This is a genomic window from Paraburkholderia sp. TE9906, from assembly GCF_056279605.1.
The window spans coordinates 56,268-113,938 of record NZ_JBWCCT010000017.1; the positions used below are offsets into that span (position 1 = coordinate 56,268).

The window sequence follows — 57,671 nt, forward strand, 5'->3', positions numbered from 1 at the left end:
CGCACAGCTGATGGCGCGCGGTCGCGCCGACATCAAGCTCTTCGATACGTTGATCGACACGTATCGTGCAGCCGGACTTCTCCCTGCCTAACAGATGAAGCCACGAGAAGATCAACGTCCCGCGTCTCCGCGACGGTATTCGGCGGTGAGATCGTCAAATTGATTCTTGAGTGCTTCAGGCAAGTTGTAGTCCGCAGCGGCGAGCGTATCGATCAGTTGATCGCTTCTGCTTGCGCCGAGAATGACCGAGGTAATCGTGGGATTGGCCATGACCCACGCGACGCCGAGCTTGGGCAGCGGCTCGCCGTTCGCGCGCGCGATCGTCAGAAGTTGCTCGACCGTTTCGAATTCACGATCGCGCCAGTAACGTGCTTTGTACATCGCGCCGAACGAACCCATTTCCGGCGAGAAGCGTCCCTTGTCCGGATCGTCTGCCTTGCGGTAGCGCCCAGTGAGCAAACCGCCGGCGAGCGGGTTGAAGGGGATGACGGCGAAACCCTCTTCCTGCGCGAGCGGCAGCAAGTCACGCTCGATTTCGCGAAACAGCAGGTTGTAGCGCGGTTGCGCCGAGACGAAACGCGCGAGCCAACCGGTACGCCAGAAAATTCGATACGCCGATATAACGCGTTTTCCCCGATCGCACGATGAGGTCGAGAGCTTCCGCCGTCTCGTCGAGCGGCGTCGCCGGATCGTCCATGTGCAGCTGGTACAGATCGATGTAATCAGTGTTGAGCCGCCGCAACGACGCGTCGATGGCATCGAGCAGATGCTTTCGCGACGACCCTCTGTCCCACGCCGACAGCCCCATCGCGCCGCCCGCCTTCGTCCCTACGATAAAGCGATCGCGCTTGCCTTTGAGCCAGCGCCCGGTGATGCGCTCCGCTTCGCCGATCTCGTGCGGCTCGGCGCCGCCGGGATACATGTCGGCTGTGTCGATGAAATTCACGCCGGCTTCGGCCGCCGTGTCGAGTATCTGGAACGCGTCGCGCTCTGCAGTCTGATGACCGAAGGTACCCGTCCCAACGCAAAGGCGGGACACTGAGAGGCCGGTACGGCCGAACTGCGCATACTGCATGGCAACCTCCGTTAATCCAGCAAGGTATTGACGGCGCTCGGTCCAGCCGCCGCATGCGGCGCGGTCTCCTCGGCATCCGTCAACCACCATGTCAATGCGGCAGCAATGATCGCGATTGCGGCGGCAACGCTCAGGAGAATCTGATAGCCGCGAGCGAGACTCGCGACCAACACGGCTATCTCGACTTTCTGACCTGTCAGCGCTTGCGCCGCGGCTGCGAAATTGCCGTTGGCAGTCAGTCGCGTCATCTGCGCCTGGTCTTGCAACGATGCCATCGGAAAATGCAGCGCGACATCGCCGGCAACGCTCGTGAACAACACCGCGCCCAATGCAGCAAACCCAAGCACCAGGCCACTGAAACGCACGGTTCCCGCGATCCCCGATGCCATGCCTGCCCGTTCAACCGGGATCACGGTCATGCTGACCTTTGGCACCTGGCCATTCAGAATGCCCGCACCCAATGACGCGATGAACATCGGTACCAACACCGAGAGATAACTCAACCGACCAATTACGATTGACGTCATCGTTAAGCCAACCGCGACAAGACACAGGCCGATCGACAATAGCGCGCGCCCGGAAAAGCGATGATCCAGATACGCCGATACGATGCGCGGCATGACAAAAAGCGGAGCCGCGAGCGGCAGCATCATCAAGCCGGCGACGAGCGGCGTCCTATGAAGCGCGCTCTGAAAGAAAAATGGAAGATACGTGAGCATCGTCAGAAAGGTCACCGGATAGGTGACGCCCGCGATATTCGCGCCAAGAAAGGTGCGCTCCTCGAAGTAAGACAGATCGACCATCGGCCGGGACTCGCGCCGTTCGACGATCAGAAAGGCAATCAATAGCAACACTGCTACGCCGGCGCGCCACAGGATCCAGTGGTTGCTCCAGCCCTCCCGATTTCCCGAGATCAGTGCCCACGTCAGCAATCCAAGAAATCCGCTGAACAGCACCACGCCCATCAGATCGATGCGGCTGGCAGCGGGATCTTTCGATTCTTCCACGACGAACAAAGTCAGCCCGATCATGACGGCCCCGATCGGCAGGTTCACGTAGAAAGCCCACTGCCAACCCAATGATTGCGTGATCAAGCCGCCCGCGACAGGCCCAAGCATCACCGCGATCCCGATCACGGAACCCCAGAACGCGAACGCTTTGGCGCGCTCTTTCCCGTGGAACGCATGCGAGAGCACGGCCAATGCGGCGCTCAGCAACAGAGCCGCGCCGATGCCCTGAACGGCGCGCGCGACGTTCAGCGACACGACCGATGTAGCCGCGCCGCAAAAGAACGACGCCACGGTAAAAATCGCGAGTCCGAGCACGAGAATCCGCTTACGCCCAAATCGATCCGCCAATGCGCCCGCAGGCATCAGCAGGCTGGCGAAAGCAAGTACATATGCCGAAATGACCCACTCGATCGACGCAAAGTCCGCATGCAGCGATCCTGCGATGGAACTGAGCGATACGGCGACGATGTTTGCGTCCAGATTAATCATGAACGATGGCACTGAAACGCACAGCAGTAGCAACAACTTCATGTTCATAAGATTCCCTTTGTTCGGCACGCAATGCAATAGCGAGATCCATCCCATGATGGCATATGCCACCAACGCACCAGCAAGAGCGATCGAACTTCGGTTCTTCAGGGCGTGAGTTAACTGGCATATGCCATAATACAGAAAATTCGAGCGAGGTAAACCGATGCATCGACAAACCGAGAAAGCGCTGACGTCCAGCGCGTGTAGTTATGGTGCGCTTCGCCGTGCGACGCGAAGCATGGGGCAACTTTACGATCAGGCGCTCGCACCGACGGGCATCAACGCGGCACAATTCAACCTGCTGCGCACGGTCGAGAAGCTCAGCAATCCGACTCAGAGCGAACTTGCGGGCGATATGGTGATGGACCTCTCGGCACTGGGGCATACGCTCAAACCGCTGATCCGCGAAGGCTTCCTGAGCCTCGAGAAAGACACGAATGATGGTCGGCGTCGAATCGTCACGCTGACCAAGGATGGCCGGGACAAACTGAAAGAAGCCAAGTCGTACTGGAAGCCGACTCAGCGCCGCTTCGAGTCGACGGTGGGCGCGGCGGCAAGCAACGAGTTACTTGCTTTGCTGGATTACCTCGCTTCGCCCGCCTTGCGCGAAACGCTCTTGAAATAGAAGCGGCAACGGCCTTTCCGGTCCAGACCTGCTAATGTCGGTTAGCTGGCGAGCAAGGTTATCGCGCGCGACGACAGGGCGGTCCATGGGGCCAATGGTGCAGCGCAGGTCGCCAGCGAACGCCTCCCATTGCGCGACGATCGCTTCCATGTTCCGCAAGATGAAGTCAGCTAGCCGCATGTCCGCCTCGTTAGTGGCACATCGCCCTGAACTGCGCTGGTTCTACCAAGCCCATGTTACGCGGGGTTTTCTCGCCCGCCCCCTCGGGTCCAGCAATCGCGACCGATCATTGCCCCGTCCGGAGAAACGGAATCCGGGGCGGTCGTCAGGAACAGTTAGAAACTCATTGCAAAGCCGAACGACACGCCGTGCACATTGTGTCCGAACACGTATCGCACCATCGCGCGCGTGCGAGTAATGATGACGGGATACTTGCTGCTGTCGAGTTCAAGCCCGACTCCCAGTGACGTGAGGTCGTTGAACCCCAACACGCCGGCACTGTCCCCGAAGTAGTGCGAATAAGCGGCCTCTAGCACGTAGCGGATCGGCCGGTCCAGCGCGTGCCAGCCGGTAGGTGCTCGCCAGCGTGTCCACAGGCTCACTTGCTGCGCCATGGCCGAACCCTGAACCGCCTCCGACGAACTGCCGAAGCTGCGCAGGTAGATGTCCGTGGCACGCAATTCGGCGTCGATTTCGTAGTTTTCGCGGTAGTGCTCGTAGTCGAGCATGAGTGAGCCGCCGTATCCGTACGCATCCAGCGAGCCATTCTCGAGAAACTGCAGATTGCTGTCAGTGGCCCGATTGAAGATAGATTGCCCCACCTTCAGGTCGCTTGAGACTCGTCCAATCGTACCGTTCAGTATCGGACGGAACACCAGTTCATCCGTGATCCGGAAATCCCAGCCGACGCCCACTGTGCCGCTGAACGTGTTCCATTTTGTCGGCACCGCACGCTGCTCGGTGCCATTCGTGGCGATAAAGATCGGATCGTACCGGCTGTAGGCAAGCGTCCCCTCAAGGTACAACGGAAAGGATTTGCTGATCGTGAAGCCGCCGCCAAACTGAGTCTGACCGAAACCGGGATTCCCGGTGGTGCCGCTATTGACCGACAGATTACTGGTAGTAACGTCGGGAACCGTCGTGTAGGTCATGATCGCGAGCACGGCGTTGGCGTGCTGCTTCACATTGCCGCCGACCACGGTAGTGCCGGTCAATTGGCTCGGCGCCGTCTGCGCATTCGACAGGTGGGGCAACAGGGTGAAGGCCAGAGCAGCGCATGCCCGTGATGTGCGGCGGGAGCGTTGAAACCAGAACGGTGGCATTGTCAAATGACCTCACCATTTATTCGCGCGATCGAAAGCCGCCCCATCGCGTACTCTACGCACATGACACGCTCCTGTCGGGTCTGTAGCCCTCCCCGCAGCGTTCGCAAAATGCGTGCGCTTTTGCCAGCGGGACCAAACGCCCGCGGCAAGGGGACTTTCGAATCGGGACAAATGATGGCGCATCCTTCTGAAATCGCCACGTAAGCTCCTACCCTCTTATCCAGATCAGACGGTGTCTGAAGCAATCGCCGACAAATCAGTATAAGTAATGTAATTCAACGAAACGACGCGCGGCAGTTGTAACTGCGAATATGCACCGTGCGTAGATTCCGGAGATGCCGATGATCAATCTGATCAAGCGGGGCAAAGACCTGATGCCAGGCATGGCTGAATTTGCAGTGGAGCGCTACGTGCAGCAGCGTCATCTACCGCGAACCGCCCACCGCTATACACATACACTTGCACTCCGCGCCCGTTCGATTCATGACCACGGAAATCGGCGGCTGAGAACCCCGGGATCCGAATAGCGTGTCCTTCATGGTGACGCCGCAGATCTGCCTGCGGCGCGCCATTGCCGACGAGCATCAGCTTGCCGGTCAAAGCGAAGATGGCGGAAATAGACAGGCGGATGGGCGGCGGTCGAGTTGTCCGAAAGACTGAACTATCGCGCGGAGCCGCGTGAAGAAGTCAGTAAAGCCTGAGAGTTGGCGCGTCCTTTTGCGCGCGCAAAAGGACGCTGACTTCGCTGTGAGTAAAACGCGGTGCCCTGAAACGAGCGTTCAATGCGTCGACGATCTGAGGCATCCAATCGACTGACCAGGCGTTCGTGGTCCTCGACTCGTCGGCACCACGAAACGCTGCCTCAGAATCCGGCGCTCCTCTGCGTGTTCACACCGGCGCGCTACGCAGCCGCGCCACGCTCCGCTCACGCACCGTAAGCGCCAACGCAACCAGCCCGAGCGCCGCGAGCGCACTCGCCACAACGAACGCCGACGAATACCCCGCGCCGTACTGAATCATGAACCCGGTGATGCTCGGCGAGAGAATACCCGCGAGATTCGCGAGCAAATGCACGAAGCCGCCGGTCGCACCGATTCGCTCACGCGGCACGATGTCCTGCAGCAGCGACCAGCAGGCCTGCGGCGTCATGAAGGCGAAGAGACTCGCTACCGCGATCAGCGTGACGGCAGGCACGAGCGAACTCACGCGCGAGACGAGCATCACGCAGATCGCCGCCATGCCGAGGCCCATCATGATCACGGTCTTGCGCGCGAAGAGAACGTTGCCCGTGCGCTTGTAGAGTCCGTCCGAGATCATGCCGCCCAGCACGAAGCCGAGCGTCGCGCCGAGCCACGGCAGAATGCCGACCATGCTCATGTGCTTGATATCCAGGTGCTGGTAGTCGGTCAGGTAGCTCGGCAACCACGAAAGAAAAAAGTACAACACGTAGTTAAACGCGAAGAACGCCATCGCCACGCCGAGCACCGGCAGCGAAAACAGATAGCGGAATACACCATGCGACGTGGCGACCGCGCCAGTAGAGGCCGAAGGCGTCGGTTGACGGTCGGCGACGATCCACTGAGCCTCTGCCTTCGATACCGACGGATGTTCATCCGGCTGATCGCGAAAGCAGCGCCACCAGAACGCCATCCAGACGAAGCCGAGTGCCGCGATCACGGCGAACGAGACGCGCCAGCTGAATTGCAGCGCGACCAGTCCGACGATCGGCGCCGCGACGGCCGCGCCAAGCGGCTGCCCGGCGTTGGTGAGACCGACCGCCCTGCCCGCTTCACGTCGCGGAAACCAGTTGGAAATGGACTTGTTGGTCGTGGTGCCCATGGGTCCTTCGGCGACGCCGAACGCGACCCGCGCGACCATCAGCGTGGCGAAGTTGCCGGCGAACGCGGTCGCCCCACAAAACGCGGACCAGAACCCCGCCGCGAGCATGAAGACTTTGCGCGGGCCGAATTTGTCGGCCGCCCAACCGCCGACGAAGCAGAACACGCAGTAGCCGATAAAGAAGCTGCTGAAGAGCAGACCCATCTGCGCGTCGTTGATGTGCAAGTCCGCCTTGATGATCGGCGCGACCACGGACAACGCGGCGCGATCCAGATAATTCAGCATGCCGGCAAAGAACAGCAGCGCGGCGACCACCCAGCGGTATTGCGACTTCATGGCTTTCTCCTCACGTGGCCCAGGCGGTGGGATGCGCCTGAACGCATGCGTCGGCCTGGAGCGGGAGTGCGGCTTCTGATAACTGCAGGAGCTTCCGGGCCTGTATGCGGTGGGCTTTGCGCCGACCTGGGCGGGCTGTTTTGGCGGCGACCTGAAGGTTGGGATGTGGTGTTACGTCGCCCCTAGTCTCATATGTCGTCGTACATCATCGATCAAGTTTAAGGCTACTGACTGGGTAGTAAAAGTAGCATTTACCCGAGGAATTCAGCGACTGCTGAATTTTGACCGGCGACTCCAAGGGGAGTTATCTGGTCGCTAGCTTGTTCATCGCGGAACGGACTAGCGAGACGTATCGATATACGACAACCGATAACATATAGCGTGCAGACCTGCCATGTTGCCCGAGCGGAGAGATGGTTGCGTGCGAGGCAGCTAACTGAAGCGCGCGCATCAAGTCTTGCAAGCCGGGTACAACCACGCTGCGGGAAGATTGGCCGCTAAGGCCTCGCTTTGTATTTGCGGCGGTTAAAAAGACGCAGACGGTTAGTTGCGTAATTGAACCTTGACTTGCCCCGCTCATCAAAGCCCCGCCGCACTGCGTTCCCACTCCGAAACCAACGATGTCTGAATACCGGCTTACGCTGGTCGAGAAACGCACTCCCCCTTCCGGTGCGTCTTCGCTTCCGAAGCCGCGCAGGCAGTGGCCCCCGTTCGCTGCTCATGCCCTTGACCAGCGAACTCTCGTAGCCGCGATTGACCCACTCCTTGATTGCCACTTTCGCGGGCGGCGAATAACCCGCAATCGTCGTGGCGAGCGCGATGCTCTCGTCGCGAGAAGCGAATGGAGACGATGTAGGGCGATACGTTCCCGAGTGAGGGCGAGAAAGACGCGGGAGATAGTGTGCCGTGCGGACAAACATCCGTCCGCACGAGGCAAGCTGCTTGAATTGCTGCGCGAGAGATCGTCATTCCCCGCCTAGCGCGGGCATCGGCAAGTTTCAGCCGACGTTCGATTGCCGGACATGGCATGCCGTCCGGCACGAATACGACAAACCGGCAGTTCAGATCACGATCGCCCCGGTTATCAAACTAACCAGCGCTGCGATACCACCGCACACCGCGACCGCGAAAATGATCCACTCCGTTCTGATGAACACAGGCACGCCGCGCTCGCGTCTGGCGAGGATGAACAGCACGGTGCCAGGCGCATAGAGCATCGCCGACATCATCAGGAATTTGGCGCCGCCCGCAAACAGCAGGAACGCCGTATAAAGCGTGGCGAACGCGGCAATGAAGTATTCCCGGCGCAAGACGCTGCGCTGCTCGCCGCCTTGTTCGATGTCGTGACGCGCGGCCTTGATGCCGAAAGCCGCAACCAGAAAATACGGAATCAACGCCATCGAACTGGTGAGATTGATCATCAGCGAAAACGCATCCGTTGACCAATACGTGCTGATCACGAATAGCTGCACCACGGTGCTGGTCAGCCAGATCGCGGCGACCGGCAATTTGCGCTCGTTCTGCTTGGCGAATATGCGCGGCATCGTGCCCATGCGTGCCGCGGCAAACAGCACTTCGGCGCAAATGAGCGACCACGCGAGGTACGCGCCAAGAATCGAAATGATCAGGCCCGCGCCGATAAAGACCGTGCCGAACGGCCCCAGCAGTGCGCCCAGCACCGCCGCCATCGACGGCTGCCGCATCACGGCGATGTCCGCACGCGGCAACGTCGCGTAGGGCAGCAGCGTCACCAGAACCAGCAGGCACAGCACGGCCGCGAAGCCGTAGAGCGTCGCGGCGCCGACATGCGAGCGCTCCCTGGCATAGCGTGAATACACGCTCGCGCCCTCGATGCCGACGAACACGAATACGGTGACGAGCATCGTCGAGCGGACTTGCGAGAACAGTCCTGCCGACAGTGCATCGCCGCTTTCCCAGAAATTCGCGTGGAACATGTCGACGCGGAACAGGACGATCAATATGCCGATGAACAGGATAATCGGAATCACCTTCGCCACCGTCACGATGGTGTTGATCATCGTGGCCTGTTGCACGCCTCGCAACATCACGAAGTGAAACAGCCATATGCCGACCGACGATACGGCGATCGCAGTCGCCGTATTGCCATCGCCGAACGCCGGGACGAAGGCGCCGAGCGTCGATTTGATCAGCACCCAGTACGAGACGTTGCCGAAGCACCCCGCCATCCAGTACCCGAACGCGGAGAGAAAGCCCGCATAGTCGCCGAAGCCCGCTCTCGCATACGCGAACACGCCGGCGTCGAGTTCGGGCCGCCGTTGGGCCAGCGCCTGGAAAACGCGCGCCAACGCATACATGCCGACGCCCGCGATGCACCATGCAATGATCGCGCCGACCGGCCCAGTCGCTCGCGCGAAGTTACGCGGCAACGAAAAGATTCCTGCGCCCACCATTGATCCGACGACCATCGCGGTCAATGCGGGCAGCGACAGTTTCGGCTCGACCTGTGACGCCATTGTTCACCATTCAAAGAACTGGGGTTCTTTTAGAATGCCGTTATCGTGACATCACGGTAACGGCGTTTTCACTTGAATCGTCATGCCTGGCGACCTGTGAGGTCGTTCCGGTACATCGCCCTAACTACTGACTCGCCGATGGTGCCGGGTACGGCGGCGACACGCTGATCGCGGAACCCGCCGGTTGCCATCCGCCCCCCATCGCGCGGAACAACGCGACCTGAGCCTGCAACTGCCCGACCCTTTCCCGCACTAGCGTCGCCTGGCTTTCGAGCAGCGCGAGACGAGCCTGATCGACATCCATCACGCCAATATCGCCGATCGTGAACTGGCGCGTCGTCTTCCTGAGCACCTCGGTGCGTTGCTTGACTTCTTCATTGCGCGCGAGCTGCAATTGTTCCTGCCGCTTCAATCTCGACAGCGCCTGCTCGACATCGAACAGCGCACCCGATGCGGCTTTTTCATACGCGTGAAACGCCTGTTGTGCCTGCGCATCCGACGACTCCACCAGCGATTCACGCGCACCGAAATCGATCAACGGCAAGGCCGCGGCTGCGCCGAACAACCAGAACGTGCTGGGCCCGAGAGCCTGACCCGCAATGTTCCAACCGTTGCGTGCAAGCAGCGCGCTCAGTGAGAACGTCGGCCAGTAGTTCAGGCGTGCGGCGTCTGACTGCTTCACGCTTGCGAACAGGCGGTCACGCGCAGCGATCAGATCGGGGCGTCGCATCAACAGATCGACGGGTTGCCCCGGCGTGATCTCCGGCAGTGGCTTCGGCAAACCGCTGACAGTACTCAGCGTGGCGGTGAGTTCGCCCGGCTGGACCGCGCACAGATTCTCGAGCGCCAGTTGCGAAGCGGCGATGGCCGTCTCGACATCCTGTTGTCGCGCCTCGACCTGCGCGAGCCCGGCGCGAGCCACGTCGATATTCGTGCTCAACCCGACGCCCGCCGTGAAGCTTTTCTCTGCAATCCCAACGAAATCCGCGGCGATCTGATGGCTTTGCGCGAGCAACTCGCGCTGCTGCAACAAGCCACGGTAAGTCATATACAGATCGGCGACCCCGCCGATGACGCTCAGGCGCACCGCCTCGGCATCGCCCGCCGCGGCGAGCGTCGACGCACGCGCCGCGGCAAGACGCGCGCGTCCGCGGCCGAATACGTCGATCTCCCATTGGGTCTGAAGGCCGACGCGCCAGAAGGACGCGTCGAGATCGTTAATCCCGAGAAACTCCTGAAACTCCAGCGAGGTTTCCGAACCGTGGTAACTCGCAGCCTCGGTGCCCACGCCCACCGACGGCAGCAGTTGCGAGCGCGCGAGGCGCACGCCTGCACGCGCCTGATCGACGCGCGCGGCCGCGATCGAAATGTCGTAGTTGTGCGCAATCGCCGTCTCGATCAACTGGGTCAGCGCCGGGTCGTTGAACTGCGTCCACCATGTCGCGAGCTGCGCGTCGTCGGGCGCGACGTGCGCGTCGGCGAGCGCCGGCGACGCTTCGTTGAAGTGCTGCGGAAGCGTCTTCGGCGAGTCGAGTTTCAGCGTCCCCGTGCAGCCCGAGGCGATCGCCACGACGAGCGAAGCCAGCGGCAAACGCCGCGCAACGAGTAACGCGAGCGGCGACATCGCGCGGTTCCGGTTATCAGGTCTTTCCATGTTGATCCCCGGGTTGCTGGCCTTCTTCCCACTCCGTACCTTTGATCGAGAAGAGCAGCACATAGATCGCGGGCACTGCGACCATCGTCAGGACCGTTGCGAACGCCAGCCCCGCCATCATCGTGATCGCCATGTCCTTGAAGAAGGGGTCCCATAGCAGCGGCACCATGCCGAGGATCGTCGTGCCCGCGGCCAGCGCCACCGGCCGCAGACGGCTCATCGAGCCGAAGATCACCGCCTGCATGCGCGGCACGCCTGCGGATATCTGACCATCGATCTCCTCGACCAGCACCACCCCGTTCTTGATCATCATGCCGATGAGGCTAAGCAGCCCGAGCAGCGCCATGAAACCGAACGCGCCACGGAACAGCAGCAGGCCGATCGTCACGCCGCAGATCGACATCGGCACCACCAGCAGCACCACGAGCGCGGGCTTGAGTCGGCCGAACATGAACAGCACGAGCAGAATCATCCCGAGGAAACCCATCGGCAACTGACGGAACAGACTCTCCTGGGCGATCGTCGACGACTCGTGTTCGCCGCCCCATTCGAAGGTATAACCGGGCGGCAACGGAATCGACTCGATCGAATGCCGCACGCGCTCGAACGCCGCCACGCTGTTGCTGCCGTACGTGACGCCGGCCGACACGGTCAGCGTGCGAATCCGGTCGTTACGCGAAACGATGCTCTCTTCCGTTTGCGGCGAGACGCCGTCCAGCACGTCGCCCAGTGGCAGATAGCGCCGCTGTCCCGCGCTGAAGACCTGCATCGTGAGCAGGCGCTCCATGCCCTGTTCGCTCTCCGGCGCGCGCAGGACGATCGGCAACAACTGGTCGTGTTCGCGGAAGATGCCGGTGGTGATGCCTTCGGTGGCATACGCGAGCACGTCGTTCACCTGGCGTCGAGTCACACCGGCGGAGCGGGCGCGCGAGTCATCGAATATCGGCCGCACCACGTTGACCGGGTTTTCCCAGTCGTCGCGGATCGAGACCATGCCGCCGTCTTTATGCAGGATCGCCTGCGCCTGATGGCTCAACGTGCGCAGCACGCCTGGGTCCGGACCCATGAAGCGCGCCTGGATCGGGGTGCCGCCACCCGGCCCGAAGCTCGGCCGGATCACTGTCCAGCTCGCGTCGGGGAAGCGCTTCTCGAGTTCCGCCGTAATCGGCGGGATCATCCCGTCGATATCGCGCTGATCCTTGACCGTGACGATGAACTGCGCGTATCGCGGGTCGCGGGTTTCCGGATCGTAGACGAGGAAAAAGCGCGTCGCTCCGCCGCCGATATACGTGCCCACATTCGCCACGCCATTTTGCGCGAGCAGGAACTTCTCCGCGCCACGGGTCTTTTCAGCAACCGCACGAATATCGGAGCCGAGCGGCAAACGCATGTCGACATAGAAGATCGGCGTCGTCGAGTTCGGAAAGAAGCTTTGCTCAACGAAACGAAATCCCCACATGCACAGGCCGGTCAGCACCGCCAGAGAAACGATCACCGGCACCCGGCGGGCCGCCACCCAGCCTAACAGGCCCCGGTATTGGCGATACAACCGCGAATCGAACGGATTGGGCTGGTCGCCCTCGTCGGCTTTGAACAGATAGAAGCCGAAGAGCGGCGTCAGTCCGATCGCGACAACCCAGCTAAATAGCAGTGAGATGGCAGCCACCGCAAACAGCGACGCGCAGAACTCGCCGACAGCGTCCGGCGAAAGACCGATGCCCGAGAACGCGAGAATCCCCACGATGGTCGAAGCCAGCAGAATCCACTGGCCCTGCTGCAGCACTTCGTTGGCCGCGTCGATGTGCGACATGCCCTTCTGCACGCGCACGAGCATGCCCTCGCACACCACGATCGTGTTGTCGGTGAGCATCCCCATGACGATGATCAGCGCGCCTAACGAAATGCGCTGCAACTCGATACCCGCCGCGTACATCACGAACAGTGTGCCGAGAATCGTCAGGAACAACTCGACGCCGAGCACCACGCCCGCCCGCCAACCGAGGCCGATGCCCAACGCCACGCCGACGATCGCCACCGCCAGCATCACGTCGAACACGAAGCCCTTGACCGCGCCGTCGACGGCTTCTGGCTGATCGTAAAGCACATGCAGTTCCATCCCGAGCGGCCGGCTGCGCTCCAGCTCCTGCATCTTCGCCTTCACTTCCGCACCGACGTTCACGACGTTCACCCGGGCGCGCGCGCTGATGCCGATCGTGATCGCGGGTTCGCCGTTATAACGGATCAACGCGTTCGGAATCTTTGCGTAGCCGTAGGTCACGGTGCCAAGATCGCCGAGCAGAACCGGCCCGGCGGTCGTGCCCACCGGCAGCGCGCGAACTGCATCAAGCGAATCCAGCGTGCCCGTGGGCGCGATCCGCATCAGCAGATCCCCTACCCGCTCACGGCCCGCTGAGCGGATTTCGTTTTGCAGCGCGAGCGTCTGCGCGAGATCGTCGGTCGAGAGATTGTTGGCCGCCAGTTTGGCCTGGTCGGCCTCGACGGTGACCTGCTCCTGCTGGTTGCCCGCGATCACGATATCGGCGACATCCGGCAAGGTCAGCAATTGCTTGCGCAACTCGCGGGCGTATTCATAGAGCTGCGCCTGGGAGTAGCCCTTGCCCGTGATCGCGTAGAACATCCCGTAGACATCGCCGAACCTGTCGAAGACGACCGTCGGGCCCGCGCCGGGCGGCAGTCTCGGCTGGACGTCGCTCACCTGGCGGCGCAACTCGTCCCACACCTGAGGCAGATCGGCGGAGGTATACCTGTCGCGGATCTGGACGCGGACTTCCGAATAACCGGGCATCGACCGCGAGCGCAGAAAGTCGACCTGCTCCATCTGCTGGATCGAGCTTTCAAGCCGGTCGGTCACCTCGTTCTCCACCTCCTTCGCGCTGGCGCCGGGATACAGCGTGACGACGACCGCGGTCTTGATGGTGAATTTCGGATCTTCCAGCCGCCCGATGTTGATGTACGCAAAGAGTCCACCGAACAGCGAGACGAGCGTGATGACCCATGCGATCAACGGCTTTTCGATAAGGGGGCGCGCGAGGTTCATTGATTCACATCCAGTGGCCGCACTGCCTGCCCCTCGGCAACGAACTGCGAGCCGCCCCCGACGACCTTATCTCCCGCATGCAGATCGCCCGCTACGATAGCCACGTTATTGCGGATCTCGCGTACATCGACCGGCACCGCATGCACCTTGCTCGACCCGGTGTCATAGCGCCATACCCTGTGCTTGCCATCCTGTGTAACGGCAAGCGCGGCGATCGGCACGGAGAGCGCGAGGTTCGCGGCCTGTGTCTGGTTCATGCCGATGCGCACGCGCACCGCCATGCCCGGCAGCAGCGTCAGATTCTTCGCCTGTTTGACGCTGAACAGCAGCCGGTACGAACTCGCGGCGACCGAACTCTGCGTCGCATGTTCGCGATAGACCAGCTGCAAGACGTTGTCCGGACGATCCGGCGTCCACGCCTCGGCGCGCAGACCGCTGTTGAGCGGCAAACTTTCTGCGATGCTTTGCGGCAACTCCACGCCGATCTCGATGCGCTCCGCGTTCTCCAGATTGAACACCGGCGCGCCGGCCTGCACCATCTGCTGGGTTTCGATGGTACGGCGCGCGATCCGGCCGTCGAACGGTGCGATGAGACTGGTATTGCGCAGGTCCCTGTGCGCAAGATCGCGCTGTACTCTGGCGACTTCCAGCGTGGTCTTCAACTGCTCGAACGCGCCTCCCGACAAAATGTTTTCGTCGTGCAGCACTGACTTGCGTTTGAGGTCGTCGGCAAGCTGGGCGTACTGTGCGTCGGCGCGGCGCGCCACCAGTTGAAAGGGCTCGGGATCGATTCTCGCGATCAGTTGCCCCTTGCGCACGCGTGCGCCGTCGAGCACGGCAATCTGGACGACACGCCCGGACACCTCGAAGGCAAGCGGCGAAATGCTGGTCTGCTCGACGCGGCCGGTGAACTCGCGAAGTTCGTTCGACCCTTCCTGCGCCACAGGCACCAGCTGCACCATGCGCGGCCCGGTGTCGGTCGCGGCCTCCTGCTGCCGCCCACATGCACTCAGTAGTCCGAATGCCAGAACGATGACTATCCGCGACCGGTACGCCGGCCGCTTGACTCCGTGCAGCTCGCAGGACCCGACTGCAGGGTGGCTTTCGTGAGCGGACATTCAGGCCTCTCGGTATGGTTGATTCAATGTCGCATGCGCGCGCGATATGAAAACACTTGCCACCTGCAGCACTGGTTCGATCGACGCCTCGCCGAAAACCTCGTCCGTGCGGACAGTGGCGCCCTACCGGCGCCGAGGTCAGGCCCTACGATTCGGACAGGCGGTGCGAGGTAAAGGAGTGACTGGCGCCTTCGCGCCCGTCGATGCTCGTGAGCGCGACTGGTCCAACGCGCCGCGCACGATCCGACAGGCCATGCAATGGCCGCTACCGCGTCCTCGCTCCGGGTCTGTACCGACGATCGCCATGACTTCGGCCCAGTCCTCTACAACAGCTATGTCTATGCGTCGTATTCGGACTATCGAGGCTTGCTCCACCCTGCTTTATATTGTTCATGTCCGTTCCTCGGGTTCAAAGTTTCCTGCCTGTCGCCACAAGAAAAGTGGCCGGCAACGCTCCGATCACGGCAAACGCGGAGTTACCCATTCGCTCTGGGAGACAACTGATATGTCGATACTCTTGTTGATGCGTCGTACGACTTCGCAACTCTGACGAAAGATCGCGGAAGACAACGCTGCCCCATCTTCAGTATGGAACGCACAACCATGCCGGCTAGGTTCAACAACGAAAGCTTTTGCATATCGGTTGTCATAGCAAGAGACGCCGGTTCATTGGGACGAGGCTGCCTGAAAAGTATTTAAGTTCCCAAACAAATCCTTGTCAAGAATTTCCCTGCCGCTGCACTGTCGAGGTCGAAACAAAACTTGATGTTCAAAACACTTAGCCAGATTGTTTTTGCTTTTTTCAGCGGTAAAACGCACATCAGGTATTGCTACTCGGAAAAGCAGGTGCTCACATTTCCGCCATCCGTGAATGGGGTGTCATGAGTATGTCACCGTCTGCGGCCAAAGTACCTGATTGTCGAACGCATGCTTAGACCACTACGTTGAATCACGAAGTGCCGCGGCCTTTAGCGCATGATGGCTGATCAAAGCTGGCGGCGTCAATTGGTTCGAGATCGACATCGCGGATGAGCACGTGTGACTGCGGACAGGCTCGGCGATTGTTAAATCGCAAAGATGAGCACACCTACTTTTTCTATGCCAATCATGCAGATTAACAAGCGCGTGCGGTGCGTTCAGCCGGGACACGTTGTGCACATCAGCCACGCACGCGGGACAACGTGAGCACCAAGGCTTCGATATCCGAAGAAGAAGCGAACGTCGAATAGGCATCCGGCCTGCCTTGTTCTTATGTTTATCTATGGCAGGCGTTGGTAAGCAACCGCTGACTGTCGCTTCTTGCGCAAGCTATTTGCCAAGCGTACAGTACTCTGCAATGAATAATATGCGTAAGATCTTATCGGTCCCGCGCATAAAACAGCGGCTTATAGCTGATAGAGCCTCCATCATTTTGCCGGTTTCACTGGCCAAGCACACCACGGCCTGAAAGATTGGCAAGTCCTGTCGGTGATGCAGCCATGGCAACGGTCCACAGCAAGACTACTGACTGCGCGTCACCACGCAGATGTGGGCCGAATTGTTTAGTCCTCGGGTATGCAGACGTTGACCTGTCGACGTTGTCATCGCGCCTCCTCTCGGGCCAGTACCTGAGCAGACAGCCTCCTGCCGGATTACGAGCGCGGTTCCCACCACCCGCCTGCCGATCGGCATACCTGATCGTTCACTCGAATAAAGGCGCCGGCAATCCGAAGAATGCGCGACGCCTCGCAAGGGCGAACGCGCAATGACGCATCCGCCCTCACGATGGATGTCGCGTTGCTTTACGTTCAGCCTGCTAGTCATCGTCCTCCTGTCCGGCTGCGCAATGGTTCGGGTCAGTTCGCTCGGCCCACAGCAATACATCGCCATGCGGCGCGGCGATATTCTTTCAACCGGCCGACTCAGCGCGGCGACGCGTGACACCCTGCGCGTCGCCGCGCTCGACGAGGCCCGTTGCCAACACGCGCCGCAGGAGTGCATCGATTCGATCACGACCGTTCCAGGAATCAACGTCGATCGCCGTCTCGCGAGTCTGGCCGAGCTTTCCCTGGAGATGGCGATTGCCCAAACGCCGCCTGACAACAACAGGGCGTGGAGTGACGCGCAATTCGACCTGTGGCTAAGAACAGCTCGTTATGCCTACGCATTTCTCTTCCTCGGTCAGCGCACACCCGGTGAACGAGCCTTCGAGGACCGTCAAACGCAGGTTCGCGACTATTACAACTACGCGCTCCAGGAACTGGCCGGCGCGCTATTCCGGCGCGGCGCGCTCGAAACGGATTCGGGCAGGGGCGATTCCTCAACGCAGGTCATCGCGGGCTGGACCATCCATATCGACCTGAGCCGGGTACGGCTGCCCGAAGGCGTGCGCGAACTGCGCGAGGTGATCCCGGCGTCCAGACTCTCGTTCGCGGGGCTGCGCAGCATCTATCGCCGCGACGGTCTGGGCGCCGAACTTGTCGCGGTCATGAACATCCCCGCGCCGGAGGAGAACGCTTCGCCCGCCTCGGATGCCAGCGCAGACAGCGCGCCACGCCCGTCGAACTGGTCGACGCTGCCGTCCCGTCCGTTTAGCGAAATGCCGTCACCGAATGTCACCGTGCTTCTGAGCTTCAGCGCCGAGAATCTCGAACAGCTGCGCGACGCACACGATGTGGTCTTGACCGTCTACGATCCGTATCGCGAGAAAAGCGTGGTACGGCACGACCAGACCGTGCCGTTGGCGGCCAATTTCAGCGCGGGTTACGGCATCTGGCTCGCGCGTTCGGGCTTTGCCGGACAATCCTTGCGCACGCTGTTTGGCCGGGCGCGTGGCATAGATAGTCCCCGTATCTACCTGATGCAGCCGTTCGATCCGGAGCGGCGCATCGTTCTGATGCTGCACGGATTAGCCAGCAGTCCCGAAGCGTGGGTCAATGTCGCCAACGACATTCAGGGTGATGAAATACTCCGCCAACACTTTCAGGTGTGGCAGGTCTACTACCCGACCAATGTCCCCATTCTCGTCAGCCTCGCGCGAATTCGCAGAGCGGCACGACTCACGCTCGAACATTTCGACCCAGCCGGCACGTTGCCGGCTTCTCAGGGGATGGTGCTGATCGGACATAGCATGGGCGGCGTTCTGGCGAGGCTGCTCGTCTCGACCTCCGACGAAGAACTATGGACCACCTTCGAAGACAAGTATGTGCCCGAGGGCGCCGAGCTCGACCGCGAGGACGAGCGGCTTGATCGCTTGCTGCGCTTCACGCCGATGCCGCAAGTCGAGAGGGCGATTTTCATCGCGGCGCCGCACCGGGGCACGCCGTTCGCCAGCAATCGCATTGCTCGATGGGCGTCGAACCTGGTGCGCTTGCCGCTCGCCCTTCTGCACGAATTCGAAGACGTGATGCTGACGGCCACGAACAACGACGGAGGACAGCTCGAGGGGCAGACCTTCCACGTTCCGAACAGTATCGAACAATTGCGCGAAACCGATCCGCTCATCCGCGCGACTGCGAAACTGCCGATCAGCCCGGACGTTTGCTTCCATTCAATTATCGCGAGACGCCGGGCGACGGGTCCGCTGGAGGATTCCAACGACGGCGTCGTGCCTTATCGCAGTGCGCATCTGGCGGGCGCGGTCTCTGAGAAGGTGATCGTCTCCGGGCACAGCGTTCAGGAAACGCCCGAAGCCATTTTTGAAATCCGGCGGATTCTGCATGAGGATATTGCGGAGGCGGCGAGAGGTGGGGAGTCCGGGTTCTTCGTGGGCTGTGAGCGGGGAGTGGCTATTCAATAGTGGACGGGGACGCGTGGGAGTCTGGTTTGGTGGCTTGTTGCGCCATGCACGGCGGCGGGACGCCGCTTGCGTTGTGTGCTTTCGGTTGGGCGGTTTGGGTTGTGTGGTTTGGGTTGGGTGCTTTCGCGCTTGTGAATTCGCGCATGGTCACTAAGACGGTGTCGTCACGCGGAGTTGAATTCTCGCGGGCTCGTTGTTTTCCACATCATATTTTGTGCGTGCAAAAAACTGCCGCTGCTCAGGGCAGCAGAGAGAGACTGATGCTCGAGGGCGGGCCGCTTGACGAACGCATCGATACATTGCTGGGACGCGTCGGGAAAGCGCGCTGCCCTGATGTCATGCCCGGGCTCATCGCGCGAGGACTTCGTGGCTCGTAGCGCTCAGGCGCGTGTCGACTGTAAGCGCCACGTGTTCCGGGCAGCTCGTCGCCATTCGTGAGCGACATATTAATGTCAGATAGAACGGGACCCGCAGGCTCTTTCTCAGCGTCATCAACGCTTCGTCTGTTTCGGAGGTCTCCTTGAATTGGGCGTCCGGCCTCGTCCGTCGAGCACAAGCGGGGCGAAATTGGGCGGGCTGGCCTCGACGATCAGGATCATTACGCGGCGAGGATTTCCGCCTGGCGGCGAAAGATGCCGACTCCGACCGGAGCGCGGCTCAGGCATAGCAGCGGTAGCAAATGCGCAAAGTTTCTGCGTCGCCGTTTTGATGCCGGAATGCCTATACACGGCGACATTGACGTTCCCATCCACACCGCGTTACGGATACGTCGCCTCTAAATGGATAGCGGTCTTCAGCCCATTATCTTCGGCGAGAGGGTGAACGATCCATGCGGCAAATCGGCTTTCATTGATGGCGAGGCTAGTTCCATTGTCGAATTGCCGAGGCGACCAGGACGTGCCGCAGGAAATCTTGTTCCCGACGTTGTATAGAGTTTGCAAACGGGGCGGTCGGCAGATGTTGACTCTGCGAAACACGATCTGGCGGGACCGGGTGGGCTCTCAGATAGAGTTCAAAAAATTACTTTATTCAGGATTCCTTTGTGACAAGGCTGCGGCACAACCCTGATCTTTCGATGAGGCTATCGGATGGCCCTGGTCGGTGCTTCACGCCGGCATCGCGCCATCCCGTCCACGACGCGGCGCCAAGCGCGAGTTACTGCGGTCGTGCCAGCTGACATCGCAGAGGCACATGTCAGCGACCTTCAATTATTGCTTCGGCCGAAGGCCGTTATCAAGGGCACTCAGCGTATCGCTGTCGAGCAAGCTGGGGGGTGAACGAATCCACCATTAACATTCAGCTGCACACGCGAGCGGCGTGTCGGTAATTACGCCGAGGGGCCTCAAGAATGGCATCACCGCAGACCGTGCTGCCCTGTCGCCGCATGCATGATGCTTCAGCGCGCCTCTTTCACTCACGCACCAATCTCGCCGAGCGCCGCGCAGCGAAGATCTGACACCCGCTCTGGATGTAGATGAGGCGCTGGATCGGGGAAGCGTTCAGCGATCGCTATGTGTTCGCTTGATGTAGCGTCCACAGAAAGCGTAGAAATCAAGCGGATGGGCGGTAAGTGTATTTGCCTACGAGATCAAATGTGGGCGCTTTCCGTAGGCCCTCTGCGGATCGTGTTCTTCGCGGCGTCGCTAGCAGGCGTGTTATCGGTGCCTCCCGCAGTAGATATTTTGTGACGTGCAAAGGCGGCGAATTCCGTGAAAGTTTTTAGCTACACGTATCGAGCGAAGGCTCGTCCTTTTCGGGAAGCGTGGCACGAGGGCCTGCACGCTGAACGGCCGGCGTGCTGTTTTTCGGGCGTCCCGGTAGTTGCAATTGAAGTAGCTGCAGGGGCGCGAAAGGCCCAAGACTCCGATGACAAAACAAAAAATAACTGCCCTGCACAGCGCCATTACATATCACGTAGCAAATACTACAAACTATGTAAATTTGATGGGTGTTCCGGAGAAAGAATCGAAGTAGGCGATTTTCAGTGCGATTGCACGCGTAGGATCTCTTTGCGCGTGGAACATATCGGGAGAATTGATCGAAACTATATATTAAACAGTGAGTTATTCGATCTGTTTTCTATTTTAGGATGTTTCACGGAGAATTGCATGTAGCGGATACTAAATGACGTGCCAGTTGCAATAACGGCATCGATACGGGTCTTCCAACTGCAGTAAAGTCCTCCGTAGGTCGCATGGAACCGATGTTATGACCCCATTAATTGGCGTCAAGCCGAATCTCAGTGAACGCTGAAGGCTAAGTGAGCGCCAATGCCCCACCGAGGTGGGCATTATGCGCTACGCAGCGGCCTGAAACCGTTTGCCCGTTGTTGTAAGCCTCGCGAGGGCCGGCTATTTACTGAGATGCCAACCCAGATGCCTCGACCGAAGTGTATCCGGATAGTTTGCGACTGCTGGCCAATCAGCCGGGCGCCCCGCCCCGCTGTGACAGCTATCTACGATCTGACTCCGACGCTATTCAGTAGCGTTGCATCTTTGCCTTTAGCGCACCCGCAGTTTGCGGTATTTCGTCCACACCTCGGTGTCGCGATTTGGCTCCATCAAGCTTTATTTGCGTGACGATGATATGCGCTGTCGGTCATACATCGACGGGTGCGCCGCCCCGGGACATTGTGCGTTCAAGTACGGTTCGCTCGATCTCTAGCCGGCCAGCCTCCGCCTGATCGCGATCAAATCGAAATCTAGTCGCGTACCGATGGATACGGTAGCTGCTCCATGGAGACGAACCGCGACTAATTTGCTGCCCCGGGACGACAACTTTTTCGCTTTGGTCTCATGAGATCGCGGCGCGTGGGTATCCATCAAGACCTCAAGCTGATCTGTCGAACGACGTACGCTGCATCATCAATTGACGCACGGCCAAAGTAAAGGGTGCACCAGGTACGTTAATGCGCTCTTCGAGGCCAGACGGCCGGCTCCGTTGTCGGCCAAGTTTTGTTCGGCATAGATGTGGCAAGGTCCGCGAGAGCGCTCGCACCAGTAGGGCGTTCTCCAGGTGGTCAGACGGACTTCAAGGCTGACTTCGGCCCGATCATCGCGCTTGTGGGGAACCGCTGGCGGGTCACACGACACATCGATCCACCATCAACCGATGCGCGGAAAGAGCCCTCGAGATCCGAAGGGGCGCGTATGAGAGCGATTCTCAGATTAGGATACGTCGAGAACCGCTTCGATGAACGCTAGTGGACGCCATCGTCATGAGATCAGTCTTGCCATGCCAACCCCATTCAGCCAACGTCCGATTAGGATAGAGACGCCTTCATCTTTCCGGATATCTGTCGGGAAATCTGTGTTCTGGTTGCCGAGCATCCGATGAGGTCATTGCGAATGGATGTACACGCGTGGGTGTAGCGTTTGGCCCGACTTCGCCCGTTGCATTCTTGCGCTCGCCTTCACTCACGTGAAGCGGAGGTGCTGCAAGCGACAGCCCTATGCATCCTTGAATCACTGCGGCGAGAGACGGATTGGGCTCCCGATAAAACAGCCAGGCTTGTGGCACGACGCCGCGCGACAAGGGAGCTCAGAACTTTCGCCCCCCGGCTAGCAGACGCTGTGCCTCAGCAGCGACCGACGATATCAGTCGTCTCAGTCGGCACATCCAAAGCGGACCAGGCTCCTGGAGCAGCATCGCGAGGATCGGCCAGCAACGCTTTTTAATGGGCAGTTGGATATGTCATTGCAACGCACCTAGCGTGCGGGTACACGCGCAATGGCTAGCGAGTGCAAGCAGGCGTGGTTGCCATTGAGACATACCATGACGGACGCCACAGGGTGTCGGTGACGCACGTCTGATGTCATCCATTAACTGCTGGTAATGGTGCGATCACACCGCGCTTGTGGCATCTTTCACGGAGACAAAAATCGGCTTGCGCCCCGATGACTTTTCACCGCCGCCGACTCTCGCGAAGGACGGCCTCCAGGCTCGATCACCAGGTTATTGCTGAAACGAGCAGATTCCAATAAGAGTTTATGGATCGGAATGACGGCAAGCCGGGGCGGCTATGATTCGAGACTAATTCTGATCGACTGCGCTAGATGCCGGCCTCAGGACATACGTAAGACAATACAGCCAGCTTCGATACGAACCGACGACGGGAGTGTCTAGACTCTAGACACTCCCGTCGCGCAGCAAATAAAAACATCTTCAAACAAAAAAGCCCGCGATTCGCGGGCTTCGTTTCACAACGCAATCGTCGATCACCCAGCCTTGGGTTGGGCCTGAAACATCTGGCCGATCAGTTCCCGAATCTGGATTTCTTGCGCCTCGGTAATCACGCCGGTTTTGATTTTCACGGTGAAATTACTGATGTCTTTGGTAATACTGCCCGCGTGTTCCTTCCCAGCAAAGAACTTGTCAATGCTGCGCCCGCTAGTTCCTTCCGACGTCGTCCGGCGAGTCGCCAACGCGGTAATCGCCGAAGCGGCTTTGCCCTGATCCATCTCGCCTTTCAAAACGAGAGGCCAGATTTCCATGGCAGCGTTCACCCCGGCATCGCCATGCTTCTTGATCGTTGCGGCAATTGCCTGAGCCGCAGTTCCGCCAAGCAGGCGAGGCTGAATGTCCAAATCCTTCTTGATGAAGTCCGGCAAATTATCGAATGCAAGAAACTGATAAAGTCCAGCACGCGATAACCCCATGGCTTCGGCCAGTCGCTTGCGATTGGGAAATTCCGTCTCAGACCGACGAATCGCGACGCCGATTTCGTAATCAGCGAGATCATCGCGGCTGATGTTCTCCACCATCGCCAATACGGCCATGTCTGAATCGGAGCAATCCGCGACGACAGCCTTAATCGTCTCGCTCCCCAACATCTTGTGCGCCCGCCACCGACGCTCCCCCGCCACGATCTGATAGTCGTTTTCCACGCGCCGAACCACGATCGGCTGCATGAGCCCAACCTCGCGAATGGACTCGGCAAGTTCCGTCAGCTTGGCCTCGTTGAATACCCGGCGTGGTTGCCAAGGGTTCGGCAAAATTCCCGCTACGGGCAATTGGGACGCGACGCCCGTCGACTCCAGTTCCTGTACCCGAAGTTGCGCAACCGCCAACGCTCCCGCGAGGCCGGGCGCCGTTTGCGTCCGGTTGCTGCGCTTAACTTCGTCTTCGTTGATCGACGAGGTTTTACGGATGCCAGATGTCTTGGCCAGCAATTGTTCACGCATATTGCTCATTGCGCGTTCCTCCATTTTTCCGAATAGATTTCGTCCACCCATCGGCAGTAGTCGACAAGCGGCTGCCGTACACGTTGCAGCGATTTGGACGCACTATGGGTACTGCTGATGTCGAAGACCGTTGAGAACGCCAGCGCTCCCGTGCTCATGACAGAGCTCGCCGGCACCTCAATCGAATGCAGCCAATTCTCATACGCGCTTTGTGCCCACGCGCGCACGATGGGTGCTGACGAATTTCGCCCATAGTCGACGCGCGACAGCATCAACGAAACAAAGTCGTATTTCTTGTCCTTCTCGTATTTGATAAAACTTTTGGAGACATCCGAGAAAAGTCTCCAGAACGACAACGAACTGATGAAGTCCAGATTCTCTGGCACCATCGGCATCACCATCGCGTCTGCTGCCATCAGCGCATTCAGATTGAGATACGACAGCGACGGGGAGGTGTCCATGAGAATGTAGTCGTACTTCTTCCGCAGCGGTTCGAGACCTTGCCGCAGGACAGTCCAGAAGCGGAATCCCGGCCGCATCTTCTGCATTGCCGGCAGATGAAATTCAGCGCCAATCAGTTCCGTGTGCGCCGGAATGACATCGATCCCGTCCCAGTAGGTCGACTGAACTCGAGCCTCCAGGCCGCCTTCGATGTCCTGATCATAGACATACGGCAGAACCGTATCTTCCGGCGTCACGTCTTTTTCCGCGTAGAGTCCACAGAGTTCAGAAAGAGAGGCCTGCGGATCCAGGTCAACCACCAGTACCTTACGCCCTCGAAGCGAAAGCCCTTGCGCGAGACACATAGTCGTGGTGGTCTTGGCCGACCCGCCCTTTAGCTGGGCGGTGATGATGATTTTCCCGTCCGGTTCTTTTAACCGTGTGACGAGGGGAGTCTGATAAATATCAGACACCTTCTGAACCCAGAGGCGCGCTTCTTCCAACGTAAAGGTGCGAGTTCGGCCGGTGCCGGCCGCAGTGCCGGGCGGCAACTCGCCATCGCCTTTCGTGGCGAGATATTGAACCTGGGAGTGGGAGATGTTGCACATCTCGGCAATCTCCCCGGTTTTAAAAACTGGAGCCGTCTTTCGCGGACGCGGCGCCAGAATGGTGTCACGAAGTTCATTCGTGAAAATCGTGACCTTTTCCGCAAACTGGCTGATCTGTTCAAAATGAACCGTTCGGTCTACGGCAGGGAGTTGGCTCGTTCTGACCATTCTGAGGTTTATCCATAAAATTCTAGAAAGCTCAGAATACAGGAAATACTTGAAGTTAGCTCTTTAAATCGCTGTTTTTACGTCCAATTTTTTGAATTCTATGGAAATTACGGTCCTTTATGAAGGTCCAACGGACGATCTCAAGCCAAATTCAGGCGCATCCTTGCAGTACACGCCGTGCGTAGAAAAGCGAATATGCACAAATGACCTCACCTTCACTATACAAACGTGGAATTCGACGATCAATTCTGCTCAAGAAACCAGCAGACGGTGAGGTCAGTTGTGCACATTCTCCCTTGGCTGAGGTAGCAAATTTACCCCGAGCACAATCAACCTCACCTTGATCGAGCCCGCCGACGCCATTCGTGAGAAGTTGACGTCACCGCGGACACTATTTTTCGCAGCGCACAATCAACCTCACCCTGTCGACGATCCAAAAAAGGGAGGAATCCACTCTACCGCCATGCATGACAGTCGTTCTGTGCGGGTTTCAAACACAACCAACCTCACCCTCCCAGTATTGAGCATCTCGCAAGCAGCCAGCAGCACAATCAACCTCACCATCTCCAGGCATCGCAATAACTTCATTTGTGGCAGCGGTTTGTTTGTTTTTTATAAAACCTCAACAAGCCAACAAACCAACAGAGAATTTCGATCCTCATTCGATTCAAGTAGTTAAGCTCGAAAAGGTGAGGTCTGTTGTGTCGAAGGTGAGGTGCGATGTGCAGATAGGTGGGCTCGATTGTGCTGCAAGGTGAGACTCCTTTCGCATCAAGGTGAGGTTGGATGTGCCCCAGATCGACGAGCCGCGCGACGGTGAGGTAGGTTGTGCACACGTGCCTGACTCCACGCTCAGCCCCCGTGGAATAAGGACCAGGGAGTAAAAGACATGCTGTCGTGGTGAGGTGGGTTGTGTCGTTGGTGAGGTTGTATGTGTGCTATCGGCGAGTGCCGTCCATTCAGCCCGCAATACCCCATCGAAGGTGAGGTTCTGTGTGTTGACAGCTCACCACTGCGTGCTACAGTCCCGGGAGCGAAAAAAGTGGATGAAGAACATGGCGTCGGACAATCCGGAAGAGGGCAAATCGAAGGCAACATCTCGCCAGATGGCGTTGGCGTTGTTCGAAGACATGTTCGACCAGGGATTGCGAATCAACGAGGCCAATCGTGAAATCGGTTATCAGCGCAACGACTTCTTCACTGAAATCGTCAACATGGGTTTGCCGGCGCGGCGCTTTCTCGACGCCGCGTATTTCATCGTTGCGCAGGAGACTGACGAGCGCGATCAGTACGACGTTGAGCTGAACTACTTCAAGTGGTTGATGCGCTATGACAGCCGCAACCTCAAACACTTGCGCACCATCGCCGATGAAGCGCAGAACGCGAAGGTCCGGGTCACCAATACGCCCATGGACCGCGACCCTAACGAAAACGATCTGTGGGTCCAGGTGCAGCTAATCGGGATGGTCGGTTTTCACCGCGGGCGGATGCGTTTCGACGTGCATCCACGCCTTGTCCCTCACATCCGTGATCCGCAAAAGTCGCACTGGCTGAGCCTGCGCATTTCGACCGCGTTCACGCGCAGCCTCGCGCGCGCGATCTATGACAAAGTGCTGCCGCACGTTCCGGCGGGTCGGACAGACTGGATTCAGCTCGATGAGATGCGCAACTGGCCCGGCAGAATGGGCGCGAACGCCGCCATCTTCAAATACTTCAAACGCGACTGGCTCGAGCCGGCGGTTCGTGAAATCAACGACGTATCGGACATCGAGCTGTCGTACGAGACCCGAACCGCGTCGACGTCGTCGAAGAAAATCGACCGCATCCGATTCCTGCTCAAACGCAAGGACACTGCGGACGCGGTCCTGGCCAGCCTCGCGGACGCGAGTCACCTGTACAAAATTCTCACAGACGAATTCGCGCTGTCGACCAAGCAGTTCAGCGAAATTTCCGAGAACCGCGATGTATGGACCGACGAACGCATCCAGCAGGCGGTCGAATACACGCGATTCCGTGTCCAACGCGGTCAGGTCAAGAAGAGCCCCGCAGGCTACCTGATGCGTGCGCTACGCGACAACTGGAAGATGTCCGAAGCCGAACGGACGATGGTCGACGTTCAGGCAAAGCTTCTCGCCGACGAAACGCAGGAGCAGTTGGCCAAATCCGAGGCAAGAAAGTCGGTGGCGCTTAGCGTTGCCTCGCGCGAGGAGGAAGTGCGCGCCCGGATGAACGAGGACTCGCGCAAGGGCCGTGACCACTTCAACGCGGCCGATGCGAAAACTCGCAAGGAACTGATGCACGCGTGGATGGCATCGCGTGAAGGCAAGCTGATGCTGCGGCGGATGAAGCTCGAACCGTCGACGGTCACGGAGGAGGCGATCCTCACGAACACCGAATTGGTCTGGTACCTCGGGCAGTTTGTTTTCGGGCGGATGAATTCGGCGCGCGCAGCGGCCTGAGACGTCGACAGGCTTCACAAGCCGACGTCGTGGCTGGTTCTGGGTTTGTTTGTTTTGTCGCGACGTGCGGAAGAAGTGCCTGGGTCCCCCAATCGCACAACCAACCTCACCCGACCCGGATAACGCACGACAGCGCACGACAACGCACGCACCGCCCTAAAACGACCCGACAATCGACCCCAACACAATCACAACAACCAGCGCCAGCAACGCACCGAGAATGCCAACGATCACGATGTCGCGGTAGCTTTCCCGATGCGTCGACCCGCACACCGCCAGCAACGTCACCACCGCGCCGTTATGCGGCAGGCTATCGAGCGTACCCGATGAAATCACTGCGACCCGATGCAGCAGGGCCGGGTCGATACCGTGTTGCGCCGCGAGTTGCAGATAGGTGCTGCCAAGCGCATCGAGTGCAATAGTCAGCCCACCGGATGCGGAGCCGGTCAGCGCCGCCAGCAGATTCGTTGCGACCGCTAGCGACACGAGCGGACCACCGCCCACGCCGAGCACCCATTCGCGCACCAGCGCGAACGCGGGCAACGCCGCGATGACCGCGCCGTAGCCGACCAGGCTGCCGACGCTCAACACCGGCAGCACCGACGCATTCGCGCCCGCATCGACGGTTTCGCGCAAAGCAGGCAGGCGACGCCGGTTGAGCACGATCAGGGCGACGATCGCCACCGCCAGCGCCACGCACACCCCCCACACGCCACCGACCGCCGCCAGCGAAGTCTCGCCCCAACGAACATCCGCGAGATAGTCGGCGTCGATGCGCGGCAGCACGATCACACTCATCACGAAGTTCACGCACACCACCAGCACGAGCGGCGTCATCGCGACACCGAACGAAGGCAGATCGCTGCTGATGTGTCCGTGCTCGATCTCTTCGGGGTCGAAGCTTTGCGACACCGTGGCGCGCTCACGCACGAGCTTTGCATCGGGCGCGGGCTTCGCAGCCGGCACCGAGGAAGCGCCGCCGAAGCCGTCGAAACCCTCGTTCGCCGCGCGCGCGCGGGACTGTTGCAGCGATAGCCACCAGAGCCCGAAGCCCACCATCACGAGGCTCGCGATCACGCCCAATCCGGGCGCGGCGAACGGCGTCGTGCCGAAGAACGGCATCGGAATCGCGTTCTGGATCGCGGGCGTGCCGGGCAGCGCGGACATCGTGAAGGTCGACGTGCCGAGCGCAATCGCCGCCGGCATCAGACGGCGCGGAATATTGGCGGCCTGGAACAATGCGGTCGCCATCGGCGCGATCACAAAAAATGCCACGAACAGACTGACGCCGCCGTAGGTCACGAGCGCACCGCCGATCACGACCGCGAGAATTGCCCGATGCGCGCCGAGCTTTTCCGTCATGAAGGTCGCGATTGCCTTGACGGAGCCGCTGTCCTCCATCAGCTTGCCGAACAGCGCGCCGAGCAGGAACAGCGGAAAGAACTGCGCGAGAAAGCGCGCCGCGCTGTTCATGAAGGTCTGGGTCCAATGCGCGAGCACGGGCTCGCCGGAAATCGCCGCGGCGAGCATGGCGGCAAACGGTGCGAGCAGCAGCACGCTCCAGCCGCGATACGCGAAGCCGATCAGCAGCGCGAGACTCGCGAGCATGCCGAACAGGCCGAGGCCCACCGCGAGCGGTGACAGGATGATGACGTCCATGATCAGACTCCGTCGAGCAATGCGTCGAGATCGAGCGAAGAGCGCACGCCGATCGAATCGGCGTGTTCGGTGAGAAAGGCGTCGGCGGCCCGGCGGCCTTCGTCGCGCAGCATCGTCAGAAACGCCCACTCGGCATTGAGCTTCGACGAGTAGCCGAGCTTCGTCATTTCTTCGCTGGCGATCCGGTGGATGCGCATTTCGGCCCAGTGACGGCCTTCGTCGCTACCCGCGTCCGCCGCGCGGCGCAGCAGCGCGATCATCCGCAGTTCCTTGAGCAGCGGCGCGTTGAACGCGACTTCATTGAGACGGCTGATGATGTCGCGCGCGGTGCGGGGCGTTTCATCCCGTTCCACCGGATTGACCTGAATCAGCAGCGTGTCGCTCGACGTGCATTCGCGAACCAGCGGCGTGATGGTCGGATTGCCGGCGTAGCCGCCGTCCCAGTAGTCGTCACCGTCGATGTTGACCGCCTGGAATAGCGTCGGCAGACAGCCCGACGCGAGCAGCACGTCGGCCGACAGGTCGGCGTTGCGGAACACGCGCGCCTGGCCGGTGCGCACCCGGGTCGCGGTGATGAAAAGCTTGATCGGCGCGTCGCGCAAATGGGCGAAGTCGATCGATTCATCGAGAATCTTTTGCAGCGGATTGACGCCGCGCGGATTCATGTCGTAAGGCGAGAACACGCGCGCCGCGAGATCCATCGCGATGAAAAGCGGCGAATGGTCGAGCGTCCAGCGGCCCATCAGCGCGTCGAACGGGCTGCGCCGGAACGGACTGAAGACCGCCGCGTCGGACACGCGTCGCCAGAAAGCTTCGAGCGCGGCGCGCGCGCCGGCCGCACCGTCCAACTGATAGCCGCTCACGAGCACGGCCGCGTTCATTGCGCCTGCCGATGTGCCGGAGATCCCTTCAATCTGTATCCAGGATTCTTCGAGCAGACGGTCGAGCACACCCCATGTGAAGGCGCCATGTGAACCCCCGCCTTGCAAGGCGAGGTCGATACGGGCGGGCGCGTGACGCACTGGTTGATCTTTCGAGGCAGCCAAGACAACTCCGTTGTAAGGAGTGCTCCAAGTCGCGAGCCGAAGCCGAATACACGGCGGACAAAGAAAACCGGTGGGGCAGAAACGACAGCAAAAACCGAGAGCGGCGGGCGGCGATTCAATGCAGGCGGCCAACGAATAAACCGCGTTGCTAGGAACGTCTGAATTTTGAATGGATGTGCGTATTACGTTAAAGAGCAATACGAAGCAAAACGAACTGGCACACCTTTCCTATTGGAAGGGCCTGCTGCTCAAAAGTCAAGGGTAATCGCCAGGATGCGCGCGCGTGGCAGGTTGCCCCGATCGAGGCGTTATTTTGTTCGCTTGCGAGCCGATATTGATTGTGCTCAGTGACGCGAGAGACGAGGAGGGCACATGCGCGAGCGCAGTCACGACACGGTCAAACAAAGGGCGTAGGAAACCCGTGAGGAATGACGCGGCGGCTTACATCTTCATTGACAAGCCACGACATAAAAGCACGCTGGTACGACGCCCGATCTGTCGAATGAAATCCAGCATTTGCCTCATGCGTGCCTGGCATCAAGTGGCGTTAAGCACGCATAAGGTTCAAATATTGCGCGCGTCTCAGATGGTCCCGAACAGCGCCCGTGGACGATCCTTGAGCGTTCCCGTCAACAGCCTCAACGCGCTCACCAGTTGATCACGGCTCGTCGCGCAAGCAAGATTGATCCGCACACCGTGCTCGATCTCCGAACGATCCACCGCGAATGCCGAGGACGGCATCACCACCACGCCGCGCGCTTTCGCGTTCGCCGCGAAATCGTCGGCACGCCAGGGCGGCGGCAACTTGAGCCACACGAACATGCAGGCCGGGTCCGTTTGCAGCAGATCAGAGGGCAGCAGTTCTCGCGCGAGATCCTGGCGCGCGCGGATCTCGGCGAGCTGCGCGTCCATGATGCGCCGCGCGGTGCCGTCCTCGATCCAGATCGACGCAATCAGCATCGACATCGGTGCGGGCATCCACGCGGTAGTGCGCACGGCTTCCGCGCACAACGCCGAACTGTCCGGCGGACTCAGCAGATAGCCGAGCCGTAACCCGGGCGCGAGGATCTTCGAGGTCGCCGCGATATGGAACGTCAGCTCGGGACACAGGCTCGCGATCGTCGGCAGACGTTGCGAAACGAGCGGCCCGTAGACGTCGTCCTCGATGATCGGCACGCCGTGCCGCCGCGCAATGTCGACGAGCGCCATGCGGCGTTCCAGGCTCATCGTGGTGACGGTCGGATTCTGCAGATTGGGCACCGTGAAGATCGCCTTCACGCGACGGCGTCGGCACACCGCCTCGACTTCGTCGATCAACAGGCCATCGCGATCGCTAGGAATGCCAACGATCTCGAACTGGAACACCGGTGCCAACGCTTTGAGGCCGTAATAGGTGAGTTGATCAGCGAGGATGACGCCATCGGTGCCGATCAGACTGTTGAGCACCGCATACAGACCGTGCTGCGCGCCGCTTGTCACGACCACGTGATCGGGCGGCGGTGTGAAACCCGGCGCGCTCATCCAGCGCGCGCCGGCGACACGCGCCCACAGCGGTCCTTGTGGCGGCTGATATTCCTGCAACTGCGCATAGCGCGGGTCGCGCGGCAGGTCCGCGAGCGTGCGCGCGAGACAGTCGAGGAATTCGCCGGTCGCCGGCCGGTTCACGGTCAGATCGATCGCCGCATTGCTCGCTGCCTGCACGGGTTCGACGCTCGGCATCGCTCCGCCCGTGACCAGCGAGCCGCGCCGCTTGCTGCCGATCACGAGGCCGCGTAACTGCAGTTCCTTATACGCCCGCGACACCGTCGACACGTTGATTCCGAGCTCGGTTGCCAGTTGCCGCTGCGGCGGAAGCCGGCTGCCGGGCGGATAGATGCCGCTGCGGATCTCGCTCTCGATCGAACTGGACACCTCGATATAGGTGGAGCGCTTTGCCTGCTCGGGCGCGCCTTTGGCGATGCGGGCGGCGTCTTTGCCAGAAACCATGAGTTCGCGTGTCTCCATACAAAACGATCTTTGTCCGCAAATTGTGCGGAGGTTTGCCGATTTTATACCACGGATGCCCAACTGCAAGCCTTACGTCGTTCCACCCGCCGACACGGTGGCCCACAGGAAGCCCATCTCATGCGAGCCAGGGAAAATGCCAGGGCCACACAATGAGCGTTTTAATTGCACACAAAAAAATATTGTGTGATTCTAGGTATCAGAGTTTGTCTGGCGACGTGCTTCGCCATGGCGGCGCCGGCACTGTCCAGCCCATGTTCAGCCATCCCTCAGCAGGAGTTGTTTGATGAGCGTTCCGCAGTCCTCCTCTTCCGAGCCCACGCCGACACTCGGCGCCGCGTTGCGTCAGCGGCACGTCACGATGATTGCGCTAGGCGGCATCATCGGCGCGGGGCTTTTTGTCGGCAGCAGCGCGACGTTGGCGAGCGTCGGTCCGGCCGCGTGCGTGTCGTATCTGGTGGCCGGCATCGTCGTGTTGATGGTGATGCGCATGCTTGGGGAGATGGCGCTCGCCGTACCGGGCGTCGGCTCGTTCACCGAATACGCGCGCGTCGGTCTCGGCAATTGGGCCGGTTTTACGAATGGCTGGCTGTACTGGTATTTCTGGGTGATCGTCGTCGCGGTCGAGGCGGTGGCCGGCGCGGCGATCCTGCAACGCTGGATTCCCGCGCCGGTCTGGATGATCGGCCTCGTCCTGCTGTCGGTCATGACGGTGATCAACCTGCTGTCGGTCAAATCGTATGGCGAGTTCGAGTTCTGGTTCGCGTCGATCAAGGTCGCGGCGATCATCGTCTTCATCGCGATCGGCGCCGGGTATCTGCTCGGCTTCAGCCCGGCCGGCAGCGCGGCGGCGAACCTGATCGGCCAGCACGGCTTCATGCCGTTCGGCGCGATGTCGATTTTCGCGGCGGTGCCGACGGTGATCTTCGCGGTCGGTGGCGCGGAAATCGCCACAATCGCCGCAGCGGAATCGGATGATCCGGCGAAAAGCGTCGCGGCGATGACGCGTTCGGTGATCCTGCGCGTCATCACGTTCTACGTCGGTTCGATGTTCCTGATCGCGTGCATCGTGCCGTGGAGCAGCATCGTGACCGGACACTCTCCGTTCGTCGCCGCACTGGAAACGATGCGGATTCCCGGCGCCGCCGACATCATGAATGCGATCGTGCTCGTCGCTGTGCTCTCCGCGCTGAACTCCGGCTTGTACGTGTCGTCGCGGATTCTCTTTCGACTCGCCGAGCGTGGCGATGCGCCGAAGTCGCTGCTGAAACTGACGCCGAACAAAGTGCCGCGGCTCGCCGTGTTGCTGAGCAGCCTGGTGGGCTATGTGGCGATCGTCGCGGCGATCGTGTCGCCGCAGGGCGTGTTCCTGTTTCTCGTGAACGCGTCCGGTGCGGTGATGCTGTTCGTTTATCTGGTGACCGCGCTGGCGCAAATCCGCATCCGACGGCGCATCGAGGCCACCGATCCGCAACGGCTGACGCTCAGAATGTGGCTGTTCCCCTGGCTGTCGTACGCTGTCGTCGCGGCGATTGCCGGTGTGCTCGCCGCCATGGGCGCCGATCCCGCGCTGCGTCCGCAATTGATGGCGAGCGCGGCGAGCCTCGCGGTGGCCTCGGCGGCGTATCTGCTGACGGCCAAACGCCAGCCGCGATCGTACGACGGCTGCGCCACCGGCTATCTGTCGCCGATCGGGCAACAGGCCATGGAAGGACGCAAGTGATGCCGGACATCGCCATTATCGGAGCGGGATTCATCGGCCTCGCGAGCGCCGCGGCGCTCATGCGCGACGGTCATCGCGTCACGCTGTTCGATCCGTCAGGCGTCGGCCAGGGCGCGTCATTCGGCAATGCCGGAACGTTCGCGCACTATGCGTGCATCCCCGTGAACAACCCGTCGGTGTTCCGCGATCTGCCGCGTTTCCTGTTGTCGAGCGACAGTCCGTTCAGACTGCGCTGGACTTATCTGCCGCAGCTCGCGCCGTGGCTCGCGCGCTTCATGATGAGTTCGCTGCCGCGTCGTTACGAGGCGAGTGCGGGTGCGCTCGCCGCGTTGCTCGGCCACGCGCAGGGCGGCTACGCGCCGTTGCTCGCGAACGAGGAACTGGCGCGCTTCGTTCGGCCGCGCGAGTGCCTGTATCTGTATTCGAGCGGCGCGTCGTTCGACGCCGCGCGTGCCGCACTCGATTTGCGCCGGCAACTCGGCGTCGCTTTCGACGTGCTTGCCGCCGCCGATATCCGCGCGCTGGAGCCGTCGCTCGCGCCGATTTTCGAGCGAGGTGTGCTGTTCAGCGACAGTTGGCATTTCTCCGATCCGCAGGGCTTTCTGCAGACCTTGTACGAACAGCTCGCCGCGCAAGGGCTGAAGCTCGAACGCGCGACCGTCGGCACAGTGCAGCCTCGCGCGGACGGCGTGAGCGTGACGGCTGACGGCCGCGAGCGGCGCTTCAGTCACGTGGTGGTCGCCACCGGCGCGCGCTCTGCCCAATTCGCCAGACAATGCGGCGACAGCGTGCCGCTCGATACCGAGCGCGGCTACCACGTGCGCTATCCGGGCGCGCAGCAACTGATTTCGCGGCCGGTCGGCTGGGCCGAGCGCGGCTTTTACATGACGCCGATGAGCGACGGAATTCGCGTCGCGGGCACCGTCGAGCTGGGCGGCTTCAGCACGACGCGCAATCGCTCGCTGATCGACCTGCTGACGTTTTCGTCGAAGCGCGCACTGCCCGCACTCGATACGCCCGACAACAACTGGTTAGGATTCCGGCCGACCTTGCCCGATGGCGTACCGGTGCTTGACCGATCACGCGCGAGCGAGCGCGTGATCTATGCGTTCGGCCATCAGCATCTCGGCTTGACGCTGGCCGGCGTGAGCGGACGCATCGTCGCCGACCTGATCGCGGGGCGCACCCCGCCGCTCGATCTCGCGCCTTACGCGGCCACGCGTTTCTAGCATCGTGCGGCCGCCGCACCAGTAGACGTTTCTTTGCAGCAGGCATCCCAGGACAATCTCGCCGCGTCGCGCATCGGATTGGTCGAACCGCAACGCGCGACGCGACATCTCGCAAGGAGTGCATCATGAATCGCCGCTATTGGCTTTTGAGTCTGGCCGTTTGCGCCTTCGGCGCGCATGCGCCGCTGTCCTGGGCCGCCGATCCGCAAGTCGTCAAGATTGGTTTTGTCGGGCCGCTGACCGGTCCTGTGGCGCGGGTCGGCAAAGACCTGCAGTACGGCGCGCAACTTGCGCTAGACGAGGAAAACGCCCGGCATCCGACGGTGGGAGGCAAGCCGGTCAAGTTCGTGCTCGACGTGCAGGATGATCAGGCCGACCCGCGCGTGGCGATTCAGGTTGCGCAGAAGCTGGTCGATAGTGGGGTGGTCGGCGTGATCGGCCACTACAACTCGGGCTGCAGCATTCCCGCGTCGACCGTCTACCACCAGGCGAATGTCGCGATGATCACGCCCGGCTCGACCAATCCGCAACTGACCAAACAGGGCTACAAGAACGTGTTTCGCACGATGGGGCACGACGGTGTGGGCGGGGTGGTGGCCGGGCACTTCGTGGTCGATCAGATGAAGGCCAAACGGATCGGCATTATCGACGACCGCACGGCGTTCGGACAGGGTCTCGCCGATGCCTTCGAAAAGGGGGTGAAAGAAGCGAACGGCAATATCGTCGATCGCGAATTCACCAACGACAAGGCCGTCGATTTCCGCGCCATTCTGACGACGCTCAAGAGCAAGAACGTCGATCTGATTTTCTTCGGCGGACTGGACGAGCAGGGCGCGATGCTGATCAAGCAGATGCGCTCGCTCGGCATGCCCGCGCAACTGTTCGGTGCGGGCGCGTTGAAGAGCAATGCGTTTCTGCAGATCGCCGGCACGGCCGGTGACGGCACACAGGATCTCGAACCCGGCCCGGCGCTCGACAAACTTCCCGCCGCGCAGGACTTCAGCAAGCGTTACAAGGCGCGCTTCAATCAGGATGTCGAGTTGTACGCGCCGTTCGCGTATGACGCCGCGCTGGCGATGATCAAGGCGATTCACGATGCCGATTCACTGGATCGCGCGAAGATCGTCGACAGTCTGGGGAAAATCTCCGTCAATGGCGTGACCGGCAAGATTACGTTCGATCCGTATGGCGATCTGATCAAGCCGCCTTACACGCTGTTCCAGGTCCAGCAGGGACAGTGGAAGAGCGTGAAGACGGTGGGCGGTGTCTGACGGCGCCCACCGTGCGCCGTGCGCTCAGGCATGCGAGACACGGCGCGACGAATCGACCAGCACCTTCGAATAGGGATGCGCGAGCTCCGCCGTCGCCAGATCGCTCGCGCCTCACGTTTCGACAATTTCGCCCTTGAGCATCGCCCCAACCCGGTCGCAGAGGTGAACGACAACCCCGAGATCATGCGTGACCATGAGATAGGTCAGCCCTTCCTTGCGACGCAAGTCCGATAGCAGATTCAGAATCTCCGCTTGAACGGATACGTCCAGCGCCGAAGTGGGTTCATCCAGCAGCAGCACGCGCGGTTCGAGCACCAGGGCGCGCGCGATGGCGACACGCTGCCGTCGTCCACCCGACAGTTGATGCGGATAGCGCTGGTGGAACGAAGCATTCAGCCCGACCTTGGTCAACGCCTTGTCGTTGGGCGGGCGCGACGTGTTTGCGATTCTTGAGCTGCGCACCTGCATCGAGACCGAGGCGGCCGGTCTCGCCGCGCAGCGCGCCGACGCGCGTGATCTGGAGAACATCCTGCGCGCGTTGCAGGCCATCGAGGCGCGCGCGGAACGCGGCGAGAATGCGTCATCCGAAGATTTTCAGTTTCACCTGCAGATTGCCCGCGCCACACGCACACCTTATCTGGTCGACGTCCTGTCCCAGCTCGACCCGCGCATGTCGCCGCGCGCCAATCTGGACCCTGAGCGCTCTCTGTCGCGCGTGAACAACGAGCATACGGATATCTACGAGGCCATCGCGCGCGGCGAGGCCGAGGGCGCGCGCGCCGCGATGCGCATGCATCTGATCAACAGCCGCGAGCGCATGCGCCGCGCGTCTTCAGCACCTCGTGAGTGACGGCGGGCCGATGCGGCCCGGTGGTTCGTCAATTCGAAGCGGCGTGTCTGGCGTGTCGAGTACGGCGCAGGATAACTAGCGCCGCGTCCGGGTTTTCGTGTCCCCCGTGCTCGTCTCATCGGTCGATGGAGGCCGCTTGGGAAGTTCTTTTCGCGTCCGGAAACGGCGCCTATTGCAATGTTATGTATCGGCCGGACCGGTAGATACACTGCGACACAATCGGTGCGATAAACCAGGCTATAAAGCAAGCGTTGCCAATCACCGAGACCACCATGAGCGCCGATTTGCTGCAAGGCTCCTGCCATTGCGGGGCCGTCAAATTCGAAGTTCGCACCGCGATCGTTCCCGCCGGACGATGCAACTGCAGCCTGTGCCGACGCAAGGGCGCGCTGATGACTCCGCTGTTCCCGGCGAGCCAACTGAAAATCGTGAGCGGCGAGGATGCGCTGACGCTTTACCAGTTCAACACCAAGGTGGCGAAGCATTACTTCTGCAAGCACTGCGGCATTTATCCGTTTCATCAGACGCGCAAAGACCCGCAGCAGTGGCGCGTCAATATCGGTTGCCTCGACGGCGTCGACCCGTATACGCTGGAAGCCGGCGTTGCCGATGGCGCCAGCCTCTCCGTGCTGGAGGACGCATGAAACGGTTACTGGCGATCGTCCTGTTCATCGTCGGCGGTTTCGCGACCGAACTGGCGCATCCGCTGCAATGCACGCTGGTCCAGGCGAGCGGGGTGCAGTTCAAACGCCGTAAGAGATAGTGCACCGATGGAAACGACCGACCACGTATTGATCGTCGACGACGATCGCGGCATCCGCGAATTGCTGGCGACTTACCTCGAGAAAAACGGCATGCGCGCGTCGCTCGCGGCCAACGGTCATCAGATGCGCGCCGTCCTCGAGCACGGCGCGCCCGATCTGATCGTGCTCGACCTCATGCTGCCGGGCGAGGACGGTCTCGTGCTGTGCCGTGAACTGCGTGCCGGCAAATTCCGCACCGTGCCCGTGCTGATGCTCACGGCCCGCAACGAGGAAGCCGATCGGATCGTCGGCCTGGAAATGGGCGCCGACGACTATCTACCCAAGCCATTCGCCGTACGCGAGCTGCTCGCGCGGATTCGCTCGGTGCTGCGCCGCGCGCGGATGCTGCCGCCCGGCATGGAGGTGACGGAATCGGCGCAAATGCTGTGCTTCGGCGACTGGCGGCTCGATACCACCGCGCGTCATCTGCTCGATGCGCAAGGCACGATGGTCGCGCTGAGCGGCGCCGAGTACCGTTTGCTGCGCGTGTTCCTCGATCATCCGCAGCGGGTGCTGACGCGCGATCAACTGCTCAACCTGACCCAGGGCCGCCAGGCCGATCAGTTCGACCGTTCGATCGATCTGATGGTGAGCCGTCTGCGTCAACGCCTGAGGGATGTCGCGCGTGAGCCGCGTTACATCAAGACGCTGCGCAGCGAAGGCTACGTATTCTCCGCCGCCGTGACCGCCATCGGAGATCCGCAATGATTACAGCGTCATGGCCGCGCTGGCCCCGCACGCTGTTCGCGCGACTCGCCGTGATCCTGTTCGTCGGACTGGCGCTCGCGCAGACGCTGTCGTTCTGGCTCACGATGACCGAACGCGACCAGACGATGACCAATGTAATGATGGGCTACATCGAACGCGAGGTCGTGAGTTCGGTGGCGCTGCTCGATCATTTGCCGCCCGATGAGCGGGCCCAGTGGCTGCCGCGTCTCGCGCGGCGCAGCTACGAGTTCGTTCTCGGGCCCGGCGTGAGCGGGGCGCCCGTCGATGCGAGTCTCTCGGAGCGTGTCGCGCGCTCGATTGACGACGGCATCGGCAGCCGCTATCCGCTGACGGTGAACGCGGTCCCCGGCGACCGCGAACGCCTGCAGGTGCATCTGAAGTTGAGCGACGGCACGCCGCTGACGATCGATATGCGTCCGATGCCGGGCGCGCCGTTATCGCGCTGGCTGCCGCTGGTACTGCTATTGCAACTCGTGGTGCTCGCTGCGTGCTGCTGGCTCGCGGTGCGGCTCGCGACGCGTCCGCTGCATCAGCTGGCGCTGGCGGCCGACACGCTGGGCCCCGATCTGAAAGCGGACCGCCTGCCGGAAGACGGACCCTCCGAAGTGGCACGCGCCGCGCGTGCGTTCAACGCGATGCAGGACCGGATCGCGACGTATATGACCGAACGCATGCAGATTCTCGCGGCAATTTCGCACGACCTGCAAACGCCGATCACGCGCATGCGCTTGCGCGTCGACGTGATGGACGACGACGCACAAGGCGCGAAGCTCAGGCAGGATTTGCAGGAGATGGAGACGCTGGTCAAAGAAGGCGTGACATACGCGCGGACCATGCACGGCACGACCGAAGTGCCGTGCCGCATCGATCCGGATGCGCTGTTCGACAGCCTCGTCTTCGACTACGTCGATGCTGGTCAGGACGTGTCGTTGGAAGGCCGCTTCGGCACGTCGGTGACGACGCGGCCGCAGGCATTGCGCCGCATCGTCGGCAACCTCGTCGACAATGCGTTGAAGTTTGGCGGCGCGGCCGAGATCAGGATTGCGGCGGTACACGATGGCCAGACGACGATCAGTGTGCTCGACAGTGGCCCCGGCATACCGGCCGAGTCGCTGGAAGCGGTGTTCGAGCCGTTCTACCGGGTGGAAACATCGCGCAATCGCCATACGGGCGGCACGGGGCTCGGTCTTGCCATCGCACGGCAACTCGCGCTGGCGATGGATGCAACGTTGACGTTGCAGAACCGTGAGGGTGGTGGTCTGGAGGCGCGGCTGACGTTGAGGAAGCTGCTTTAGGCGCGGGCCGTTGAACGGAATGGTGCAGCGCGATGAAGCGTGAAATGGCGGCCGCGATTCAAATGCGGATCGCGTCATTTCGTCGAAGGCTCGCGCCCAGACAAATTCGCCGATTAAGAGCATGCGATTAGTCGGCACAAGAACGTTGTGTGATTTTCCGTTGACTCGGCGTTGCCTGATTCACATCTTTCCCGGCCATCGCTGTTCATAAAGAAGAATGACTCCGGTACATTCGCACGGCATAAAATCGGTGGTGCTGAGTGGAACGAAGCAAGGTCTCGCCATGATTCGATCGTCACGCTTCACGATGCCAACTTCAGTTTATCGTTCGTGTTCGATGTGATACTTCGAGTACGCGCAGACAAATATTTTATGACTGGTTGTTGACGAACGCGGCTTTCGTTTTTCTATGTGCGCTATCTGGTGGTCGCTAATGCGCTCATTTCTGCGAAATCCTTCGCAAGCAGCACGGCGGGACAGCCGGCATCAATGAACATCCCACTGCCGGTGATGAATAGCATTGCTTCGTAACTCGCAGCCGATCTGAACCATTCGCTTCGATTTAACAGTTTTCAATCGGGTCACTGTGCTCGCACTGCAGCAAAGCGACGGTACGCTTCAAACTCCTCCTCCTATCGATACCTCATATCGATTGTCGATGCTCAACATGCTGATGTCGAGTGATCGACCCATCGGCGATTCTCTCCAATTTTCATTGTGCGAACGAATCGAGCCAGCTAACAATCAGATTGGCCCGGATTTTCGAATTAGCCTTGGCCACATATAAGCATCATGCATGTCGATATGCGTTGACCTAAGCCGGGGCAGATACCAGGTAATGTCGTGCGTGCGCAGAGACGGCGGGGATATTGGCTCCCGATCAATTGACAAAAGCGTGCGGACGTACCATTCTTTTCATGTGGCGGTTGCAGAGTAGTGCGGCCGGGCTGCACATGATGAAGCTGTGAAAGATACGTTACGTTCGAAACTAATGCCACCCTAGTTAACAAGGTAACTAAAAAGGAATCCGAATGGCATCCACAGCGCAGAAAATGTCAAAAATGCAGCTCACCGCCATGGTGGTGGGCGGAATGGTCGGAGCGGGGATTTTCTCCTTACCTCGAACTTTTGCAAATGCCACTGGCCCACTGGGCGCCGTCATTGCGTGGCTGATTGCCGGCACCGGGATGTACATGCTGGCGCGCGTGTTCCAGTCTCTCGCTGAACGAAAACCTGAACTCGATGCCGGTGTGTTCGCCTACGCCAAGGCAGGTTTCGGCGACTACCCCGGCTTTCTTTCCGCCTTTGGCTACTGGATTGGTAGCTGTATCGGCAATGTTTCCTACTGGGTGCTGATCAAGTCGACACTGGGCGCTTTCTTTCCGGTGTTCGGCGACGGCAATACGGTCGTGGCGATCGTCGTTGCGTCGATCGGGATATGGCTCTTTCACTTCATGATTCTGAAAGGCGTGCAGCAGGCCGCCTTTATCAATAGCGTGGTGACGGTCGCCAAGATCATCCCGATCCTGGTGTTCCTCGTCATCCTCGCCGTCGGCTTCAGAATGGATCTGTTCCGCGCGAATTTCTACGGCGGAGGGCTCGAAGGGAATCTTTTCGAGCAGGTTCGTGCAACCATGCTGGTCACGGTGTTCGTGTTCCTCGGGATCGAGGGGGCCAGTGTTTATTCACGCTATGCCAAGGAGCGTACCGACGTCGGCAAGGCCACCATCATGGGCTTCATCATCGTGACCTCACTGATGGTGCTCGTGACGATGCTCCCCTATGCGGTGCTGCAGCGCGCGGACGTCGCGGGCATGCGCCAGCCTTCGATGGCGACCGTGCTCGAAGCGGTGGTCGGGCACTGGGGTGCGATCTTCGTCAGCCTGGGTTTGATCGTTTCGGTGTTGGGCGCCTATCTCGCGTGGTCGCTGATCTGCGCCGAAGTGCTGTTCACCGCCGCGAAGACCAAAGACATGCCCGCGATCTTCGCGAAGGAGAATGCCAACAAGGTGCCGGCCAATGCGCTGTGGCTGACCAACATCGTCGTCCAGCTCTTCGTCATTAGCACCTTCTTCTCGCGGGACGCATTCGCGCTGATGCTCAATCTGACGAGCGCGATGTCGTTGATTCCCTACCTGTTCGTGGCGGCATACGGATTCATGCTTTCGAATCGCGGCGAAAGCTACGAGATGCGTCCGCAGGAACGCCGGCGAGACCTGATCATGGCCGGCATTGCCGTGATCTACACGGTCTTCATGATCTATGCAGGGGGGGTGAAATTCATCCTCCTGTCCGCCGTGCTGTATGCGCCTGGAACGGCGCTCTATATCTGGGCCCGGCGAGAGCAAGGCAAGACGGTCTTCACCACGTCGGACTGGATCATTTTCATCGTTGCCGTCATTGGCGCGGTCATCGGCATCTACGGCCTGGCAACAGGCATGATCACGATCTAATGGCACCGGGTTGAACATCGCCGGTCGAAGGCCGGCATTCAGGAGATCATCATGGCGAGTACGGATGCGAAAACGGACGGGTTTGGTGTCTATTCCGAAGTCGGGCAACTGCGCAAAGTGATGGTGTGCGCGCCAGGGGTAGCCCATCAGCGGCTGACCCCGAGCAATTGCGATGAACTGCTGTTCGACGACGTGCTATGGGTCGAGAACGCCAAGCGCGATCACTTCGACTTCGTCACCAAGATGCGGGACCGCGGTGTCGAAGTGCTGGAGATGCACAACCTGCTGGCGGAAACCGTGGCGGTGCCCGAAGGCAAGAAATGGATTCTCGATAACCAGGTCGTCCCCAATCAGGTGGGACTCGGTTTCATCGACGAGTTGCGCAGCTTTCTTGAAGGCCTCGACAATCGCAAGCTGGCCGAGACGCTGATCGGCGGCCTGTCGACTCACGACTTCCCGGAAGCGCATGGCGGCAAGGCGCTGGAGATCGCGCGAGAAGCGGCAGGGGCCACCGAGTACCTGCTGCCGCCGCTGCCGAACACACTTTACACGCGCGACACGACCTGCTGGATTTACGGCGGGGTGACGCTGAATCCGTTGTACTGGCCGGCGCGTCATGAGGAAACGATCCTCACGACGTCGATCTACAAGTTCCACCCCGACTTCGCGGGCAAGGTCAACGTGTGGTGGGGCGACCCGACTCAGGACCACGGTCTCGCGACGCTCGAGGGCGGCGACGTGATGCCGATCGGCAAAGGCGTCGTGCTGATCGGTATGAGCGAGCGCACTTCGCGTCAGGCAATCAGCCAGTTGGCGGCGACGCTGTTCCAGAAGGGCGCGGCCGAGCGCGTCATCGTGGCGGCCATGCCGAAGATTCGCGCGGCCATGCACCTCGATACGGTGTTCACGTTCGCCGACCGCGACTGCGTATTGCTCGCACCGGACTTCATGAACAAGACACGCACGTTCTCGTACCGGCCGAGCAGCCATCCGAGCGGTGTGGAACTGCATCGTGAGGACAAGCCGTTTGTCGATGTAGTGGCCGAAGCCCTGGGGCTCAAGAAACTGCGCGTGGTGGAGGCGGGCGGCAGCGACTATCAGCGCGAACGCACGCAATGGGACAGCGGTGCGAACCTCGTGTGTGCGTCGCCGGGTGTGGTCTATGCCTACGACCGCAACACTTACACCAACACGTTGCTGCGCAAGCAGGGCATCGAGGTGATCACGATCGTCGGCGCGGAACTCGGTCGGGGCCGTGGCGGCGGCCACTGCATGACGTGCCCGATCCAGCGCGATCCGGTGGACTACTAATCGGGCGAGCCGCTGGGGCTGTGTTGCCTGCCCGCCGGTATCGCGGCGAGCAGGCAGCGTGCTTGCGCTGCAATGGGACTTCATCGACGCAATATCAGATGGGCCACAGTTGTTGCCGATATGGGGACAAGCTTAAATGAAGAGGCCCGAATCACCTGAACCGGTGACGATGATCGAGGCGATCGTCCCCGTCGCCAGCCTGATCGTGCTGGTGAGTCTGTCGTACTATCTGTTCGGCGATGCGGGTGCGAGCGGCCCGAACCAGGTGGGTCTCGTCGCCGCGACGATGATCGCGGTGTTCATCGGCTGGCGTCGCGGACATTCGCTGGCCTCGCTCGGCGAAGCGGCGGTCGCGAGTGTCAGTACGGGTATCGGTGCGATCTTCATCCTGTTTGCGGTCGGCGCGCTGATCGGCACCTGGGCGCTCAGCGGGACGCTCGTGGCGATGGTCTATTACGGCCTTCGACTGCTCAGTCCCAACTACTTCTACGTCACCGCGGCAGCCATTTGCGCGGTCGTTTCGGTCAGCATTGGCAGTTCGTGGACGGTGACCGGCACGATCGGCATTGGCCTGATGGGCATTGCTCACGGCATGGGATTGAATCCCGCGATTGCGGCTGGTGCGATCATCTCGGGCGCGTATTTCGGCGACAAGTCTTCGCCACTCTCCGACTCCGCCAATCTCGCCGCTGCTGCGGCCGGCGTCGACCTGTACCGGCACATTCGCGAGATGTTTCTGACGTCGGCCGTGTCGATGGCCATTGCGCTCGGCGTCTTCTATCTGTTGGGCCAGCCCGGCGATTTCGACGCGAGCGGCGAAATCGAAGCCATGCGCGGCGCCTACCACATCTCGTTGTGGCTGTTCGTGCCGCTCCTTCTCGTGATCTTGCTGGCGATCTTCAGAATGCCGCCATTCACGGCAATCTTTCTCGGCGCGCTGGCGGGCGGCGTGCTCGCCGTGTGCGTGGCCCCCGAACGCGTGATCGCGTTTGCGTCGGCGAGAGAGGGCGTGCCGGCCTGGCTCGCACTTTTCAAAGGCGTATGGCTCGCGTTGGCGAGCGGCTACAAGGCGTCGACGGGTAATGCCGCGCTCGACATACTCGTGACGCGCGGCGGCATGGACAGCATGCTGAACACGATCTGGCTGATCATCACGGCGTTGGGGTTCGGCGGCGTGGTCGAAAAGTGCGGCGTGCTCGAACGCTTGATTGCGCCGGTCATCGAGAAAGCGAAATCGGGCGGTGCGCTGGTCGCTTCACTGGTGGCGGCGATCGTCGCCACCAACGTGGTCACCGCCGACCAGTACATCGCCGTGGTGCTTCCCGCGCGCATGTTCAAGACCGCGTTTGCGCGGCGCGGGTTCGAGCCAGTGGTGCTGTCGCGCGCAGTCGGCGATGCGGCCACGCCGACCGGCGCGCTGATTCCATGGAATAGTTGCGGCGCCTATATGGCGGCGACGTTGGGGGTATCCACGCTGAGTTACGCGCCTTTTGCGGTGTTCTGCTTCGCGAGTCCGCTGTTGACCGTAGCGATTGCGTATGCGGGCATCAGGATGTGGCGCCTTCCCACCGCGCAGATCGAAACTGCAACTGCGACCGCCCCACCACCTGGCGATAAGTGAGGGCTGCTGGCGCACGATTTACATTGGCCGAAATGTTGCCTGCCATTTCAAAAGCGCCGGCGATTGTCGACTTGATCCCGCGGCATATTGGCTGCCAACGGGCATCCCGGCTTGAAGTCGAACGCCCTTTTACTATACTCAGATCGACTACGACTAAAACCCGAATCAACGTTTATTTCCTGTGCATATCGGGTAATTGCATTCGCAATGAGTATCGCCGAATGCAATGAACATCGAGTCATTCGATGGGTTGCGGTATCGGTCTCAGATACCCTTCGAACCTTGCATTGCATAACCAGGCAGTTTATCCATGGCATGAATGCGGGTGTCGCAACGATGCACGATTAGCTTCACATGAGTCAGGCAGTGCGTGGAGATGAACGGGCATGGTGACTTCGAAAAGGCATTGAACGCTGTGACACCTTAACCTTTCTTCCACAGCAGGGGGGTTTGATCATGAACAAGCGGATCATTGTGCAGCTCGTCGCCCTTTCTCTTTCCGGCATGTCTCTGGTTGCGATCGCGGCCGGTCCGCCGCCGGGAGGGGGCGCGCCGATGGCCAATCCGTCAATGGGCCGCCAGCAGGTCATGCCGACGATTCCCCATCGGGACTGGAAGAAGGGGCAACGCATTCCCACTGAGTACCGTACTTACAACTTCATCATGGACGACTGGCGTGGCCATGGGCTCAACGCTCCGCCGCGTGGACAGAAGTGGCTAGGCGTCAACGGAGACTACGTGCTGGTCTCGACCAGCAACTGGACTATCTCCAACATCGTCTCCGGCACGCCCTGACGCGGCGCAAAGGAGGCAATGCAGCACACGTGCCGCTTGCGCACGCGTGCTGCAAGATTGGGCCGGGGAGGCGCTGATGTGCGTTGACGACCATTGCGGATTTTTCGCTGTTCGCCGCCTTGCCAGGCACAGTCTACGCGGCTATGCTCGGTCCGATCGTTCACACGGATTTCAGCGCGCGTGGCCGGCTAGTTGTGGAACCGGCTACTCGACCGTCTGCGCCGCGAGCAGCGCATTAGCGTCATAGCGCGCGTTACAGGTACTCGACGTTTCCGTCCACGCTGATCGCCTGACCGGAAATGTTCCGGCCAGCCGGCGATGCAAGGAACAGCGTCATCGCGGCGACATCGTGGACCGTCACCATTCGTCGTAGCGAAATCTTCTCCAGATATTCTTCCTTCATCTGGTCGAAGCTGATTCCCAAAGCCTCTGCGCGGGCGGAGATCACACGGTCCATGCGCTCTCCTTCGACGACGCCCGGCAGGATCGCATTCACGCGGACGTTGCTCGGTCCGAGCTCGATCGCGAGCGATTTGACCAGACCGACGATGGCCCATTTGGTCGCCGCATAGGGCGTGCGAAACGGATATCCCAGCCGTCCCGCTACCGAAGTCATGGCGATGATGCATGGATTATCGGAAGTCTCCTTCAACACCGGCACAGCCTTTCTGAGGAAATAGTATTGGCTGTTGAGGTTCGTGGAGATGGTGCGTTCCCACTGTTCGGCGTCGATGTCTTCGACGGCGCCGGTCGGGCCGGCGATACCCGCGTTATTGACGAGGATGTCCAGACCGCCGAGTTTCGTCCGTGCGTCGTCGATGATGCGCTCTACCTGCTCACGGTCGGCGACGTCAGCGATACCGGTATGGAGTCGCGGATGCCGGCTTGCCGCCTTGTCGACGGCAACGGGATCGACGTCGCAAATGTAGACGTGCGCGCCGACTTCGAGAAACGCTTGCGCAATCGCGGCGCCGATGCCGGCGGCCGCGCCCGAAATCAATACGCGCAATCCGGGCGCGGGCTTGAGAAGATCGATGGTGTTCATACGGTTCCTTGAATGGGCGTGTCGTGTCGGCCTACAGCGTCATGCCGCCGGATGCTTCGATCACGGCGCCGTTGATATAACTCGCTTCGTCACTGGCGAGAAATGCGTAAAGGTTCGCGATTTCCTCCGGCTTGCCGAGCCTGCGCAGTGGGACCTGTTCGCGCATCTTCGCCAGTACGTCGTCGGGCACCGTCGAAAGGATAGGCGTATCGATGAAGCCGGGCGCCACTGCGTTGACACGTATTCCCTTAGGGCCGAGCTCTCTGCTCCACGTCTTCGTGAAGCCGATCACGCCGAACTTCGCGGCCGCATAGTTGGTCTGGCCGTAGTTTCCATAGATACCGACGACCGAGCTCGCATTGAGAATGACGCCCGCTCCCTGTGCGACCATCCTGTCGGCAACAGCCTGTGACGCATGGAACACGCCTCGCAGATTCACGTCGATGACATCGTCGAACTGCTTGAGCGTCATCTTCTGAAGACGTGCGTCACGTGTGATCCCCGCGTTGTTGACCAGCACATCGATCCTGCGGTACTGCTCGACAACGTCGGCCACCATCCGGTCGACCGCCGCGCGGTCCGCAACGTCGATGCTGAAGCCGAGCGCTTGCGCCCCCGCTTCGCGACACGAAGCGACGACATCGGATATCGCGGTGGGATTCACGTCGCACACCACGACGATTGCGCCTTCCCTGGCGAATTTAAGTGAGGTGGCCGCGCCAATGCCCTGGCCGGCTCCCGTAATAATGGCTACCTTTCCATTCAATCTCATTGCTTCTACTCATCCCCGGAGAATAAGAGTCTGGATACGAAGAGCGTGCTTTATCGATTCGATTCAATTCGACTCGATGCGGCGCGCCTCCTCAGACTCATGGTTCGATATTCAAACGCAGTTCGTTGAGACTGGCCGCCGCGCGGCTTTCCGAGCGAATCGCTTTCGCGAGCAACGGAACTAGGATGAGCCCAAGGACCGATGCCGCGACGACGACCGAAAATCCTGCCGCGCTTTTGCCCGACGCGCTCTCCGCAAGGCCGAACAGATACGGGCCGACGAATCCGCCGATCAGTCCGATCGTGTTGATGAGCGCGAGGCCCGCGGCGGCCTGAATGCCGTGTAGCCGTTTCATCGCAATCGCCCAATAGAGCGGCAACACACCGCCCGCAAAGAAGGCGGTCGCGACGAAGAGCGCCAGCTGCGCCAGCAGATGCGTCGACGAGATGAATGCAATCGCGCTGACGACAAGACCCGCAGTCAGCACGCCGAGATAGACGCAGTCATTGGTCACGCGACGGTGAATGCGCGGCAGCACCAGAACGCCGAGCAGAAAGCCGATGCCGACACTGCTCGACAACACGCCCACCATCAGCGAAGACTTGACGTGCATTTGCTGGATCATCGCCGGCGTAAAGAACACGAGGCCGACGAACGCCACCTGATTCAGAAAATAGATGAGCCCGATCAGGATCGTGGCAGGCTGCTTCAACGCGGCGACCCAGTCCTGCGAGAAGATGCGGGCATGCGCGGCATCGGGCACGGCGCGCGCTTCGAGCACGCGGGCCTCGTCGTTCGACAACCAGCGCGCGTCGGCCGGCTTTTCCGGCAGCTTGAACCAGAGCACCACGCCGACCACAACCGTCGGCAGCCCTTCGAGCAGAAAGAGCCATTGCCATCCGTGCAGGCCAGCGAGGCCGTCCATCTGCATGAACGCGGCGCCCAGCGGATTGCCGATCACGAGTGCGAGAGCGGGCGCGGTGTAGATCCAGCCCACCGCGACCGAGCGGTCTTTCGGTGCAAACCACAAGGTCACCATGTACATGAGTGCCGGGAACAACCCCGCTTCGGCGACCCCGAGCAGAACCCGGATGATGTAGAACGACCATTCTCCGGTGACGAACATCATCGCGGCAGAAAGCGCGCCCCACGTCACGGCGATGCGCGCAATCCAGCGGCGCGGGCCGAAGCGATGCGCCGCGAGATTGCTCGGCACTTCGAGCAGTGCATAGCCGAGAAAGAAAATGCCCGCGCCGAGTCCGTACGCACTCGCGCTGATTCCGAGGTCGACGGCAAGGCGCGCCTTGGCAAGCGATACGTTGGTGCGGTCCAGGTACGACATGAAATAGATCGCGCACATCAACGGGATGAGCCGCAGCATCGCCTTATGTGTCGCCAGGCGATGCAGTTCGTTACTGCCGTCGCCGGCCAGTTGAGTTGTCATGATGTCTCCGCCAAAGTTGGTGCATTGTTATTTTTTGCCGGGTCCGAAGACCGCGGTCAGAAGTTGACCTTGTCCGCGCCCTTCAGGCCGAGCATTTGCCGCGCCTCGGCCGGCGTTGCGATCTCGAACGAAAGCTCCTCCAGAATGTGGCGAATCTTGCGCACCTGCTGGGCATTCGTTTCGGCCTTCACGCCCTTCGAAAGAAAGACGCTGTCTTCCAGACCGACCCGCACGTTGCCGCCCATGATGGCGCCCATCGTCACGAACGACATCTGATGGCGTCCCGCACCGAGAATCGAAAAATGATAGTTCTCGCGGCCGAACAGGCGGTCGGCGGTCGCGCGCATGACCGTCATGTTCTCCGGTTCGGCGCCCAGTCCGCCGAGAATGCCGAATACCGACTGGATGAAGAACGGCGGCTTGATCAAGCCCTGATCGACGAAATGCGCGAGGTTGTACAGATGGCCGACGTCGTAGCACTCGAACTCGAAGCGCGTGCCATGCTCGCCCAGTTCGAGCAGGATGCTTTTGATGTCCCTGAAGGTATTGCGGAAGATCGTGTCTTCCATGCCTTCGATGAAGTCCTTCTCCCAGTCGTAACGCCACGAAGACATCCGTGCGGCGATCGGGTGAATCGAGAAGTTCATCGAGCCCATGTTCAGCGAACACATCTCCGGTTTGGCGAGGCGCGGGTAAGCCAGCCGGTCCGCCAGCGTCATCCTTGTGCTGCCGCCGGTCGTGATGTTGATGACCGCATCGGTTGCTTCGACAATCGCGGGAACGAACTGCCTGAACACATCGGGCGATGGCGTCGGTTGGCCGTTGGCCGGGTTGCGCGCATGCAGATGGAGAATCGCGGCGCCCGCTTGCGCGGCTTCGATGGATTGCCCGGCGATCTGCGACGGCGTCAACGGCAGGTATTCGGACATCGACGGCGTATGGGTTGCGCCGGTGATCGCGCAGGAAATGATGACTTTGCGATTGAGCAAGCGTTGTCTCCAGTATCGTTGGCTGGCCAGTCGACGGACTGGCCGGTTGTGGTATCGATACTAGTGGGATACGATTGCGTCAGTAAGGTCATTTTCGGCCAGCTGGATGTTGTCTACGGACATTCTGAGGTGAAGCGGTGTCTTCGAATGGCCGGTCACAATAAAGTGACGCACTGAACAATCAATCTGCCAACTTGCGAGTTCAGGCGACCAATAAAGTTGAAAACCAGTTTGAGCTTCATCCATGCGGGTATTCGCCGCGTTTCGATTCATTCGTACCCAGTGAGACTTGCACACCCCGCAGGGACGTTGCGCTGATTCCCCGCTTCGACCGGATCGCGCGCGACGGACAAGCCGTGCGGCCCATGGCGAAAGTGTGGCGTCTAATCTGGGACTAACCGGCTTTGACCATAGACATATCTTTAGAGGTCCTTGCGAGGGTTCGCAAGCCGTGACCGGTCCTGCTGCCGCAATGTTGCCATTCATCAGGCGGGATTTGCTCAACCTTGCGATGCGCAACATCGACAATCCACGCTACACAGCCCTGCGGATCGCGGAAGGACACATTCTCCTCACACCTCTGTCCGACTTCGCTCCGATGGATCCGGATCCTGACCTGATTCCACATACGCAGACCTTGCGCCAGGCCTGGTAGAAGAAGACAAAATTACCGGCACGACGGGGCGCGCCAAAGGATCGCATTGTGCCCCGATTTCCGGAGATGAATGAACCCGCTCTGGCACTTCAGTTCGTCTTCCTTATGCCGATAACGCGATAACGGTCCCACAGCTTCGCTCAGGTTATGCGCGCTTTTCCCTATCAGACAATCCGGCAGGTCATCGGTCTCGCGGCGACGGTGCTTGCAACTGTCTTCGCATTATCCTGTTTCTGGGAAGTTGAACTGGAAGGCTGGACCATGCGCGCGATCGGGTTGGCCTACGAACCATCATTCGAGACGGCACAGCGCTGGCGCTTTATTTTGACGTCCACCAGCTTTGCGCTCCTTGCGCTTATCGTCCCCGCAGTATGGCTGGGTCGACTGTTACGTAACCAGCACGAGAGCTACATCGCACTGAGACGCGAGCAGGCGCTGAGCGAATCACTGGCGCGCCATGACGCGCTGACAGGGCTTTTTAACCGTCGTGTGTTCAGTGACCAGCTGGGAGTCATGCTTGCGGACGACCGGAAGAAGGCTGCGGTTCTTCTGATCAACCTCGACATGTTCAAGTCAATCAATGACTCGTATGGTCATGCGATCGGGGATAAGGTGTTGTGCGAGATCGCCGAGCGCCTTAGGCGTTTTACTGACCGGCCCGCGTCGAGCCTCGCCCGACTCAGCGGCGACGAGTTTGCGATGATCGTCGACGATGCCGACAAGGAGTCGCTTGCGAGTCTTGCAAGAGGCATCTTGCGGGAAATAGGTGCACCCCTCGTTTCGTTGCAGGGCGCCATATCGATCAGCGCGACAATCGGGATGAGCATCGCATACGTTGATGCGATCCTGCCCGATGCACTTTTGCACTGCGCAGACCACGCAATGTATCGTGGGAAAAGTACCGGACGCGCTACATTTCATTTTTACGACCCGGGATATGAAAGCGAGCAGCAAATAGCAAAGCAGTTGGAATTCGATCTGATATGCGCTGTCGCACAGGATCAAATCGAACCGTTCTTTCAACCAATTGTCAGTCTGCCGGACGAAGAAATTGTGGGATTCGAAATATTGGCCCGCTGGCAGAATCCCCATCGCGGCATGCAGATGCCCTCGACCTTCATTCCGATTCTGGATCGTTTGGGCATGATTCCGTGTATGACTTTCTCATTGCTGAGAAAGTCGATCGACTATGCAAAGCTCTGGCCGCGCGACTTGATATTAGCGATCAACGTGACTGCGTCGATGCTGGAGGACACCGGCTTTGCGGGCCAATTGCACGATACGCTGGTCGAGCATGACTTTTCTCCCGGCAGACTCGAAGTGGAAATCACCGAGCAGGCACTTGTCACTAACATCGCGGCAGTTCGTGAAAGTCTGGCGAAGCTTCGCGCGCGCGGTATAAGTATCGCACTCGACGATTTCGGTACGGGTTATTCCGGGATTTACCATCTGACGCAGCTTGCGATCGACAAAATAAAAATAGACCGCTCGTTCCTTGACCTTGGCGTGCCAGGGCACGAGAAAGTTGTTTCCGCGGTGTTAGGCCTCGCGAATAGCCTGCGGATCAAAGCGACCGCCGAGGGTGTCGAGCGACAGGACATTGCACGCTGGCTTTCGTCGCGGCGCTGCGATTTTGCGCAAGGGTACTTGTTCGGTAAGCCTATGTCGGTAGATCAGGTCTCAGCTCATCTCAGGGAACGCCGGAAGTGCGAAAAGTCCGCTGCGATCCGAGTATGAAGTCCGGACGCGCGTGTAGTGGCGGACGAGGCCGACCCCTGCCGCACGATGGCTTCAGTCGCTGCTTGTTGTGCAAGGGCGCCGGGGATGGATGTGCACGTGGAATTACGCTCAGGCCCGACATGGATTATAGGTAGCCGCCGAGCATCAAGGATGCGCCGCCATCGATGGCGAACGGCGGCACAACGGGGCGCTCGCGCGGCTCGCAGGTGGGCTTGCTCGGAAACCCGGTATTGAATAAAGCTTTTGCAAGGTGAGATTTTGTCTGATTGGTCCAAGGAGCCGAGCCAGGGCATGGATGACGTCGCCGTATGCGTCGCCATGATCGGGCTCAATGAGCGCGGGAATCTTGTCCTCACCGCCTGCAACGACCCGTTCTTCCAGTTGACAGGCGGAGCGGGTGCAGTTTCGCAGGCATTCCCCATTCCATTCGGAGCGCTGACTACGGATTCGGCGTCGCGCGGGCTTGGCGAGAAACTCCTCGCTTGCTTTGCGTCCGACCGAGCACAGGAGCCGGCGCAAACTTACGATTTCCGCGACGGGAAACGGTGGTGGCGCCTATCGCTCAAACTGATCGGGCATACAAGCGCCGACGTTAGCGTTCGCGAGATTCTTGTGACCGGTTTCGACATGGCTGCGAAGTTAAATCTGACGCAGCAGCCGGATGTTGATGCCTCGCGCTATCGCGCCTTGGTCGACTTGGCCTACGACGCTATCGTGGCAATGGACGATCAGCACAACATCACGCTGTTCAATCGCGCAGCGGAAAATCTCTTTGGCTATTCGTCAGCCGAGGTGCTCGGGCGGCCAATCGTCACCTTGTTGCCCGAGAGGTTTCGCGCGAACCATCCGCGCAAGGTGCAGCAGTTCGCGGACGCGTACGATCCGGGCGCGCGGCAGGCGACGCCGCCGCGCATGGACGAGAGTAATAGTGTGTACGGTCGGCATCGCGACGGATCGGTGATACCAGTCGAAATCGCGGTCTCCAAAATCGACCTGAACGGAGGGATCGAATTCATGGCAGTCGTGCGCGACATAACCGATCGCGCCCGATTAATGGACCTGCTAAAAAAGCAGGCCACGACTGACGCGTTGACAGGTCTGCCAAATCGCCGTGAGTTTGTCGAATGCATAGAGAAAATGCTTGTCACCGGAGACGATTTGTCGGTGTTCATTCTCGACATCGATTTTTTCAAGAAGATCAACGATCAACATGGCCACGATGCCGGCGATGAGGTTTTGCGCGTGCTGGCGAAGGTCGGGGCATCAATGACAGACAGGCCGAGTTTGTTCGCTCGCTGGGGAGGCGAGGAGTTCGTAGCGGCCCTGCCGGGCGCGGACGCAGATCTTGCGCATATGATCGCGGACGACCTTCGGCAGCGCTACGAACGACAGGATTTCGAGCACGTGTGGGGCCTTAAGCCGATTCCGTTCACCGTCAGCATCGGCGTGGTCACACGTGAAGCAGGCGAGGTCAACGTTGACGCGTTGATGAAGCGCGCGGACCGTGCGCTCTATCGGGCGAAGAAATCCGGCCGTAATCGCGTCGAGGTTGGATAGGCGCTGTGAGCGGGCCAGGAAATATCCGCTCCAGCAATACGCGACCATTGGGGCAGACGCTCACAACGATGCCCGCACGAAGGTTTCATGCGCCATCGTTGCTGACAATATGCTGCCGTTGATGAGCGGTGTTCAATTGTAGCGGTCGGTCGCATCACACCCCGTCTACTTTTCGGTCCCGTTCCTGCTGCAATCGGCAGTTGACAGGGTGCCGGCAGACGCTCGTCCCACTGCATTTCTTCGAAAGCCGTACTCACCGGCGAAGTTTCTTGCGCTTCTGGAGGGCATGAACCCTTCCCTGAATCGTACGGATCCCCTTTGGCTCAGGCGCGCTGTGTCGCGCAGGCGCGCAGGCCGTGTCTTTCGGGAGAGTCCCCTGGACCGATGCCTACTATAACGACCCGCGTCGGTCGGCCATCACATAACAACATAAATAGTAGCGGCCGTTGCTCCGGGGAAGCGGCTTTCGCGGCACGCCACTCATCACCGATCCAGCGCCGTCCGCCGCAGCTGGGACTTTGAACTAAACAAGGTTGGCGCGTATACCGGAAATAGGGAGAGGCCCGAGGTGAATTGCTGAAATCCGTAGACTACCCTAGCAGGGGTGCGTGCCTTTTGAGTATCGGCAGATTCCTGTCGATGCAGCTGCTGTCCCAACCAGCGATACGATCACGCGGAGAACCAACATGCACGACCTTGTAAAGTCCACCCTGAAGGACATGTTGCCACCAGGGCTCGTGCGATTGCTGCGACCCAAAGATCAGTCTCCCGATGCTTGGGGAACCGCTCGATACGGTCTGCACGGGTTGAGGCTTCCCGGCGGAAGGCGCTTCAATTTCCGGCCTTCAATACCGGACCGAACGGTGTGCAAGCAGATTTTTTTTCGACGGGTGTATGCAACGGACCATCTTAGCCGGGCGCAAGAGATAGTCGACTTTTACCGGGCCTGTCCGGATCCGATCATCGTCGACGCCGGGGCCAACATCGGGGCCAGTGCGGTTTGGTTTGCGCTCACGTATCCGAAAGCGAAGATCCTGGCTATTGAGCCGGACGTATCGAACTACGAACTCCTCAAGAGCAACTCGATCTCGTTCCCATCTGTGGTGCCGCTGAACGCCGCCATTGCAGCGACCAGTGGTACGCTTTATCTGGACGATCCGGGACGAGGCGCCTGCGGATATCGTACGGCTGAGCAGCCCACCGATCACTCGTACGCCGTTGAAGCGATGACGCTGGAACAGGTGATAGCGAAATCGAGCGGAACGCCGTTCATCCTGAAGATTGACATCGAGGGCGCAGAGTCGGACCTCTTTTCACGCCACTCCGAGGAATTAAACAGATTTCCGCTGGTGATCATTGAACTGCATGATTGGATGCTTCCACGGAAATCGAACAGTCGGAACTTCTTGAAGTGGCATGTCGAAATGCAGCGTGATTTCGTATACGCCGGCGAGAACGTTTTTTCGATTTCCAATACGATTCGGCCAGTGTGATTTAACGCCAGGTATCGTAGGCCGTCACTGCGCTTCGCTGACCGGCAATTGATCATCCAGGCTGCGTTGGAAAGCAGCCGTCGATTCGCGCACGAAAATCCCTCTCAGATCAGCAAATCCAGCACGCTGGATAACGCGTGCGCATCGAGGTCGGCTGCGCGTAGATGGATCAGCGGGGTCAAGTGCTTAAGCAACAAGTCAGTGACGTCGCTTTCAAGTAAAGCGGCCGCTCGCAAGACTGACGCGTTCCTCGTCGCCGTCGCCCTGATATCGGACCACGCCGTCACTACGGCGAATCGATCGGCTGCCGACCCGCAACATCGACAGTACGTCTAATAACGCGTCCACAAATGTACGATCGAATAAGAACTCAGCCTTATTGATTATAGCCGCGGTCAATCTCCCGCGCGATCATTGTCGCCACTGAAGCGGCGAGAAAACCTGCACGAGATCCTTTTGCCACTTCCGGTGAACATTGGTCGAGATCGATTTACTTGGCCTGGGGACTTGCGGCCAGCATCTTTTGATAACCGGCGCGCGATCCCAAACGCCGTCAAGGACACGCTATGAAAGCATGGCAACTCGAACGTCTGGGCGGTTGGCCCCGATGCCCATGGCACCGCAGCGACGTTTGCTCGATCTGACTGGTAGCGGTCCGCTCGACATCGACCTGCCGCGCTCACGCATCTCTCCACTCGCCGCGTTGCCCGAAGCCATGGCGGCTGCAGCCCGGGCGAACAATTTCGAATGTGTCGTCATCGATCATCACGAGGCATAGACCCATGCAGATCCTGCACAAAGCCTTTCGTCTTTACGTCATGCCACAAGCACTAGAACGCACTGTCGCGTTCTACGAAGCGGTCCTGGGACAATCGTGCGAACGACGTATCCGGCTCGACTCCGTCGGTATCGAAATCGCAGTGATCGGCGCAGTGATCGTTCTGGCCGGTAGTCCGGAAGCACTCGCCCCTGTGCGTGACGCGCAGGCGGTATTCATCGTCGACGCGCTTGACGAGTTCCTGCCGCAGCTGCGTGCCCAGGGTGCGGAGATTCTGCATGAACCGCGCGCCGCGGCGGGCGGCCGGAATTTCACCGTGCGGCATCCTGACGGGCTCGTCGTTGAGTATTACCAAGCGGACCAGCCCGTTTGACGCCGGGCGGCGTTGCACACCTTTTAACTTCAGGAAGAGCAGATGACAGCCAGACAAACGCCCCTTCACTCCGGCTTCGGTTCGACCAGCACCGCCGCACAAGTAATCAACGGCATCGATCTACACGGCAAGACCGCGGTGGTGACCGGCGGGCACTCGGGCATCGGACTCGAAACGACGCGTGCACTCGCACAGGCGGGCGCAACGGTGATCGTTCCCGCGCGAGCGCCGGATAAAGCACGCGAAGCACTGAGCGATATCGCGGGCACCGAGGTGGCTCGGATCGATCTGCTCGATCCGGCTTCGATCGATGCCTTCTCCGTGAATTTCGTC

Annotated in this window: 41 protein-coding genes and 2 pseudogenes (2 of these 43 cut by a window edge); 25 read left to right on the top strand and 18 right to left on the bottom strand. The window is 60.2% G+C overall.

The features are described 5' to 3' along the window. Positions 1 to 91, top strand: the final stretch of a protein-coding gene (locus ACZ9H4_RS31640) for a TetR/AcrR family transcriptional regulator (protein WP_408328241.1). The gene continues 491 nt to the left of window position 1, outside the view; only the last 91 of its 582 coding nucleotides appear in the window; its start codon lies off the left edge, out of view; it ends in the stop codon at positions 89 to 91. 20 nt (positions 92 to 111) lie between these two features. Here ACZ9H4_RS31640 and ACZ9H4_RS31645 read toward each other — a convergent pair. Next, a pseudogene (locus tag ACZ9H4_RS31645) lies at positions 112 to 1,075 on the bottom strand (aldo/keto reductase). An 11-nt stretch (positions 1,076 to 1,086) separates the two neighbouring features. Next, positions 1,087 to 2,622 (bottom strand): MFS transporter, encoded by a 1,536-nt coding sequence (locus ACZ9H4_RS31650; RefSeq protein WP_476122449.1) that lies wholly within the window; start codon positions 2,620 to 2,622, stop codon positions 1,087 to 1,089. On the opposite strand from ACZ9H4_RS31650, the gene ACZ9H4_RS31655 reads away from it, so the two are divergent. Next, complete coding sequence (locus ACZ9H4_RS31655; protein WP_476122457.1) at positions 2,528 to 2,731, top strand: hypothetical protein; 204 nt, start codon at positions 2,528 to 2,530, stop codon at positions 2,729 to 2,731. The two genes, ACZ9H4_RS31650 and ACZ9H4_RS31655, sit on opposite strands and share 95 nt — an antisense overlap. 123 nt (positions 2,732 to 2,854) lie before the next feature. After that, positions 2,855 to 3,241, top strand: coding sequence for a MarR family winged helix-turn-helix transcriptional regulator (locus tag ACZ9H4_RS31660; protein WP_408328238.1), 387 nt, complete (start codon positions 2,855 to 2,857; stop codon positions 3,239 to 3,241). A 335-nt stretch (positions 3,242 to 3,576) separates the two neighbouring features. Here ACZ9H4_RS31660 and ACZ9H4_RS31665 read toward each other — a convergent pair whose 3' ends face one another. Continuing rightward, the gene (locus tag ACZ9H4_RS31665; protein ID WP_408147928.1) at positions 3,577 to 4,563 is read right to left on the bottom strand and encodes a hypothetical protein; all 987 of its coding nucleotides are present in this window, start codon (positions 4,561 to 4,563) and stop codon (positions 3,577 to 3,579) included. Between the two features lie 344 nt (positions 4,564 to 4,907). Between ACZ9H4_RS31665 and ACZ9H4_RS31670 the strand changes: the two genes are divergently transcribed. Then, a complete protein-coding gene (locus ACZ9H4_RS31670; RefSeq protein ID WP_408147926.1) occupies positions 4,908 to 5,093 on the top strand; it encodes a hypothetical protein in 186 nt (61 codons plus the stop codon). A 361-nt stretch (positions 5,094 to 5,454) separates the two neighbouring features. Here ACZ9H4_RS31670 and ACZ9H4_RS31675 read toward each other — a convergent pair whose 3' ends face one another. The 5 genes from ACZ9H4_RS31675 to ACZ9H4_RS31695 form a co-directional block, all read right to left on the bottom strand. Further along, positions 5,455 to 6,741, bottom strand: a complete 1,287-nt coding sequence (locus tag ACZ9H4_RS31675; protein WP_408328235.1) for an MFS transporter — start codon at positions 6,739 to 6,741, stop codon at positions 5,455 to 5,457. A 1,061-nt stretch (positions 6,742 to 7,802) separates the two neighbouring features. Then, positions 7,803 to 9,236: a basic amino acid/polyamine antiporter gene (locus ACZ9H4_RS31680; RefSeq protein ID WP_408147922.1), complete on the bottom strand. Its 1,434-nt coding sequence runs from the start codon at positions 9,234 to 9,236 to the stop codon at positions 7,803 to 7,805. A gap of 124 nt (positions 9,237 to 9,360) precedes the next feature. Beyond that, entirely contained in the window at positions 9,361 to 10,890 is a 1,530-nt protein-coding gene (locus ACZ9H4_RS31685; protein WP_408147920.1) for an efflux transporter outer membrane subunit, read from the bottom strand. After that, positions 10,877 to 13,948 carry an efflux RND transporter permease subunit gene (locus tag ACZ9H4_RS31690; RefSeq protein ID WP_408156436.1) on the bottom strand — a complete coding sequence of 1,024 codons (3,072 nt, stop codon included), beginning with the start codon at positions 13,946 to 13,948 and terminating at the stop codon, positions 10,877 to 10,879. The genes ACZ9H4_RS31685 and ACZ9H4_RS31690 overlap by 14 nt, the downstream gene beginning before the upstream one ends. Continuing rightward, a complete protein-coding gene (locus tag ACZ9H4_RS31695; RefSeq protein WP_408156434.1) occupies positions 13,945 to 15,066 on the bottom strand; it encodes an efflux RND transporter periplasmic adaptor subunit in 1,122 nt (373 codons plus the stop codon). The genes ACZ9H4_RS31690 and ACZ9H4_RS31695 overlap by 4 nt, the downstream gene beginning before the upstream one ends. 1,744 nt (positions 15,067 to 16,810) lie before the next feature. Between ACZ9H4_RS31695 and ACZ9H4_RS31700 the strand changes: the two genes are divergently transcribed. Next, entirely contained in the window at positions 16,811 to 18,844 is a 2,034-nt protein-coding gene (locus tag ACZ9H4_RS31700; RefSeq protein WP_408328232.1) for an esterase/lipase family protein, read from the top strand. A gap of 4,217 nt (positions 18,845 to 23,061) precedes the next feature. Here ACZ9H4_RS31700 and ACZ9H4_RS31705 read toward each other — a convergent pair. Both ACZ9H4_RS31705 and ACZ9H4_RS31710 read right to left on the bottom strand, forming a co-directional pair. Further along, a complete protein-coding gene (locus ACZ9H4_RS31705) occupies positions 23,062 to 24,036 on the bottom strand; it encodes a ParB/RepB/Spo0J family partition protein (RefSeq protein ID WP_408147912.1) in 975 nt (324 codons plus the stop codon). Beyond that, on the bottom strand, positions 24,033 to 25,244 hold the full coding sequence (locus ACZ9H4_RS31710) for a ParA family protein (RefSeq protein WP_408147910.1): 1,212 nt from the start codon (positions 25,242 to 25,244) through the stop codon (positions 24,033 to 24,035). The genes ACZ9H4_RS31705 and ACZ9H4_RS31710 overlap by 4 nt, the downstream gene beginning before the upstream one ends. A 1,055-nt stretch (positions 25,245 to 26,299) precedes the next feature. Here ACZ9H4_RS31710 and ACZ9H4_RS31715 point away from each other — a divergent pair. After that, positions 26,300 to 27,703 carry a replication initiation protein gene (locus ACZ9H4_RS31715; RefSeq protein WP_408147908.1) on the top strand — a complete coding sequence of 468 codons (1,404 nt, stop codon included), beginning with the start codon at positions 26,300 to 26,302 and terminating at the stop codon, positions 27,701 to 27,703. Positions 27,704 to 27,859: 156 nt separating this feature from the next. On the opposite strand, the gene ACZ9H4_RS31720 is transcribed toward ACZ9H4_RS31715, so the two are convergent. The 3 genes from ACZ9H4_RS31720 to ACZ9H4_RS31730 form a co-directional block, all read right to left on the bottom strand. Further along, entirely contained in the window at positions 27,860 to 29,362 is a 1,503-nt protein-coding gene (locus tag ACZ9H4_RS31720) for a GntP family permease (RefSeq protein WP_408156430.1), read from the bottom strand. A 2-nt stretch (positions 29,363 to 29,364) separates the two neighbouring features. Continuing rightward, on the bottom strand, positions 29,365 to 30,408 hold the full coding sequence (locus ACZ9H4_RS31725) for a patatin-like phospholipase family protein (RefSeq protein WP_408147904.1): 1,044 nt from the start codon (positions 30,406 to 30,408) through the stop codon (positions 29,365 to 29,367). 582 nt (positions 30,409 to 30,990) lie between these two features. Next, entirely contained in the window at positions 30,991 to 32,394 is a 1,404-nt protein-coding gene (locus ACZ9H4_RS31730; protein ID WP_408147902.1) for an aminotransferase-like domain-containing protein, read from the bottom strand. Positions 32,395 to 32,698: 304 nt separating this feature from the next. On the opposite strand from ACZ9H4_RS31730, the gene ACZ9H4_RS31735 reads away from it, so the two are divergent. From ACZ9H4_RS31735 to ACZ9H4_RS31745, 3 genes are all read left to right on the top strand, one after another. Beyond that, positions 32,699 to 34,135: an amino acid permease gene (locus ACZ9H4_RS31735; RefSeq protein ID WP_408147900.1), complete on the top strand. Its 1,437-nt coding sequence runs from the start codon at positions 32,699 to 32,701 to the stop codon at positions 34,133 to 34,135. Next, complete coding sequence (locus ACZ9H4_RS31740; protein WP_476122450.1) at positions 34,135 to 35,364, top strand: NAD(P)/FAD-dependent oxidoreductase; 1,230 nt, start codon at positions 34,135 to 34,137, stop codon at positions 35,362 to 35,364. Before ACZ9H4_RS31735 ends, ACZ9H4_RS31740 begins: the two co-directional genes overlap by 1 nt. Before the next feature lie 125 nt (positions 35,365 to 35,489). Next, positions 35,490 to 36,635: a branched-chain amino acid ABC transporter substrate-binding protein gene (locus ACZ9H4_RS31745; protein WP_408328227.1), complete on the top strand. Its 1,146-nt coding sequence runs from the start codon at positions 35,490 to 35,492 to the stop codon at positions 36,633 to 36,635. Between the two features lie 117 nt (positions 36,636 to 36,752). Here the strand turns inward: ACZ9H4_RS31745 and ACZ9H4_RS31750 are convergent. Further along, positions 36,753 to 37,049: pseudogene (locus ACZ9H4_RS31750) on the bottom strand (ABC transporter ATP-binding protein); the annotation flags it as partial. A gap of 22 nt (positions 37,050 to 37,071) precedes the next feature. Between ACZ9H4_RS31750 and ACZ9H4_RS31755 the strand changes: the two are divergent. The 9 genes from ACZ9H4_RS31755 to ACZ9H4_RS31795 all read left to right on the top strand — a co-directional run bounded on the left by ACZ9H4_RS31755 (position 37,072) and on the right by ACZ9H4_RS31795 (position 46,492). Beyond that, complete coding sequence (locus ACZ9H4_RS31755) at positions 37,072 to 37,485, top strand: FadR/GntR family transcriptional regulator (protein ID WP_476122451.1); 414 nt, start codon at positions 37,072 to 37,074, stop codon at positions 37,483 to 37,485. A gap of 272 nt (positions 37,486 to 37,757) precedes the next feature. After that, positions 37,758 to 38,129 carry a GFA family protein gene (locus ACZ9H4_RS31760; protein WP_408328222.1) on the top strand — a complete coding sequence of 124 codons (372 nt, stop codon included), beginning with the start codon at positions 37,758 to 37,760 and terminating at the stop codon, positions 38,127 to 38,129. Then, positions 38,126 to 38,248: a hypothetical protein gene (locus ACZ9H4_RS31765; RefSeq protein WP_408147890.1), complete on the top strand. Its 123-nt coding sequence runs from the start codon at positions 38,126 to 38,128 to the stop codon at positions 38,246 to 38,248. The genes ACZ9H4_RS31760 and ACZ9H4_RS31765 overlap by 4 nt, the downstream gene beginning before the upstream one ends. 7 nt (positions 38,249 to 38,255) lie before the next feature. Then, on the top strand, positions 38,256 to 38,996 hold the full coding sequence (locus ACZ9H4_RS31770; protein ID WP_476122452.1) for a response regulator: 741 nt from the start codon (positions 38,256 to 38,258) through the stop codon (positions 38,994 to 38,996). After that, positions 38,993 to 40,312, top strand: coding sequence for an ATP-binding protein (locus tag ACZ9H4_RS31775; RefSeq protein WP_476122453.1), 1,320 nt, complete (start codon positions 38,993 to 38,995; stop codon positions 40,310 to 40,312). The genes ACZ9H4_RS31770 and ACZ9H4_RS31775 overlap by 4 nt, the downstream gene beginning before the upstream one ends. A gap of 1,031 nt (positions 40,313 to 41,343) precedes the next feature. After that, positions 41,344 to 42,765, top strand: a complete 1,422-nt coding sequence (locus ACZ9H4_RS31780; RefSeq protein ID WP_408148860.1) for a basic amino acid/polyamine antiporter — start codon at positions 41,344 to 41,346, stop codon at positions 42,763 to 42,765. Positions 42,766 to 42,816: 51 nt separating this feature from the next. After that, complete coding sequence (gene arcA / locus ACZ9H4_RS31785) at positions 42,817 to 44,076, top strand: arginine deiminase (RefSeq protein ID WP_408148862.1); 1,260 nt, start codon at positions 42,817 to 42,819, stop codon at positions 44,074 to 44,076. A gap of 136 nt (positions 44,077 to 44,212) precedes the next feature. Next, positions 44,213 to 45,697, top strand: a complete 1,485-nt coding sequence (gene nhaC / locus ACZ9H4_RS31790) for a Na+/H+ antiporter NhaC (protein WP_408148864.1) — start codon at positions 44,213 to 44,215, stop codon at positions 45,695 to 45,697. A 456-nt stretch (positions 45,698 to 46,153) separates the two neighbouring features. Beyond that, complete coding sequence (locus tag ACZ9H4_RS31795) at positions 46,154 to 46,492, top strand: RcnB family protein (protein ID WP_408148866.1); 339 nt, start codon at positions 46,154 to 46,156, stop codon at positions 46,490 to 46,492. Between the two features lie 253 nt (positions 46,493 to 46,745). Here the strand turns inward: ACZ9H4_RS31795 and ACZ9H4_RS31800 are convergent, their stop codons facing one another. From ACZ9H4_RS31800 to kce, 4 genes are all read right to left on the bottom strand, one after another. Continuing rightward, positions 46,746 to 47,537 (bottom strand): SDR family oxidoreductase, encoded by a 792-nt coding sequence (locus ACZ9H4_RS31800; RefSeq protein ID WP_408148868.1) that lies wholly within the window; start codon positions 47,535 to 47,537, stop codon positions 46,746 to 46,748. Positions 47,538 to 47,568: 31 nt separating this feature from the next. Next, complete coding sequence (fabG, locus tag ACZ9H4_RS31805) at positions 47,569 to 48,309, bottom strand: 3-oxoacyl-ACP reductase FabG (RefSeq protein ID WP_408156422.1); 741 nt, start codon at positions 48,307 to 48,309, stop codon at positions 47,569 to 47,571. A gap of 97 nt (positions 48,310 to 48,406) precedes the next feature. Then, on the bottom strand, positions 48,407 to 49,753 hold the full coding sequence (locus tag ACZ9H4_RS31810) for an MFS transporter (RefSeq protein ID WP_408156420.1): 1,347 nt from the start codon (positions 49,751 to 49,753) through the stop codon (positions 48,407 to 48,409). 56 nt (positions 49,754 to 49,809) lie between these two features. Beyond that, complete coding sequence (gene kce, locus ACZ9H4_RS31815) at positions 49,810 to 50,742, bottom strand: 3,5-dioxohexanoate:acetyl-CoA acetone transferase (RefSeq protein WP_408148874.1); 933 nt, start codon at positions 50,740 to 50,742, stop codon at positions 49,810 to 49,812. 472 nt (positions 50,743 to 51,214) lie between these two features. On the opposite strand from kce, the gene ACZ9H4_RS31820 reads away from it, so the two are divergent. The 7 genes from ACZ9H4_RS31820 to ACZ9H4_RS31850 all read left to right on the top strand — a co-directional run. Beyond that, positions 51,215 to 51,397, top strand: a complete 183-nt coding sequence (locus ACZ9H4_RS31820) for a hypothetical protein (RefSeq protein ID WP_408156418.1) — start codon at positions 51,215 to 51,217, stop codon at positions 51,395 to 51,397. Between the two features lie 147 nt (positions 51,398 to 51,544). Further along, positions 51,545 to 53,134: a putative bifunctional diguanylate cyclase/phosphodiesterase gene (locus ACZ9H4_RS31825; protein WP_476122454.1), complete on the top strand. Its 1,590-nt coding sequence runs from the start codon at positions 51,545 to 51,547 to the stop codon at positions 53,132 to 53,134. A gap of 294 nt (positions 53,135 to 53,428) precedes the next feature. Beyond that, positions 53,429 to 54,694: a sensor domain-containing diguanylate cyclase gene (locus ACZ9H4_RS31830; RefSeq protein WP_408156414.1), complete on the top strand. Its 1,266-nt coding sequence runs from the start codon at positions 53,429 to 53,431 to the stop codon at positions 54,692 to 54,694. A gap of 686 nt (positions 54,695 to 55,380) precedes the next feature. Beyond that, positions 55,381 to 56,187, top strand: coding sequence for an FkbM family methyltransferase (locus ACZ9H4_RS31835; RefSeq protein ID WP_408148882.1), 807 nt, complete (start codon positions 55,381 to 55,383; stop codon positions 56,185 to 56,187). 631 nt (positions 56,188 to 56,818) lie between these two features. Next, complete coding sequence (locus ACZ9H4_RS31840; RefSeq protein WP_408156410.1) at positions 56,819 to 56,965, top strand: hypothetical protein; 147 nt, start codon at positions 56,819 to 56,821, stop codon at positions 56,963 to 56,965. Positions 56,966 to 56,969: 4 nt separating this feature from the next. Further along, on the top strand, positions 56,970 to 57,338 hold the full coding sequence (locus ACZ9H4_RS31845) for a VOC family protein (RefSeq protein WP_408148886.1): 369 nt from the start codon (positions 56,970 to 56,972) through the stop codon (positions 57,336 to 57,338). A 42-nt stretch (positions 57,339 to 57,380) separates the two neighbouring features. Beyond that, on the top strand, positions 57,381 to 57,671 hold the 5' portion of the coding sequence (locus tag ACZ9H4_RS31850) for an oxidoreductase (protein WP_408156408.1). Its footprint extends 678 nt past the window's final position; 291 of the gene's 969 nt are visible here — the first part of the coding sequence; its start codon is at positions 57,381 to 57,383; the stop codon falls past the right edge of the window.

Bases quoted from the DNA above. Each gene is read 5' to 3' on its own strand.
- ACZ9H4_RS31655 (WP_476122457.1), top strand. From the start codon at position 2,528: ATGGAACTGAGCGATACGGCGACGATGTTTGCGTCCAGATTAATCATG.
- ACZ9H4_RS31650 (WP_476122449.1), bottom strand. From the start codon at position 2,622: ATGAACATGAAGTTGTTGCTACTGCTGTGCGTTTCAGTGCCATCGTTC.
- ACZ9H4_RS31660 (WP_408328238.1), top strand. From the start codon at position 2,855: ATGGGGCAACTTTACGATCAGGCGCTCGCACCGACGGGCATCAACGCG.
- ACZ9H4_RS31665 (WP_408147928.1), bottom strand. From the start codon at position 4,563: ATGCCACCGTTCTGGTTTCAACGCTCCCGCCGCACATCACGGGCATGC.
- ACZ9H4_RS31670 (WP_408147926.1), top strand. From the start codon at position 4,908: ATGATCAATCTGATCAAGCGGGGCAAAGACCTGATGCCAGGCATGGCT.
- ACZ9H4_RS31675 (WP_408328235.1), bottom strand. From the start codon at position 6,741: ATGAAGTCGCAATACCGCTGGGTGGTCGCCGCGCTGCTGTTCTTTGCC.
- ACZ9H4_RS31680 (WP_408147922.1), bottom strand. From the start codon at position 9,236: ATGGCGTCACAGGTCGAGCCGAAACTGTCGCTGCCCGCATTGACCGCG.
- ACZ9H4_RS31685 (WP_408147920.1), bottom strand. From the start codon at position 10,890: ATGGAAAGACCTGATAACCGGAACCGCGCGATGTCGCCGCTCGCGTTA.
- ACZ9H4_RS31690 (WP_408156436.1), bottom strand. From the start codon at position 13,948: ATGAACCTCGCGCGCCCCCTTATCGAAAAGCCGTTGATCGCATGGGTC.
- ACZ9H4_RS31695 (WP_408156434.1), bottom strand. From the start codon at position 15,066: ATGTCCGCTCACGAAAGCCACCCTGCAGTCGGGTCCTGCGAGCTGCAC.
- ACZ9H4_RS31700 (WP_408328232.1), top strand. From the start codon at position 16,811: ATGACGCATCCGCCCTCACGATGGATGTCGCGTTGCTTTACGTTCAGC.
- ACZ9H4_RS31705 (WP_408147912.1), bottom strand. From the start codon at position 24,036: ATGAGCAATATGCGTGAACAATTGCTGGCCAAGACATCTGGCATCCGT.
- ACZ9H4_RS31710 (WP_408147910.1), bottom strand. From the start codon at position 25,244: ATGGTCAGAACGAGCCAACTCCCTGCCGTAGACCGAACGGTTCATTTT.
- ACZ9H4_RS31715 (WP_408147908.1), top strand. From the start codon at position 26,300: ATGGCGTCGGACAATCCGGAAGAGGGCAAATCGAAGGCAACATCTCGC.
- ACZ9H4_RS31720 (WP_408156430.1), bottom strand. From the start codon at position 29,362: ATGGACGTCATCATCCTGTCACCGCTCGCGGTGGGCCTCGGCCTGTTC.
- ACZ9H4_RS31730 (WP_408147902.1), bottom strand. From the start codon at position 32,394: ATGGTTTCTGGCAAAGACGCCGCCCGCATCGCCAAAGGCGCGCCCGAG.
- ACZ9H4_RS31735 (WP_408147900.1), top strand. From the start codon at position 32,699: ATGAGCGTTCCGCAGTCCTCCTCTTCCGAGCCCACGCCGACACTCGGC.
- ACZ9H4_RS31740 (WP_476122450.1), top strand. From the start codon at position 34,135: ATGCCGGACATCGCCATTATCGGAGCGGGATTCATCGGCCTCGCGAGC.
- ACZ9H4_RS31745 (WP_408328227.1), top strand. From the start codon at position 35,490: ATGAATCGCCGCTATTGGCTTTTGAGTCTGGCCGTTTGCGCCTTCGGC.
- ACZ9H4_RS31760 (WP_408328222.1), top strand. From the start codon at position 37,758: ATGAGCGCCGATTTGCTGCAAGGCTCCTGCCATTGCGGGGCCGTCAAA.
- ACZ9H4_RS31765 (WP_408147890.1), top strand. From the start codon at position 38,126: ATGAAACGGTTACTGGCGATCGTCCTGTTCATCGTCGGCGGTTTCGCG.
- ACZ9H4_RS31770 (WP_476122452.1), top strand. From the start codon at position 38,256: ATGGAAACGACCGACCACGTATTGATCGTCGACGACGATCGCGGCATC.
- ACZ9H4_RS31775 (WP_476122453.1), top strand. From the start codon at position 38,993: ATGATTACAGCGTCATGGCCGCGCTGGCCCCGCACGCTGTTCGCGCGA.
- ACZ9H4_RS31780 (WP_408148860.1), top strand. From the start codon at position 41,344: ATGGCATCCACAGCGCAGAAAATGTCAAAAATGCAGCTCACCGCCATG.
- arcA (WP_408148862.1), top strand. From the start codon at position 42,817: ATGGCGAGTACGGATGCGAAAACGGACGGGTTTGGTGTCTATTCCGAA.
- nhaC (WP_408148864.1), top strand. From the start codon at position 44,213: ATGAAGAGGCCCGAATCACCTGAACCGGTGACGATGATCGAGGCGATC.
- ACZ9H4_RS31795 (WP_408148866.1), top strand. From the start codon at position 46,154: ATGAACAAGCGGATCATTGTGCAGCTCGTCGCCCTTTCTCTTTCCGGC.
- ACZ9H4_RS31800 (WP_408148868.1), bottom strand. From the start codon at position 47,537: ATGAACACCATCGATCTTCTCAAGCCCGCGCCCGGATTGCGCGTATTG.
- fabG (WP_408156422.1), bottom strand. From the start codon at position 48,309: ATGAGATTGAATGGAAAGGTAGCCATTATTACGGGAGCCGGCCAGGGC.
- ACZ9H4_RS31810 (WP_408156420.1), bottom strand. From the start codon at position 49,753: ATGACAACTCAACTGGCCGGCGACGGCAGTAACGAACTGCATCGCCTG.
- ACZ9H4_RS31820 (WP_408156418.1), top strand. From the start codon at position 51,215: ATGTTGCCATTCATCAGGCGGGATTTGCTCAACCTTGCGATGCGCAAC.
- ACZ9H4_RS31825 (WP_476122454.1), top strand. From the start codon at position 51,545: ATGCGCGCTTTTCCCTATCAGACAATCCGGCAGGTCATCGGTCTCGCG.
- ACZ9H4_RS31830 (WP_408156414.1), top strand. From the start codon at position 53,429: ATGGATGACGTCGCCGTATGCGTCGCCATGATCGGGCTCAATGAGCGC.
- ACZ9H4_RS31835 (WP_408148882.1), top strand. From the start codon at position 55,381: ATGCACGACCTTGTAAAGTCCACCCTGAAGGACATGTTGCCACCAGGG.
- ACZ9H4_RS31845 (WP_408148886.1), top strand. From the start codon at position 56,970: ATGCAGATCCTGCACAAAGCCTTTCGTCTTTACGTCATGCCACAAGCA.